At 71.5% G+C, this 41,358-nt stretch carries 38 protein-coding genes and 1 tRNA gene (1 of these 39 cut by a window edge); 21 read left to right on the forward strand and 18 right to left on the reverse strand.

The features are described 5' to 3' along the window. Positions 1 to 355, forward strand: the 3' end of a protein-coding gene (locus VB059_RS02565) for a heavy metal translocating P-type ATPase (protein WP_323420500.1). 2,027 nt of this gene lie to the left of the window's left edge; only the last 355 of its 2,382 coding nucleotides appear in the window; its start codon lies beyond the left edge, outside the window; the stop codon is at positions 353 to 355. A 128-nt stretch (positions 356 to 483) separates the two neighbouring features. Here VB059_RS02565 and VB059_RS02570 read toward each other — a convergent pair whose 3' ends face one another. Further along, positions 484 to 966 (reverse strand): hypothetical protein, encoded by a 483-nt coding sequence (locus tag VB059_RS02570; protein ID WP_323420463.1) that lies wholly within the window; start codon positions 964 to 966, stop codon positions 484 to 486. Positions 967 to 1,360: 394 nt separating this feature from the next. On the opposite strand from VB059_RS02570, the gene VB059_RS02575 reads away from it, so the two are divergent. Next, a complete protein-coding gene (locus VB059_RS02575) occupies positions 1,361 to 3,913 on the forward strand; it encodes a DEAD/DEAH box helicase (RefSeq protein ID WP_323420464.1) in 2,553 nt (850 codons plus the stop codon). Between the two features lie 109 nt (positions 3,914 to 4,022). On the opposite strand, the gene VB059_RS02580 is transcribed toward VB059_RS02575, so the two are convergent. Beyond that, on the reverse strand, positions 4,023 to 4,343 hold the full coding sequence (locus tag VB059_RS02580; RefSeq protein WP_323420465.1) for a DUF2853 family protein: 321 nt from the start codon (positions 4,341 to 4,343) through the stop codon (positions 4,023 to 4,025). A 258-nt stretch (positions 4,344 to 4,601) separates the two neighbouring features. Here VB059_RS02580 and VB059_RS02585 point away from each other — a divergent pair, with 258 nt between their 5' ends. Then, positions 4,602 to 5,399 carry a hypothetical protein gene (locus VB059_RS02585; RefSeq protein ID WP_323420466.1) on the forward strand — a complete coding sequence of 266 codons (798 nt, stop codon included), beginning with the start codon at positions 4,602 to 4,604 and terminating at the stop codon, positions 5,397 to 5,399. 185 nt (positions 5,400 to 5,584) lie between these two features. On the opposite strand, the gene VB059_RS02590 is transcribed toward VB059_RS02585, so the two are convergent. The 8 genes from VB059_RS02590 to paaA all read right to left on the reverse strand — a co-directional run bounded on the left by VB059_RS02590 (position 5,585) and on the right by paaA (position 11,538). Beyond that, positions 5,585 to 5,956, reverse strand: coding sequence for an FKBP-type peptidyl-prolyl cis-trans isomerase (locus tag VB059_RS02590; RefSeq protein WP_323420467.1), 372 nt, complete (start codon positions 5,954 to 5,956; stop codon positions 5,585 to 5,587). Next, complete coding sequence (locus VB059_RS02595) at positions 5,953 to 6,690, reverse strand: M50 family metallopeptidase (RefSeq protein WP_323420468.1); 738 nt, start codon at positions 6,688 to 6,690, stop codon at positions 5,953 to 5,955. Before VB059_RS02595 ends, VB059_RS02590 begins: the two co-directional genes overlap by 4 nt. A gap of 81 nt (positions 6,691 to 6,771) precedes the next feature. Then, positions 6,772 to 7,548, reverse strand: a complete 777-nt coding sequence (locus tag VB059_RS02600) for an enoyl-CoA hydratase/isomerase family protein (protein ID WP_323420469.1) — start codon at positions 7,546 to 7,548, stop codon at positions 6,772 to 6,774. A gap of 48 nt (positions 7,549 to 7,596) precedes the next feature. Then, entirely contained in the window at positions 7,597 to 8,787 is a 1,191-nt protein-coding gene (gene paaE / locus VB059_RS02605; RefSeq protein WP_323420470.1) for a 1,2-phenylacetyl-CoA epoxidase subunit PaaE, read from the reverse strand. Then, on the reverse strand, positions 8,787 to 9,359 hold the full coding sequence (paaD, locus tag VB059_RS02610) for a 1,2-phenylacetyl-CoA epoxidase subunit PaaD (RefSeq protein ID WP_323420471.1): 573 nt from the start codon (positions 9,357 to 9,359) through the stop codon (positions 8,787 to 8,789). The genes paaE and paaD overlap by 1 nt, the downstream gene beginning before the upstream one ends. A 14-nt stretch (positions 9,360 to 9,373) precedes the next feature. Then, on the reverse strand, positions 9,374 to 10,216 hold the full coding sequence (gene paaC / locus VB059_RS02615) for a 1,2-phenylacetyl-CoA epoxidase subunit PaaC (RefSeq protein WP_323420472.1): 843 nt from the start codon (positions 10,214 to 10,216) through the stop codon (positions 9,374 to 9,376). Then, the gene (gene paaB / locus VB059_RS02620) at positions 10,213 to 10,542 is read right to left on the reverse strand and encodes a 1,2-phenylacetyl-CoA epoxidase subunit PaaB (protein WP_323420473.1); all 330 of its coding nucleotides are present in this window, start codon (positions 10,540 to 10,542) and stop codon (positions 10,213 to 10,215) included. The genes paaC and paaB overlap by 4 nt, the downstream gene beginning before the upstream one ends. A gap of 3 nt (positions 10,543 to 10,545) precedes the next feature. After that, positions 10,546 to 11,538: a 1,2-phenylacetyl-CoA epoxidase subunit PaaA gene (paaA, locus tag VB059_RS02625; RefSeq protein ID WP_323420474.1), complete on the reverse strand. Its 993-nt coding sequence runs from the start codon at positions 11,536 to 11,538 to the stop codon at positions 10,546 to 10,548. 199 nt (positions 11,539 to 11,737) lie between these two features. Between paaA and VB059_RS02630 the strand changes: the two genes are divergently transcribed. The 3 genes from VB059_RS02630 (at position 11,738) to VB059_RS02640 (ending at position 14,325) form a co-directional block, all read left to right on the forward strand. Further along, on the forward strand, positions 11,738 to 12,178 hold the full coding sequence (locus VB059_RS02630) for a hotdog fold thioesterase (RefSeq protein ID WP_323420475.1): 441 nt from the start codon (positions 11,738 to 11,740) through the stop codon (positions 12,176 to 12,178). Position 12,179: 1 nt separating this feature from the next. Then, positions 12,180 to 13,532: an AMP-binding protein gene (locus tag VB059_RS02635; protein ID WP_323420476.1), complete on the forward strand. Its 1,353-nt coding sequence runs from the start codon at positions 12,180 to 12,182 to the stop codon at positions 13,530 to 13,532. 166 nt (positions 13,533 to 13,698) lie between these two features. After that, a complete protein-coding gene (locus tag VB059_RS02640; protein ID WP_323420477.1) occupies positions 13,699 to 14,325 on the forward strand; it encodes a TetR/AcrR family transcriptional regulator in 627 nt (208 codons plus the stop codon). A 181-nt stretch (positions 14,326 to 14,506) separates the two neighbouring features. On the opposite strand, the gene paaZ is transcribed toward VB059_RS02640, so the two are convergent. The 7 genes from paaZ to VB059_RS02675 form a co-directional block, all read right to left on the reverse strand. Next, positions 14,507 to 16,678, reverse strand: coding sequence for a phenylacetic acid degradation bifunctional protein PaaZ (gene paaZ, locus VB059_RS02645; protein ID WP_323420478.1), 2,172 nt, complete (start codon positions 16,676 to 16,678; stop codon positions 14,507 to 14,509). Between the two features lie 125 nt (positions 16,679 to 16,803). Further along, complete coding sequence (locus VB059_RS02650; RefSeq protein WP_323420479.1) at positions 16,804 to 17,277, reverse strand: PaaI family thioesterase; 474 nt, start codon at positions 17,275 to 17,277, stop codon at positions 16,804 to 16,806. A 117-nt stretch (positions 17,278 to 17,394) separates the two neighbouring features. Beyond that, the gene (locus VB059_RS02655; RefSeq protein WP_323420480.1) at positions 17,395 to 18,288 is read right to left on the reverse strand and encodes a 3-hydroxyacyl-CoA dehydrogenase family protein; all 894 of its coding nucleotides are present in this window, start codon (positions 18,286 to 18,288) and stop codon (positions 17,395 to 17,397) included. Between the two features lie 59 nt (positions 18,289 to 18,347). Next, entirely contained in the window at positions 18,348 to 19,127 is a 780-nt protein-coding gene (locus VB059_RS02660; protein WP_323420481.1) for an enoyl-CoA hydratase/isomerase family protein, read from the reverse strand. A gap of 2 nt (positions 19,128 to 19,129) precedes the next feature. Next, a complete protein-coding gene (locus tag VB059_RS02665) occupies positions 19,130 to 20,341 on the reverse strand; it encodes a thiolase family protein (RefSeq protein WP_323420482.1) in 1,212 nt (403 codons plus the stop codon). 128 nt (positions 20,342 to 20,469) lie between these two features. Beyond that, on the reverse strand, positions 20,470 to 22,008 hold the full coding sequence (locus VB059_RS02670; RefSeq protein ID WP_323420483.1) for a dGTP triphosphohydrolase: 1,539 nt from the start codon (positions 22,006 to 22,008) through the stop codon (positions 20,470 to 20,472). A 16-nt stretch (positions 22,009 to 22,024) separates the two neighbouring features. Further along, the gene (locus VB059_RS02675) at positions 22,025 to 22,948 is read right to left on the reverse strand and encodes a D-hexose-6-phosphate mutarotase (protein WP_323420484.1); all 924 of its coding nucleotides are present in this window, start codon (positions 22,946 to 22,948) and stop codon (positions 22,025 to 22,027) included. A 141-nt stretch (positions 22,949 to 23,089) separates the two neighbouring features. Between VB059_RS02675 and pgi the strand changes: the two genes are divergently transcribed. The 9 genes from pgi to VB059_RS02720 all read left to right on the forward strand — a co-directional run bounded on the left by pgi (position 23,090) and on the right by VB059_RS02720 (position 34,254). Further along, positions 23,090 to 24,760 (forward strand): glucose-6-phosphate isomerase, encoded by a 1,671-nt coding sequence (pgi, locus tag VB059_RS02680; protein ID WP_323420485.1) that lies wholly within the window; start codon positions 23,090 to 23,092, stop codon positions 24,758 to 24,760. A 258-nt stretch (positions 24,761 to 25,018) separates the two neighbouring features. Then, positions 25,019 to 26,494 carry a uracil-xanthine permease family protein gene (locus VB059_RS02685; RefSeq protein ID WP_323420486.1) on the forward strand — a complete coding sequence of 492 codons (1,476 nt, stop codon included), beginning with the start codon at positions 25,019 to 25,021 and terminating at the stop codon, positions 26,492 to 26,494. Beyond that, positions 26,478 to 27,143, forward strand: a complete 666-nt coding sequence (locus VB059_RS02690; protein ID WP_323420487.1) for a SanA/YdcF family protein — start codon at positions 26,478 to 26,480, stop codon at positions 27,141 to 27,143. The genes VB059_RS02685 and VB059_RS02690 overlap by 17 nt, the downstream gene beginning before the upstream one ends. 895 nt (positions 27,144 to 28,038) lie before the next feature. Beyond that, positions 28,039 to 28,650 (forward strand): type II toxin-antitoxin system PemK/MazF family toxin, encoded by a 612-nt coding sequence (locus VB059_RS02695; protein ID WP_323420488.1) that lies wholly within the window; start codon positions 28,039 to 28,041, stop codon positions 28,648 to 28,650. Between the two features lie 29 nt (positions 28,651 to 28,679). Then, entirely contained in the window at positions 28,680 to 29,381 is a 702-nt protein-coding gene (locus VB059_RS02700; RefSeq protein WP_323420489.1) for a DUF1707 SHOCT-like domain-containing protein, read from the forward strand. Then, positions 29,371 to 29,901, forward strand: coding sequence for a PH domain-containing protein (locus VB059_RS02705; RefSeq protein ID WP_323420490.1), 531 nt, complete (start codon positions 29,371 to 29,373; stop codon positions 29,899 to 29,901). Before VB059_RS02700 ends, VB059_RS02705 begins: the two co-directional genes overlap by 11 nt. Before the next feature lie 107 nt (positions 29,902 to 30,008). Continuing rightward, complete coding sequence (locus tag VB059_RS02710; RefSeq protein WP_323420491.1) at positions 30,009 to 31,697, forward strand: PH domain-containing protein; 1,689 nt, start codon at positions 30,009 to 30,011, stop codon at positions 31,695 to 31,697. Between the two features lie 31 nt (positions 31,698 to 31,728). After that, the gene (gene ppgK, locus VB059_RS02715) at positions 31,729 to 32,688 is read left to right on the forward strand and encodes a polyphosphate--glucose phosphotransferase (protein ID WP_323420492.1); all 960 of its coding nucleotides are present in this window, start codon (positions 31,729 to 31,731) and stop codon (positions 32,686 to 32,688) included. Between the two features lie 618 nt (positions 32,689 to 33,306). Beyond that, entirely contained in the window at positions 33,307 to 34,254 is a 948-nt protein-coding gene (locus tag VB059_RS02720; protein ID WP_323420493.1) for a hypothetical protein, read from the forward strand. Positions 34,255 to 34,856: 602 nt separating this feature from the next. On the opposite strand, the gene argS is transcribed toward VB059_RS02720, so the two are convergent. Further along, complete coding sequence (argS, locus tag VB059_RS02725) at positions 34,857 to 36,497, reverse strand: arginine--tRNA ligase (RefSeq protein ID WP_323420494.1); 1,641 nt, start codon at positions 36,495 to 36,497, stop codon at positions 34,857 to 34,859. A gap of 96 nt (positions 36,498 to 36,593) precedes the next feature. On the opposite strand from argS, the gene VB059_RS02730 reads away from it, so the two are divergent. The 6 genes from VB059_RS02730 to VB059_RS02755 all read left to right on the forward strand — a co-directional run bounded on the left by VB059_RS02730 (position 36,594) and on the right by VB059_RS02755 (position 41,319). Next, positions 36,594 to 37,232 (forward strand): YigZ family protein, encoded by a 639-nt coding sequence (locus VB059_RS02730; RefSeq protein ID WP_323420495.1) that lies wholly within the window; start codon positions 36,594 to 36,596, stop codon positions 37,230 to 37,232. 67 nt (positions 37,233 to 37,299) lie between these two features. After that, positions 37,300 to 38,148, forward strand: a complete 849-nt coding sequence (gene surE, locus VB059_RS02735) for a 5'/3'-nucleotidase SurE (RefSeq protein ID WP_323420496.1) — start codon at positions 37,300 to 37,302, stop codon at positions 38,146 to 38,148. A 1-nt stretch (position 38,149) separates the two neighbouring features. Then, positions 38,150 to 38,983: an inositol monophosphatase family protein gene (locus VB059_RS02740; protein ID WP_323420497.1), complete on the forward strand. Its 834-nt coding sequence runs from the start codon at positions 38,150 to 38,152 to the stop codon at positions 38,981 to 38,983. A 131-nt stretch (positions 38,984 to 39,114) separates the two neighbouring features. Then, a tRNA-Gly gene (locus tag VB059_RS02745) sits at positions 39,115 to 39,188 on the forward strand. A 257-nt stretch (positions 39,189 to 39,445) separates the two neighbouring features. After that, complete coding sequence (locus VB059_RS02750; RefSeq protein ID WP_323420498.1) at positions 39,446 to 39,901, forward strand: MarR family winged helix-turn-helix transcriptional regulator; 456 nt, start codon at positions 39,446 to 39,448, stop codon at positions 39,899 to 39,901. A 176-nt stretch (positions 39,902 to 40,077) separates the two neighbouring features. After that, positions 40,078 to 41,319 (forward strand): MFS transporter, encoded by a 1,242-nt coding sequence (locus VB059_RS02755; protein ID WP_416339479.1) that lies wholly within the window; start codon positions 40,078 to 40,080, stop codon positions 41,317 to 41,319. The last annotated feature ends 39 nt before the right edge of the window (positions 41,320 to 41,358 follow it).

The raw sequence follows: 41,358 nt of genomic DNA on the forward strand, positions 1-41,358 counted from the left end.
CCGGCGGGTCGCCATGGTCGGGGACGGCATCAACGACGCCGCGGCACTCGCGACGGCCAACCTGGGCCTGGCCGTCGTCACCGGCACCGACGTGGCGATGAAGTCGGCCGACATCATCCTGGTCCGCAAGAGCCTCGACGTGATCCCGGACGCCATCGCCCTGTCGCGGCGTACGCTCCGGACGATCCGCGGCAACCTGGTCTGGGCCTTCGCCTACAACGTGGCGGCGATCCCGCTCGCGGCGGCGGGCCTGCTCAACCCGCTGATCTCCGGGCTGGCGATGTCGTTGTCGTCGGTGTTCGTGGTGACGAACTCGATGCGGCTGCGGAAGTTCGAGTCCGGCGCCCGCCGCTGACGCCGCCCGGCCGGCGTCGTCCGGGCCCACGCGCAGGCACCCGGCCGGTGTCGTCTGTGCCCGGGCCGCAGCGCCGGGCCGTACGGGTGGGGCCAGTGTCGAGCCGTACGGGGTGGCGACGGGTGGGGTCAGCGCCGCCGCACGGCCAGCATGCCGCCCGCACCGATGGCGGCGCCGCCGACCACGCCGAGGGCGAGCCAGGTGCCGCCGGTGCCGGCCAGGGTGGTGCCCGAAGCGGACAGTGCGCCCACGTCGGTCGCGGCGAACCCGGGCGGCAGGCTGGGCGAGGGCGACGCGGTCGGCGAGTCCGTCGGGGACGGTGTCGCGACGGCGCTCTGATAGCCGGTCTGGGCCGGCAGGGTGATCGTCGGCAGTGGCGATGGTGACGCGCTGGCGGCGTCCGACGGCGTCGTGGCGCTGCTGTCGGACGTGATGTCCGCCGGGGGTGCTGCCGGCAGCAGACGGTCGGCCCAGTGGGGGTCGTGGCGCGAGTGGTTGTCGCGGTTGTGCTCGCCCGGGTCGGCGGATGCCGGCACAGCCGCTGCGGTGATGCCGAGGCTGACCACACCGAGGGCCGCCGACGCGCCGAGGAGTCGCAGTGCCTGTCCCATCGCTCTCCTTACCCGTGTCCGATCCCTGTCATGCCGTCTCCGGCCCGTCACGTCGCGTCCGGCCCGTCTGTTGTCCGTCCGGCCCGCCTCGTCCGGCCCGTCTCCTCCGTGTTCGGCTGGTGGGGGCCGGCCGGTCGGGTCGTCCGGCCGTCATTGTGCCATGCCGACGGGGCGTCGCCGTACGTCCCGATCCCGGATCAGGACGTCGGACCTGATCGGCGGGGTGCAGAGAGCGCCCGTGGTCACCCCGCTCGTCGCGATCCGCGACGGCACCGGACCACGACGGCACCGGGCGACGACGGCACCGGACCACGACGGCACCGGACCACGAGGGCGGCGGTCCGCCGGGCAACCCTGGAGCCGGAGGTGTCCGCGAGCTGAGAGGATGCTGGTGATGATGCTGACCGACGTGATTCCCGCCAACCCCGATCCGGACTCCCTCTACGAAGCCTTCACCGGGTGGGCGGAGGAGCGCGGCATCACCTTCTACCCGCACCAGGACGAGTCAGCGATCGAGCTCTTCTCCGGCAACAATGTGATCCTCGCCACGCCGACCGGCTCCGGCAAGACCCTGGTCGCCACCGCGGCGCAGTTCGCGGCGCTCGCCCAGGACGGGGTCAGCTTCTACACCGCCCCGATCAAGGCGCTGGTCTCGGAGAAATTCTTCGCGCTGTGCGAGATCTTCGGTGCCGAGAACGTCGGCATGCTCACCGGCGACGCCTCGGTCAACCCCGACGCCCCGATCATCGCCTGCACCGCCGAGGTGCTCGCCAACATCGCCCTGCGCGAGGGCAGGTGGGCCGACATCTCCCAGGTGGTGATGGACGAGTTCCACTACTACGCCGAGCCCGACCGCGGCTGGGCCTGGCAGGTGCCGCTGCTCTGCCTGCCGCAGGCGCAGTTCCTGCTGATGTCGGCGACCCTGGGTGACGTCACCTTCTTCCAGCGCGACCTCACCGAGCGCACCGGCCGGGCGACCGCCGTGGTGGACGACGCCGAACGCCCTGTCCCGTTGTCGTACGCCTGGTCGCTCGACCCGATGCACGAGCTGCTCGAGGAGCTCGTCACCACCCACCAGGCGCCGGCGTACGTCGTCCACTTCACCCAGAAGTCGGCGCTGGAGACCGCCCAGGCACTGCTGTCGGCCAAGCTCACCTCGCGTCAGGAGAAGGACCGGATCGCGGCGGAGATCGGCGCCTTCCGCTTCCATGCCGGCTTCGGGCGGACCCTGTCGAAGCTGGTCCGTGCCGGGATCGGCGTGCACCACGCCGGGATGCTCCCGCGCTACCGCCGGCTGGTCGAGCAGCTCGCCCAGGCCGGCCTGCTCAAGGTGATCTGTGGCACCGACACCCTCGGCGTCGGGATCAACGTGCCGATCCGGACCGTCGTCTTCACCGGGCTGACGAAGTTCGACGGCACCCGCCACCGGCTGCTCAAGGCCCGGGAGTTCCACCAGATCGCCGGCCGGGCCGGCCGGGCCGGCTTCGACACCTCGGGGCACGTCATCTGTCAGGCGCCCGAGCACGTGATCGAGAACGAGCGGGCGCTGGCCAAGGCCGGCGACGACCCGAAGAAGCGCCGCAAGGTGGTCCGCAAGAAGGCCCCGGACGGCTTCATCTCGTGGACCGAGGAGACGTTCGAGCGGCTGAAGACGGCCGCCCCCGAGCCGCTGGTGTCGCGGATGCGGGTGAACGAGGCGATGATCCTCAACGTCGTCGCCCGCCGCGGCGACCCGTTCTCCAACATGCGCGACCTGCTGCTCGGCTGCCACGAGGACGAACGGGGCAGGCGCCGCCTGGTCCGGCGGGCGATCCACCTCACCCGCGGGCTGCTCGAGTCGGGCGTGCTGGTCCGGCTGCCCACCCCCGACCCGACCGGGCGGACGTACGAGATCGCTCCCGAACTGCAGGACGACTTCGCCCTGAACCAGCCGCTCGCCCCGTTCGCGCTGGCCGCCCTCGACCTGCTCGACCCGGAGTCGGTGACGTACGTCCTCGACCTGGTGTCGATCATCGAGGCGATCCTCGACGACCCGTTCCCGGTGCTGTTCGAGCAGCAGCACAAGGCCCGCGGCGAGGCGATCGCGGAGATGAAGGCCGACGGCATCGAGTACGACGAGCGGATGCGGCTGGTCGAGGACATCACCTGGCCGCAGCCGCTCGCCGAGCTGCTGGAGCCCGCACTGGGCATCTTCGCGCAGACCCATCCATGGGTGTCGGCCGACCAGCTGTCGCCCAAGTCCGTCGTCCGCGACATGTACGAGCGGGGCCAGACCTTCACCGAGTTCGTCAGCCACTACGGGGTGGCCCGCAGCGAGGGGCTGGTGCTGCGCTACCTGTCGGACGCGTACCGTACGCTGCGCCAGACCGTGCCCGAGGCGCGCCGGAACGACGACTTCGACGACCTGCTCGAATGGCTCGGCGAGACCGTCCGGCAGACCGACTCGTCACTCCTGGACGAGTGGGAGGCGCTGACCGACCCCGCGGCGGTCGCCGAGGCGGCCGCGCGGGTCGCGGCGGGGGAGCAGCTGGCGCCGACCCGGCCGATCACCGGCAATGCGCGCGCCTTCCGGGTGATGGTGCGCAACGCGATGTTCCAGCGGGTCCGGCTGGCGGCCGACGACCGCTTCGCCCGGCTCGCCGAGCTCGACGCGTACGCCGCCGGTCTGCTGGGCGAGCACGCCCCGCTCGGGACGTCGGAGTGGGAGGACGCGCTCGGCGACTACTGGGACGAGCACGAGACGCTGGGCGACGGGCCGGCCGCCCGCGGGCCCGCCCTGCTCCTGGTCGAGGAGAAGCCGGAGCAGGGCGTCTGGCAGGCCCGCCAGATCATCGACGATCCGGCGGGCAACCACGACTGGTCGATCCTGGCGACCGTCCACCTGCGCGCCAGCGACGAGGCCGGCGAGCCGGTCGTGCTGACCGAGTCGTTCGCCCGGATGGACTGAGCGGCGCACCCGACCCGGGCCCGGCAGCGTCGGGCCCGGAGCGGAGTCGGTGCCGGCAGCGTCAGGCCCGACCCGGAGCCGGCAGCGTGGGCGGGCCGCCGACCCCGGCTCAGCGGAAGACGTCGAGCTTGCCGAACCTCTCCGCGAGCAGGTAGTAGACGGCGAGACGTCCGTTGCGGGTGCCGTCCTTCATCCTGGCGCCGACCTCCTTGATCGCGGCGTCGAGGGTCTCGTCGTCCTCGGTCAGCCCCAGCTTCTTCTTGAGGAAGCTCTCGCGCACCGTCCGGCGCTCCTCGGGGTCGCTGAACGACACCAGCGCACTGTCGGCGTGGCTCAGCACCAGGCGGTAGGTGCTGAGCAGGTTCTGCAGCACAGCGTCATCGGCGTCGGGAGCGTACTTCTTGACGTCGGCGATCCAGTCCGTGGCCATCCTCTACTCCTTTGTAGCGGTGGTGCGCCCCCGGGCCCTCGATGGCCGAGAGGCGGTGTGTTGTTCCTCCGATCCTGACAGCTCGGCTCCCGGTTCGTCGGCCGTTTCGAGCGTTTCGATCATGGTCCGGGGCTCCGGACTGACAGGTTATCCACAGATTGAGAGTGGGTGTGACCGATTTGTGATATTTCGCCGGTCGCCCTTAGGATCGTCTCAGTCTTCAGACCCGTCTCCATCCTCGACCGGAAGGCATGGCCCGTGACCCAGGCCCGCCGCGCGGCTCCGCGCCACCCTTGGGACTCTGTCCGCGACACCGTTGATCCGCGCCCGGCCCGGGCGATCATCGACCCCGACGAGCCGTTGGAGCTGACCACCGCCTCGCGGATGAAGCGTCTGCTGGTGCCGGGTGTGGCCGCCACCGCCGTGGCTGTCGGCACTGTCGGCGTCATCGTCGCCTCGGACCACAACACCGGGACTCTCGAGGCCGTGCCCGCGGCGATCCCCCAGGACATCTCGATGCGTGAGATGGGGGCGGTCAGTCGCTCCGAGCAGCGACTGTTGCCCGCCTCGCAGACCCCCAGCGCCTCGGCAATGGCCACTGCCACCGCGTCCGCAGCACCGAGCCCGACCGCGGCTCCCAGCAAGGCGACCGCCACCGCGACGCCGACCACCAGGGCGACCGCCGGCACGTCCGTGGCCTCGGGGTCGGCGGCGAACTGCCCCAAGTCCAGCGGTTGGCTGGGCACCAATGCCGAGCGCGTCCACCAGGCCAGCTGTGCGGCGTTCCCGTACGTCACGACGTACGGCGGCTCCCGCGCCGGGGATCCCGGGCCGCACGGCACCGGGCACGCGGTGGACATCATGGTCACCGGCGCGCAGGGCTCGGAGATCGCCGCCTACATGCGTGCCAATGCCTCGAAGCTGGGCATCACCGAGGTGATCTACCAGCAGAAGATCTGGACCACCCAGCGTTCCTCGGAGGGCTGGCGTCCGATGGCGGACCGCGGTTCGGCGACCGCCAACCACATGGACCACGTGCATGTGACGACCAGCTGAGTGACCACTGACTGGGTGACTGTCAGCTGAGCCGGCCGATCTGACCGAGAACAATGGCTGGCCCGACCAGGGGTCGGGCCAGCCATTGTTCGGTGTCGGACCGGTATCGGGCCCGTTCCGGTGTCGAGCCGTTCCGGGGTGTCGGGCCCGTTCGGTTTCGGGTGGGTGGGTCAGGTCAGGTCAGGTCAGCGGACGTTGACCAGGTCGCAGACGAAGATCAGGGTCTCGCCGGGCTGGATGACGCCGCCGGCGCCGCGGTCGCCGTACGCCAGGTGCGGCGGGATGACCAGCTTGCGGCGGCCACCGACCTTCATGCCCTGGACACCCTGGTCCCAGCCCTGGATGACCTGGCCGACGCCGAGCCGGAAGGCCAGCGGGGTGCCGCGGCGGTAGGAGGAGTCGAACTCCTCGCCGGAGGAGAACGCCACGCCCACGTAGTGGACGTCGACGGTGTCACCGGCCTTGGCCTCGGCACCTTCACCGACGATCTCGTCGACGATCTGCAGCTCGGTGGGCGCGGGACCCTCGGGCGGGTCGATCTCGGGGATTTCGCTCATGCGGTCGAGCCTAGCTGCATCAGCGGCGTGACCAAGCCGGTGGCGCCGAGCAGCATCCAGCCGCCGAGGGTGAGCCCGGCGAGGGCCACCAGCAGGAAGAGCCCGGTCCACAGCACCTGGGGCACATGGGTGAGGCGGGCCAGCTGGGCGGAGTCGGAGCCCGGGTCCCGCGACCCGACGAGCTCCAGGGTGGGGCGTACGGCTCCGAGCAGCAGCACCCAGCACAGCAGATAGGCCAACCAGCCCTGGAACTGCACCGGCAGGTACCACGTCGCCGCGCCGAGCAGACCGCCCAGCACGAGGATCACCAGCAGTCCGTACAGGTTGCGGATTGCCAGCAGCATCAGCGCCAGGACGACCAGGAAGGCCCACAGCAGCGCCGTGGCCCGGCCGGTGCCGAGGACGGCCGCCGCGCCGACGCCCACCACGGCCGGGGCGGTGTAGCCGGCGGTCAGGGTGGCGACCATGCCCGGCCCCTGCGGCCGGCCGCGGGTGATCGTCACCCCGGAGGTGTCGGCATTGAGCTTGATGCCCTCCAGCTGCCGGCCGCACAGCCGGCCGACCACCGCGTGACCCGCCTCGTGGGTGATGGTCACCAGCATCCGGGTGGTCCGCCACAGCGGCCGGAAGCCGACCAGCACCAGCGCGGCGGCCCCCAGGCCCAGCACCACCGCGGGAGCGGGCAGCGGCTGGCCGATCAGGGCGCGGTGCAGGATCGAGGCGATGGTGTCCACGGGCCCAGTCTGGCGCGAACCGCAAGCAGGAACGTCGCCGGGGCAGTGTCCAGGAACGTCGCCGGGGCAGTGTCCAGGAACTCAGCGCCCGGTGAAGACCGGCCGCCGCTTCTCCTGGAAGGCCCGGAAGCCCTCCAGGTAGTCCGCGCTCGAGCAGAGCCGGCCCTGTGCCACGTTCTCGGCCTCGACGGACTCCCACAGGCCGATCCGGCGGTCGCGGATGCCGGCCACCAGCTCGCGGGAGGCAAGGAACGCGCCGGTGGCGCCCTCGGCCGCACGGCGTGCCCGGCGGCGGCTGAAGTCGAGCAGCTCCTCGGTCGGCAGGGCGCGACTGAACAGCCCGGCGGCGACCGCCTCGCTGCCGGACATGAACTCGGCGCTGTAGATCAGGTCGAGTGCCCGGTGCGGTCCGAGCCGTTCGGTGAACAGCCAGTGACCGCCCGAGTCGAGGGTCGCGCCGAGACCGGCGAACGGCGAGCCGAGCTTGGCCTCGTCGGCGACGTACACGACGTCGGTGGCGATCGCCAGGCCCAGTCCGACGCCCAGACAGGCGCCGTGCACCGCGGCGAAGGTGGGGGCCGGGAAGTCGGCCATCTTCCGCAGCAGCGGGGTGACGGCTCCGGCCAGGTACCCGTACGCGTCGTCCTCGGCGGGATCGACCCGGGCGATGTCACGGCCGGCGCAGAATCCCCGACCCGCCCCCCGCAGCAGCAGGGCCCGGACCCCGGCCGCCGCTGCGGCATCGTACGCGGCGGCCAGGTCGGTGAGCGCAGCCTCGTCGAGGGCGTTCAGGCGGTGCGGGGCATTCAGGACGATCTCGGCGACGGCGTCATCGATCGACAGCTCGATCATGGACATGGCGGTTCTTCCTCAGGGGCTCGGATGCTCAGGGTGGGCGGGCGGATGTCAGGCGTCGAAGTCGACGCAGAGGCGGTCGCCCGTGGGGTGCGTCTGGCAGGTCAGCACGTAGCCGCGCTCGATCTCGTCCTTCTCCAGGGCATAGTTCTCGTCCATCACGAAGTCGCCCTCGGTCACCTTGGCCCGGCAGGTCCCGCAGACGCCGCCGGCGCAGGCGAACGGGACATCGGGGCGGGCCCGGAGCGCCGCGTTCAGGACGGTCTCGCGGGCATGTTTGGGGGACTCGATCTCGGTCGACGTGCCGTCCAGCCGGACGCGGATCGTGACGTTGTCGCCCAAGGGATCCGCGACGACGGGCCGGCCGTGATCGCCCTGCTGCTGCTCGGGTCGCCCGGTGCTGAAGAGCTCGAAGCGTACGTCCTCATCTGCCACGTCGTACGCGTGCAGGGTGTCGCGGCACAGCTGGACCAGCTCGAACGGGCCGCAGAGGAACCACTCGTCGATGCGCGCGGTGCCGATCACGTTGTCGAGGATCTGCTGGAGCTTGTCCGCATCGATCCGACCGCTCATCAGCGGATTGACGCGCTGCTCGCGGGAGAGGACGTGGTGCACGGCGAACCGTGCCGGGTAGCGGTCCTTGAGGTCGCCGATCTCCTCGACGAACATCACGTCCTGGGCGGCCTTGTTCGCGTAGACGAGTTCGACGCTGGTGTGGTCCGAGCCGGCCAGCACGGCACGGGTGATGGCGAGCACGGGCGTGATGCCCGAGCCGGCCGCGATCGCGGCCAGGTGCAGGCCGGGATCGGCCTCGACCTGCTCGCCGGCGAGGGTCTCGGCGTCGTTGAGACTGGACAGGGCGTGCCGGGAGATGAAGGTGCCCTGGGGGTTCATCACCTCCAGCCGGTCCCCGGGCTGCAGCGTCTCGTTCGCCCAGGTGGAGAAGACCCCGCCGAGATCCTTCTTGATGCCGACGCGGATCTCGCCACGGATCGGTTCGCTGCACAGCGAGTAGGAGCGACGCACGTCCTTGCCGTCGATGGTGGCGCGCAGGGCGACGTACTGACCGGGCAGGTAGTTGTAGCAGTCGGCCAGCTCCGCCGGCACCGCGAAGCTCACTTCGACGGCGTTGTCGGTGAGCCGGCGGACCTGTGCCACCTCCAGCGTGTTGAAGGTCGCCCGGCGGCGGGTGCCGGTCTCGGTCCCGGTGGGGGTCAGGGGTTCGGTGGTCGTGTCGGTCATCAGTGCACCTTGAAGTGGTCGAAGGGTTCGGCGCATGCCTGGCAGACCCACAGCGCCTTGCAGGAGGTGGAGCCGAAGTGCGACATCTCCCGGGTGTCGGTCGAGCCGCAGCGGGGACAGCGCACCGAAAGGGTGAGCGGGACGGTGCCGCCGCGGACGGTGGCCCGGCCACTCGGCGGGGCGATGCCGTACGCCTCGAGCTTGGCCCTGCCCGTGTCGGTCATCCAGTCCGTCGTCCAGGCCGGTAGCAGGACCGTCCGGACCGTCGCGTCCGGGTACCCGTGCCGGGCCAGGACGGTCCGGATGTCGCGGGTGATGGTGTCCATCGCCGGGCAACCGGAGTACGTCGGCGTGATCGTCACCACCGGGTTGCGCCCGTCCGGGTCCACCCGGACGCTGCGGAGGATGCCGAGGTCGGCGATGGTCAGCACCGGGATCTCCGGGTCGCACACGGCGTCCAGCAGGTCCCGGATCGCGGCGGCCGCCGGCTGCTCGGGCCGACCGGTACGGGTCGTGTCGCCGGCGTCCGCGGTGGTGTGCGGAGGGGGCGTGATCGGATCGGCGTCGTTCATCGGGGCCGTCCGACTCACCAGCTGGCGCCGGGGTGCTGGCGCGCCAGGGACTGCATCTCGGCCAGGATGTATCCGCGGTGCTCGCTGGCCGCTCCGCTGCGGATACCGCCGTACGGCATCGCCGGCGGGACGTCCGGCACGGCGAGGGTGGCCTCGGCGAGCACGGCGGCCAGATGCCGGTCGAACTCGGCGCGCAGGGTCGACGGGCGGACTGCGATGCCCGCGAGCCGGTCGTGCAGCTCCTCGTCGGTGAAGAGCTCCTCGACGTACGGCCACATGTGGTCCAGGCCGGCCTGCATGCGGGCGTGCGACTCCTCGGTGCCGTCGCCCAGCCGCAGGGTCCACTGGGTCGCGTGGTCGCGGTGGTAGGTGATCTCCTTCAGCGCCTTGTCGGCGATCGCCCCGAGGACGCTGTCGGAGGAGGACGTCAGCTCGCGGTGGAGCAGGAAGGCGTACTGGGAGAAGAGCAGTCCGCGGGCGATGGTGTGGGCGAAGTCGCCGTTGGGCTGTTCGACCAGCCGGCAGGAGCGGAACTCCTCCTCGGGGCGGAAGTAGGCGAGGTCGTCCTCGCTGCGGCCGTCGGCCGAGCCGGCGTACGTCAGCAGGAAGCGGGCGTGACCGAGCAGGTCCAGCGCGATGTTGCCCAGCGCGATGTCCTCCTCCATCTCGGGTGCGCGGGAGGTCCACCAGCCGAGGCGTTGGGCCAGGATCAGGGCGTCGTCGCCCAGGCCCATGGCGTACCGCGCCGTGTCGGAGGAGGCGGCGCGGTCGTCCTGCAGGCCTTCGGCGATCTCCTCCGGTGTGATGGCCGTGCCGACACTCTGCCGGGTCGCGGAGTCCGTGGTCGCGTAACTCATAGGTGAGGCACCCCTTCGCTGGTCGTGTAGTAGGTGGCGTGGCGGTAGGACTTGCCCTGCGGGGACTCGAAGTAGCCGCCCTTGGCGTCGGGATCGGACGCAGCGATCGCCTCGGACGGGACGACCCACACGGAGGTGCCCTCGTTGCGACGGGTGTAGAGGTCGCGGGCGTTGCGGACCGCCATCGTGGCGTCGGGTGCGTGCAGCGAGCCGGCGTGGACGTGCGCGAGGCCGCGGTTGCTGCGGATGAAGACCTCCCACAGCGGCCAGTCGGTCCGATCGGTGGCCGGCCCGGTGAGGGCGTCGGGGGACGGGGCGTCGGTCATGGGTCAGTCTCCGATCAGGGTGGTGGTCGTGGTGGTGTGCTTGGCCGCGTACGCCAGGGACGCCTCGCGGACCCAGGCGCCTTCGGCGTGCGCCTCGCGGCGCCGCTGCATCCGCTGGGCGTTCAGCGGCCCCCGGCCCTTGACGACGGCCCAGAACTCGTCCCAGTCGAGCGGGCCGAAGTCGTAGTGGCCGCGTGCCTCGTTCCACCGCAGGTCGGGGTCGGGCAGGGTCAGGCCGAGCGCCTCGGCCTGGGGCACGATCATGTCGACGAAGCGCTGGCGCAGCTCGTCGTTGGAGAAGCGCTTGATGTTCCAGGCGATGCTCTGGTCCGAGTGGGAGGACGTCGTGTCGGGCGGGCCGAACATCATCAGGGCCGGTGCGTAGAGGCGGTCGACGGCGTCCTGGGCCATCCGCTTCTGGGCCGCGGTGCCGTGCGAGAGGGTGTGCAGGATCTCCCAGCCCTGACGCTGGTGGAACGATTCCTCCTTGCAGACCCGGACCATGGCCCGGCCGTACGGGCCGTACGAGCAGCGGCACAGCGGGACCTGGTTGGCGATCGCGGCCCCGTCGACGAGCCAGCCGATCGCGCCCATGTCGGCCCAGGTACGGGCGGGGTAGTTGAAGATCGATGAGTACTTCGCGCGTCCCTCCAGGAGGGCGGCGTTGAGCTCCTGACGAGGGGTGCCGAGGGTCTCGGCGGCGGAGTAGAGGTAGAGCCCGTGGCCTGCCTCGTCCTGGACCTTCGCCATCAGGATCGCCTTGCGCTTGAGCGAGGGCGCCCGGGTGATCCAGTTCGCCTCGGGCTGCATCCCGATGATCTCGGAGTGCGCGTGCTGGGAGATCTGGCGGGTCAGGGTCCGGCGGTACCCGTCCGGCATCCAGTCGCGCGGCTCGATCCGGGAGTCCTCCGCGATGACGCGGTCGAAGTACTCCTGGCCGGCGCGATCGTCGGCCGCCGGGGCGACCGCAGTGGGTGAGTTGTCGGTCACGGTCATGGTGGCTCCCTCGTCCTCGAGGTCGGGCTGTCAGTCTCTGGATTAACTGACTGATCGTTCGGTAACAATATGTGTCGAGAGTCACAGCGTCAAGAGGGTTTTCGACGGTGCCGTCATGCAGAAGCCGGGGGTTGACAGAAGTGCTGCTGGTGGGAAAACCTACTGACCATTCGTTCGGGAAGTGAGATAGGTCACAACGATGTCCACACAGATCACAACCATGGATCAGCATCCGGTGCTGCGGGACGACAGGGCGAGTGCCTGGCTGGGGATCGAGGTGATCCGCGCCGGTCGCGGCACCGCCGAGACCCGGATGGTCGTCCGTGACGAGATGCTCAACGGATTCGGCATGGCGCACGGTGGGATGCTCTTCGCCTTCGCCGACACCTGCTTCGCCCTGGCCTGCAACGACCCCGATGCCGACGGGTCGACCATCACCGTGGCCCAAGGGGCCGACATCGAGTTCATCCGCTCGGTGCCCGCCGGTGCCGAGCTCGTCGCTCGTGGGCAGGTCTGCTTCCAGGGGCCGCGCAGCGGCCTCTACGACATCCGGATCACCTCGGGCGACGCGGTCGTCGCCGAGTTCCGCGGACGCTGCCGGACGATCCCCAACCGTTTCGATCAGAGCAAGGGAGCCTGATATGAACCCCATTCCCGCGCCGGTGAAATCGCCGTCCCCGCTGGACCCCAGCCAACTGGATGCCGAGGAGCGGATGGGCCGCGAGCAGATCCGCTCGCTGCAGCTCAGCCGTCTGCAATGGACGCTGCACCACGCGTACGACAACGTCAAGGCCTACCGCGACCTGTACGACGCCGCTGGCGTGCACCCCAGCGATCTGCGGGAACTCGAGGACATCCGACACTTCCCGCTCACCGACAAGCAGTTCCTCCGGGCCAACTATCCGTTCGGGACGTTGGCCGTGCCGATGAACCAGGTCCGGCGGGTCCACGCTTCCTCGGGCACCACCGGACAGCCGACTGTCGTCGCCTACACCCAGGAGGATCTGGAGGTGTGGGGCGCCATCACGGCCAGGTGCTTCCGGATCTCCGGCATCCGGCCCGGCGACCTCGTCCACAACGCGTACGGCTACGGGCTCTTCACCGGCGGTCTGGGCGCCCACTACGGGGCGGAGAAGCTCGGCTGCTCGGTGATCCCGATGTCCGGCGGGCAGACCGACCGGCAGATCCAGATCATCCAGGACTTCAGGCCGGCGGCCATCCTCGCCACCCCGACGTACCTGCTGACCATCGGTGATGCGATGAAACGCAAGGGCATCGATCCGCGCGACACCTCGCTGCGCACCGCCGTGCTCGGAGCCGAGCCGTGGTCCGAGTCGATGCGCCTGGAGATCGAGGATCTGTTCGGCATCTCGGCCTGTGACATCTACGGCCTGTCGGAGGTGCTCGGCCCCGGGGTGGCGGGTGAGTCCGCCGACACCCGGGACGGTTCGCACATCTGGGAGGACGTCTTCCTGCCCGAGATCGTCGACCCCGGGTCCGGCGCGGCGCTGGACGACGGCGAGGCCGGCGAACTCGTGTTCACCTCACTGACCAAGCAGGCCCTGCCGATCATCCGGTACCGCACCCGGGACCTGACCCGGCTGATGCCCGGCAGCGTTCGGCCGGGACACCGCCGGATGGCGCGGATCTTCGGCCGCTCCGACGACATGATCATCCTGCGAGGGGTGAACATGTTCCCGTCGCAGGTCGAGGAGCTCGCCCTGGAGCAGCCGGAGCTCAGCCCCCAGTTCATCCTCGAGATCACCCGCCCGGGCCGGATGGACGAGCTCACCGTCAAGGTCGAGCCCCGCTCACAGTTCACGGTGGACGAGGCCTTCGCCGCCGGGCGGCGCCTGCAGCGCGACATCAAGGTGCGGATCGGGTCGACGGCGAACGTGGTGGTCGTCGAGCCCGGGTCGCTGCCACGGTCGGAGGGGAAGATGAAGCGCCTCTACGACCTCCGCCCCGAGGCGCCCCAGCACGGCAAGGTCTGAGCCCGTCCTCCGACGGACGGATCCGGACGCATCACAGGGCCCCGCCACCACCCGGTGGCGGGGCCCGGTGGTTCAATTCAGCGGTTCAGGTGGTCCGCCGTCCGCCGGCAACACGGTTCCCGGCGGGCATGCGGCGTACGACCGGACGATCGAGGAAGGTGACGACATGGCGCAGCCGGTGCGCGACGAGGCCCGGACGAACGGGGCCCGCCGGGGCAGGCCCGGGTACGACCAGGAGACACTGCTGGGTGTCTGTGTCGACGTGTTCAACCAGCACGGCTACGACGCCACCTCGATGGGCATGCTCGCCGAGGCGCTCGGCATCACGAAGTCGGCGATCTACCACCATGTGAAGTCCAAGGAGGAGCTGCTCTCGCTGTCGCTGGACCGCGCCCTGACCCGGTTGGACCAGGTGGTCGAGGATGCCCGGACGACCGAGGGCCCGGCCCGTACCCGGCTCGAGGTGTTGATCCGCGGCAGCGTCCGCGCGCTGGTGGAGGAACGACCGTACGTGACGCTGCTGCTGCGGTTGCGCGGCAACAGCGAGGTCGAGCTGGCCGCGCAGGAGCGGCGGCGCGGCCTCACCAAGGAGATGGAGGCTCGCGTCGCATATGCGCAGAGCGAGGGTGCGGTCCGCCGTGATCTCAGCCCGCGGCACCTGGCGCGGCTGATCTACGGGATGATCAACTCGCTGGTCGACTGGTACCGCCCCGATCGCGATGCCGCCGACACCGTGGCCGACGCCATCCTGGCGATCCTGTTCGAGGGGATCCTGGTCCGGGCCGGATCCTGATCGTCGTCGTGCGGCTGGGGCTGGTCGCGGCTCATCGGGCCGGCCGCAATGTCTCGGGCCGGGCCGGGGAACGCCGACCGGAGCCTGATCCGGCCCGCGGGGTGCCCGGTGCCAGGGGGAAGGGTGACGGACAGCGGGGGGGGGGCGGTCGGCCCACCCCGCTGTCACGTCCGGCGCCGTCCTAGCCGCGTGGTTCCTTCGACACCAGCGTCAGGACGTCGTACGTCGCGACGACCTCGTCGCGCTGGTTGGTGATCGCCGTGTCCCAGGCCACCTCACCGTACTCGTCGGTGACCCGCGGGGTGATCCGCTTGGCGGTCAGGGTGACGCGGATGGCGTCGTCCCAGGTCACCGGGGTGAGGAACCGGAGGTTGTCCAGGCCGTAGTTCGCCAGCACCGGTCCCGGCGCCGGGTCGACGAAGAGCCCGGCGGCCCAGGACACCAGCAGGTAGCCGTGGGCGACCTGCCGGGGGAAGAAGGGGTTGGCGGCCGCAGCCTCGGCGTCGGTGTGGGCGTAGAAGGTGTCACCGGTCGCGGCGGCGAAGTCGGTGATGTCGCGCAGCGTGACGGTCCGCAGGTCCGACACGAACCTGTCGCCGACCCGCAGCGTCCGCAGGGACTTCCGGAAGGGATGCTCGGCGGACCCCCGGTCGACGGCCTCCCGCGTCGCGGTGACGGTGGCCGCGCCGCGGTGCCAGATGCCGGTGATCGCCGTGAGCAGGTCCGGGGAGCCCTGGAGCGCGGTCCGCTGCATGTAGTGCTTCACGCCGCGGACACCACCCAGTTCCTCACCACCGCCGGCGCGCCCGGGGCCGCCGTGCACGAGGTGCGGCAGGGGCGAGCCGTGGCCGGTGGAGGTCCGCGCGTCGTCCCGGTCGAGGTAGTGCAGGCGCCCGTGGTGGGCCGCCATCCCCTCGGCGAAGATGCGGGCGGTCTCCGGGTCGTGGGAACAGACCGTGGCGACCAGGGAGCCGCCGCCGAGGGCGACCAGCCGGATGGCGTCGGCGATGTCGGTGTAGCCGAGCACCGAGGTGACCGGGCCGAAGGCCTCGATCTCGTGCACCGCGGGGGTGTCGGCGACGTCGAAGGTCAGGATCGTCGGCGGGAAGAACGCGCCCTCCGCCGGCAGCTCGGCGATGCCCGCGGGCTCCGTGGCGCCCTCGAAACGTACGGTGCCGCCCGCGGCGACCAGCCGGTCGACCGCTCGGCGGACCTCGTCGCGTTGCGCGATCGACGCCAGCGGCCCCATCGTGGTGCCCTCGGCGCGGGGATCACCCAGTGACACCCGCTCGCGCAGGCGGGCCCCCAGCGCCTCGACGACGGCGTCGACGAGGTCGCGGGGCACGATGACGCGGCGGATCGCCGTGCACTTCTGGCCCGCCTTGTACGTCATCTCGACCACGACGGCCTTGATGAACGCGTCGAACTCCGGCGTCCCGGGGACCGCGTCGGGCCCGAGCACGGCGGCGTTGAGGGAGTCCGTCTCGGCGGTGAAGGTGAGCCCTCGGGTACGGACGGCCGGGTGCTGCGCCAGCCCTGCAGCGGTGGAGGCCGAGCCGGTGAAGGCCATCAGGTCGCGGTGGTCCAGATGGTCCAGCAGGTCGCGGGCCGAGCCGGCGATGAGCTGCAGCGAGCCCTCCGGCAGCAGACCGGATGCGACCATCAGACGGACGCCGGCCCGGGTGACGTAGCCGGTCGGGGTGGCCGGCTTGACGATGGTCGGCATGCCGGCCAGGAAGGCCGGCGCGAACTTCTCCAGCATGCCCCAGATCGGGAAGTTGAAGGCATTGATCTGCACCGCCACGCCGGGGCGGCGGGTGTAGACGTGCTCACCCTGGAAGCTGTCGTCCTTGGCGAGGATCTCGACCGGACCGTCGACGATGACGTTGCTGTTCGGCAGTTCACGGCGTCCCTTCGAGGAGTAGGTGAACAGCGTCCCGATGCCACCGTCGATGTCGGCGAGGTGGTCCTTCGCGGTCGCCCCGGTGGCGTACGACAGGTCGTACAGCTCGTCCTTGTGGGCGGCCAGGTACTGGGCGAGCTGCTTGAGCAGCAGAGCACGTTCGTGGATGGTCAGTGCGCCGAGGGTGCGCTGCCCGACCGTACGGGCGAAGTCCACCGCGGCCGCGGTGTCGAGGCCTTCGGTGCTGACCAGGGCCACCGGCGCACCGGTGCTGGCATCGGTCACGATGGTCGGGTGCTGAGGGTCGGTCGGGGTCCACCACGCGCCCTGGACGTAGCTGGGCACCACGGTCCGCGACGCGTCCGCATCGGGTGTCGGGGGCCGCGTGCCTGCGGTCTCGGGTGTCGTCGGCCGGGCCGCAGTGGCCTCGGTCGTCACGGTCTCGGGCATCGTCGTTGACTCCTGTCGTGGCCTGGGTGCTTGGGTTGCGGGTGCCGGGTGCCGGGTGCCGGGTGCCGGGGTCGGCGGGTGGGACGGCGGGAACTGGGAACCGGTCGCTGAGGGGTGACCCGGTGTCACCGGGCGGGCCGGAGCAGGTTCGTGATCCGGAACGTGGACAGCCGGTTGCCGTCCTCGTCGCTGATCACGACCTCGTGGGACGTGAGGGTGCCGCCCAGCCGGATCGGGGTGGCCACCGCGGTGACCAGACCCTCGCGGGCCGAGCGGTGGTGCGTGGCGTTGGCGTCGACGCCGACGCAGACCAGGCCGCGGGTCGAGGCGTGGATGAGCGCCGCCCAGGAGCCGACCGCCTCCCCGAGGGCGAGCATCGCGCCGCCGTGCAGCAGTCCGAGGGACTGGCGGTTGCCCTCGACGGGCATCGTGGCGACGACGCGCTCGACCGATTGCTCGAGGACGCGTACGCCCATCCGCCGGTCGAGTTCTCCCAGCTCGATCCGCCAGGGCGGGTACGGACCGCCGGTCCGGATCGGCTCTCCTCGGCTTCCCGCGTCTGCGGTGGTCCTGTCGCGGACCGTGGACTGTTCGCCCATGATGACTCCTGCCTGCTGCTGGTCCGGTGCGGCCGGCCCTGCTGCGTGCTGTGATTGGGGGACGTCCCCGTCGGCGTGGGACCTCAGCCGGCGTGGGACTTCAGCCGACGTAGGTCCTCAGTCGGTGTAGGTGTAGAAGCCCTTGCCGGTCTTGCGGCCGAGTTCGCCGCGGGCGACCATCTCGCGCATCAGCTGCGGCGGGGCGAACCGCGGGCCGAGTCGGGATTCGAGGTACTCCGCGATCCCGAGGCGTACGTCCAGGCCGACGATGTCGGTGAGTTCCAGCGGCCCGACCGGGAACTTGTAGCCGAGCACCATCGCGTTGTCGATGTCGCGCGGTGCGGCCACGCCTTCCTCGACCATCCGGATCGCCTCGAGAGCGATCGCGACGCCCAGGCGTGAGGATGCGAAGCCCGGGGCGTCGTGGACGACGACCGGGGTCTTGCCGATCGCGGACACCCAGCCGAGGGCGGCCTGCTCCAGCTGCGGGCTGGTGCGGGCGCCGATGACGACCTCGACCAGCTTCGACGCGGGGACGGGGTTGAAGAAGTGCAGGCCGATGAACCGGTCGGGCCGGGCCAGTTCGTCCGCGAGACCGTCGATGGACAGCGACGAGGTGTTCGAGGCGATCCAGGTCTGCTCGCCGGTGTGACGCTCGATCGAGCGCAGCGAGTCGCACTTGAGGCCCCAGTCCTCGGGGACCGCCTCGACGACGAGATCGCACCCGGTGAAGGCGGCGTGCTCGGTGGAGACGGTCAGCTGGGACGTCCAGTCGGCGAGCTCGCCGGGGATCGCCTCGCGGGCCAGGGACTTCTCGATGTCGCGGGTCACCCGGTTCCCGGCGGCCCGGGCGGACGGTTCGTCCCGCTCGACGACGACCACCTCCGCGCCGTTGGTCAGGAAGGCATGGGCGATGCCGGCGCCCATCCGGCCGCCCCCCAGGACGCCGACCCGGGCCGGGACGGTGGGGGTGGTGGTCTGGGAGGGCTGGTCGATCGTGGGGCTGGTCATCTCCGACTCCTTCGGCGGTGGTGGCGTCTGGGTGTTGTGGGGTGCTGTGCGGGGCGGGGTCAGCTGGTGCGGGTCCGCCGGTCCAGGAAGGCCTGCATCCGCTCGAACTTGGCCGGCGACTCGAAGAGCACGGCCTGCGACAGCTGGTCGACCATCGGATGGGCGTCGGCCGGGAGGTGGAAGACGGCCTTGGTGATCCGGACGGCCAGCGGGTCCTGGGTGCAGATCCGGTCCGCCAGCGCATCGGCGGCGGCGAGCAGTTCCTCCCGGGGGTGCAGTTCGGTCACCAGGCCGGCGGCCAGTGCCTCCTCGGCGTCGAGGATGCGTCCGGTCAGCAGTAGCTCCTTGGCGAGCGGTTCGCCGACCAGGTCGCGCAGCCGCCAGGTGGCGCCGGCGGCGGCCATGATGCCGAGGTTGGTCTCGGGCTGGCCGATCCGCACCTCAGGGGTGGCGATCCGGAAGTCCGCGGCGTACGCCAGCTCGGCTCCGCCGCCGAGGGTCCAACCGTCCAGCGCGGCGATGACCGGCATCGGCAGCTGGAGGATGCGGCGGAAGACCTGGGAGTTGATCCCTGCCAGGGCATCCTCGCGGCGGCGGTCGCGCAGCTGGGCGATGTCGGCGCCGGAGGCGAAGACGCCCCGGCCGTTCACTTCGGTGCCGGAGAGGATCAGCACCTTCGGGTGGCGTTCGAGGTGTGCGCAGACGGCGTGCAGTTCCTCGACCATCGTCCGGTCGATCGCGTTGCGGACCTCCGGGCGGTGCAGCTGTACGTGCAGCCGGTCGTCCGACTCGCGCAGCCGCAGGGTCGTGGTGTCGGGGGCCAGGGTCTGTGGGCTCATCGTCACACCCGTTCCAGCAGCAGGGCGGTGCCCTGGCCGACGCCGACGCACATGGTCGCCAGGCCCCGGTCGGCGCCTTCGCGCTCCATCCGGCCCAGCAGGGTCAGGGTGATCCGCGAACCGGACGAGCCGAGCGGGTGGCCCAGGGCGATCGCGCCGCCGTCGCGGTTGATGATCGATCGGTCCAGGCCCAGCCGGCGGATGACCGCCAGGGACTGGGTGGCGAAGGCCTCGTTGAGCTCGATCGCCCCGAGCTGGTCGAGACTCCAGCCGGCCCGGTCGAGGGCCTTGCGGGTCGCGGGCACCGGGCCGATGCCCATGATGGGGGCCGGGACGCCGGCTGCGGTGCCCTCGACGACCCGGGCCCGCGGCTGCAGGCCGTACTTCTGGACCGCCCGCTCGGAGGCGACGATGACCGCGGAGGCGCCGTCGTTCAGCGAGGAGGAGTTGCCGGCGGTGACGACGCCATCCGGCTTCACCACCGGGCGCAGCCCGGCCAGGACCTCCATCGTCGTCCCCGGGCGCGGGCCCTCGTCGGTGTCGACGACGGTCCGGCGGCCCTTCCGGTCGGTGATCACCACGGGGGTGATCTCGTCGCGGAACCGCCCGGCCGCGATCGCCGCCAGCGCCAGCTCGTGGGAGCGCACCGAGAACGCGTCGGCATCCTCCCGGGAGATGCCGTCGACCGCGGCGAGCTCCTCGGCCGTCTCCGGCATCGTGTAGGTCATCTTCTCGGTGGCGGCGAACTTCTTGTTGATGAACCGCCAACCGATCGAGGTGTCGAGGACCTCGCCCGGCTTGGCGTACGGCTTGTCCGGCTTGGCGAGCACCCAGGGGGCCCGCGACATCGACTCGACACCCCCGGCGACGACGATGTCGGCCGCGCCGGACTTCACCATCTGGGCGGCGAGGGTGATCGCGGTCATGCCGGAGGCGCAGAGCCGGTTCACCGTGAAGCCGGGCACGGTGTCCGGGAAGCCGGCGAGCAGCCAGGCCATCCGGGCCACGTTGCGGTTCTCCTCGCCGGCCCCGTTGGCGTTGCCGAAGACGACCTCGTCGACGTCGGCGGGGTCGATCCCCGCGCCCGTGACGGCCTGCCCGATCACGAGGGCGGCCAGGTCGTCGGGGCGTACGGAGGCCAGCGCGCCACCGTAACGGCCCACCGGGGTGCGGGTACCGCCGACGAGGAACGCTTGGGGGGTGGGGGTGGTCATGAGGGACCTCTTCCGCTCTTCTGGATTACTTACCGACCATTCGGTAACCGAAGAGTGACATAGGTCTCACCCGTGGGTCAAGAGTGTGTGCCTGGCGCCTGCCGGTGAGCCCCGGAGCGGGTGGGGCGTCAGACCGTGCCGCCGCCCCACAACAGGCCCGAGCCGCCGCGCAGCCGGGAGGCGGTCGCCTCGGCCTGGTGGTCGGTCATGCCCGCGACGAAGTCGATGATGCCGCGCCCGCGCCCCATCCGGAGCACGTCCTCGCGCGAGGTCATCCCGTCGAGCCATTCAGGGTGTCGGCGCGCCACCCGGCGGTAGCCGTCGGTGGCCGCGTCGACGAGGTCGAGCAGTCGTCGCGGTGCCCGGGAGGCGTCGAGCCGGTCGCTGAGCCAGTCGTCGAAGGCCTCGACGATCTGGCGCACCACGTTCGCCTGCCCGCGCTGCATCAGCGCCAGATCGGGGCGGTGCAGCACGAAGTACTGGTGGATGAACTTCAGCACCTGCACCTGGTGCCAGGCGCCCTGCGACAGTTCCACCGACGAGCCGCGCACCGGCGGGTCGTCGACCAACCGGACCGAGTCGACCAGCGCGTCGATCCAGGTGGAGGTGAAGCCGGACAGCGATCGGTCGGCGGCCATCGACCCGTCGTACGGGATGGCCAGCACGCCCTCGACGAACTCCTGGCCGACCCGCAGCACCGCCTCGAGGTAGGCGTCCTCGTCGAACATCCAGCCGTCCCGGCTCGCCAGCCGGCGACGCAGACTCTCCAGCCCGGCCCCGGGGGCCCGGGTCATCGAAGCGAGCCGGCTGTCGGGGTACATCGCGAAGTCGTCGCGCTGCCCGGCCCAGGTGCGGAACTCGCTGGACACCGCGGAGAACTGCAGCACCCCGGCCCGGTGGAAGTCCTCCAGGTCGTGCAGCGAGTAGGCGACGTCGTCGGCCAGGTCCATCACCGCGCAGTCCAGCGTCTGCTGGTCGCGGCGGACGTCGGGGAAGGCCGAGCGGACGGCGATCAACTCGTCCAGGTCGGGGACGTACGCGTTGAACTTGTACGAGCCGCCGCTGGCGTCCGGGCGGGCGCCCCGGGGCTGGTCGGCCCAGCTGCGCGGGTGTGGCTCGGGCCAGTGGAAGCGCCCCCACGGGTACTTCAGCACCGAGGCGCGCACCGCGGCGGTCAGGTTGAGCCCGTCGTCGCCGGGGCCGTGCACCTCGAGCTCGGTGAGCACCCGGAAGGTCTGCGCGTTGCCCTCGAACCCGTCGGCCAGCCCGAAGCGGTGGCGGGCCTGGCGGTCCAGCTCCTGTTCGCCGAGGTGTCCGAACGGGGGGTGGCCCAGGTCGTGCGCGCCGGCGCCGGCCTGCGCGACGACGTGGTGCAGCCCGCCGAGCGCCGCGATCCGGGCCGACGAGGACGCCTCCTTGACCCGTACGGCGATCGCCCGGGCCACCGCGGTGACCTTGATGGTGTGCGTCAGCCGGTTGTGGACGATGCCGCCGGTCGTGCCGGCCGAGACCACCTGGGTGACCTCGGCCAGCCGGGAGAAGGCGGGGGAGAACCGGATCCGCTCCAGGTCGACGCGGAACTCCGAGTCGGTCCCGGCCGCCAGGGGGCGGGCCACGCCGTCCTCGGGTCGGGCCCGGGCGGTGCGGGCCGTCAGGGCGTCCGTCATCGGTGCCGTGCGCCGCTCAGGCCAGGCCGCGGCGGAGGCCCGCCGGTCGCTGCGTACGATCCACCGCGATCCGCTGGTGCAGGGTGTGGGACTGCCCCGGCGCCAGCGTGACGGCCGAGGCGCCGACGTTGGCGGCCTCCACGCAGAGCATCTCCTGCCACTCGTCGTTGCCGAAGTCGCCCATCTTCGCCGACTTGCTGACGAACGGGTTCCACACGACGGTCTGCGCCGAGCCGCGCTTGTTGATGCCGAGGGTCCGCCGCAGGGTTGGATCCTTGACGACGACGTCGCCGGTGTGCCGGTAGATGCGGTCGGTCTCGCCGACGATCACCAGCGTGCCGCGCTGCTCGAAGTCCGCGTCGACCACCTTGTCGTGGTAGGTGCACCCGTCGAGACCGTCGACGGTGATCCGGCGGGCGTCACCGACGTGCAGGTAGGTGTGCAGCGCCTCCTCGAACGTGTACGGGGTGGTGCGGTCGCCGTACGCCTCGACCCGCAGGTCGATGTCCAGCACCTGGCCGACCGTGTAGCTGATGTCGGCGGCCCAGTCCCGGTCGAGGTCGTCCGGCCCGGCCGGGTCGACCTCGTGCCCGTCGAGGTGGAACCGCAGCCGGATGCTGTCCGCGACCGGGGTCGCCTCGACCAGCTGCCACGGGGTGAGCCGCAGGAAGCCGTGCGGCGGGTAGTGGCGGCCGTCGACGCCGGCGCCGAACCAGGGGAAGCACAACGGGACGCCGCCGCGGATCGCCGCGCCCTCCTCGAACCGCGACATCTCGCTCAGCCAGACCACCGGGTCCTGGCCGGTCGGCTGCCAGCGGGTGAGATGGCCGCCCTGCAGGTACGCCTCCGCGATGCACGACCCGATCTCGACCCGCACCACCGGCAGGCCGCCCCGGCCCTCGGTGAGCGTGACACCTGCGGGAAGCTCAGCGTTCTCCATGGCGCCACGCTATCGGTTCGGACGGTCGGCGTGCCGTGGTATCGCCGCGCGCCGTCGCGCGGTCCGCCACCGGTCCGCGACCGGGGAACGACCGCCCGCCCCGGCCGGACGGGGCGGGACCGGCGGCCCTAGTCTTGCCTCATGCAGTCTCCCGTTGATGCCACCACCACCGAGGCCTGGGGGCGGCTGAGCGCCCTCACCCAGGATTACCGACCGAACATGCGCACCTGGTTCGCCGAGGACCCGGGACGCACCGAGCGCTTCTCCTTCACCGCCGGCGACCTCTTCGTCGACATGTCCAAGAACTGGCTCGACGGGAACGTCCTGTCCGGTCTGGTCGACCTCGCCGACCAGGTGCACCTCACCGACCGGATCGACGCGATGTTCCGCGGTGACCGGATCAACGTCACCGAGGACCGTTCGGTGCTGCACACCGCGCTGCGCAAGCCGGCCGGGCAGTCGCTGATCGTCGACGGCAAGGACGTCGTGGCCGACGTGCACACCGAGCTGGACAAGGTCTACGCCTTCGCCCGCAAGGTGCGGTCCGGCGAGTGGCGCGGCATCACCGGCAAGACGATCCGTACGGTGGTCAACATCGGCATCGGTGGCTCCGACCTCGGCCCGGTGATGGCCTACGAGGCGCTCAAGCCGTACGGCCAGCTGGGCCTGGAGTGTCGGTTCATCTCCAACATCGACCCGACCGATGCGGCGGAGAAGACGTTCCTGCTCGACCCGGAGACCACTCTGGTGATCGTCGCGTCGAAGACGTTCACCACGCTGGAGACCCTCACCAACGCCCGGATCGTACGCAACTGGCTGATCTCCAGCCTCAAGGACCGCGGTGCGATCGCCGACGGCCAGGAGGGCGAGGCGGTGGCGAAGCACTTCGTCGCCGTGTCCACCGCGCTGGACAAGGTCGCCGCGTTCGGCATCGACCCGGCCAACGCGTTCGGGTTCTGGGAGTGGGTCGGCGGCCGCTACTCGGTCGACTCGGCCGTCGGCACCGCGCTGGCCGTCTACATCGGCCCGGACAACTTCGAGGCCTTCCTGGCCGGCTTCCATGCGATGGACGAGCACTTCCGGACCGCCCCGATCGAGCAGAACGTGCCTGCCCTGATGGGTCTGCTGAACATCTGGTACACCAACTTCCACGGCGCCCAGTCGCACGCGGTGCTGCCGTACGCGCAGTACCTGCACCGCTTCCCGGCCTACCTGCAGCAGCTCACCATGGAGTCGAACGGCAAGCGGGTCCGCTGGGACGGCAGCCCGGTCACCACCGACACCGGCGAGATCTTCTGGGGCGAGCCCGGCACCAACGGCCAGCACGCCTTCTACCAGCTGATCCACCAGGGCACCCGGCTCATCCCGGCCGACTTCATCGCGGTCGCCAACCCGGCGAACCCGACCCGCGACGGCGAGAACGACGTGCACGAGCTCTTCCTGGGCAATTTCTTCGCCCAGACCAAGGCGCTGGCGTTCGGCAGGACCCAGGACGAGGTGCGCGCCGAGGGCACCCGCGAGGAGATCGTCACCGCCCGCGAGTTCCCGGGCAACAAGCCGACCACCTCGATCATGGCGCCCGAGCTGTCCCCGTCCGTGCTCGGTCAGCTGATCGCGCTGTACGAGCACATCACCTTCACCCAGGGCATCGTCTGGGGCATCGACTCCTTCGACCAGTGGGGCGTCGAGCTCGGCAAGGCGATGGCCAAGGACCTGACCCCGGCGGTGGCCGGCGACGAGGCCGCGCTGGCGGCCCAGGACCCGTCCACCAAGGCGCTGATCCGGTACTACCGGGCGCAGCGGCGCGACTGAGCGTACGTCGCCCACCCCGCCTCGGCTCGCGCCGCGTCGGCTCCGGAGGACCTCTCGCCCGTGCGTTTCTGCTGTTCCCGGACAGGAACGTACGGGCGAAAGGGTGCACCGGGGTGGGGGTGGAGCGGTCGCTCGCGGCGCCGGGGTGGGGCGTCTGCCCGCGACGGCGTCGGACGGGGGAGGGGGCACAGCGCCGGACGACCGACGGTCTACGATTGTCCGCGGCGTACGCCGGGTATGCCCTGGATCGGAGAGACCGTGGCCCACACATCCAAGACATCCACGTCCAAGACATCGCCCACCTCGTCCGGGACCTCGCCCACCTCGTCCCCCGAGGAGCCGCGGAAGGTCCCGCGTGTCTTCCCGGCGTGGACGGTGCACGGCGACGGCTACCACATCGCCCCCGGTGAGGTCGTCAGGCCGTCGGAGCGGCTCGCCTGGCCGGCGACCATCGGGATCGGCATGCAGCACGTGGTGGCGATGTTCGGCGCCACCTTCCTGGTGCCGCTGATCACCGGGTTCCCGCCGTCGACCACGCTGTTCTTCTCCGCCATCGGCACCCTGCTGTTCCTGCTCATCACCCGTGGCCGGGTGCCCAGCTACCTGGGCTCCAGCTTCGCCCTGATCGCACCGATCACCGCGGCGACCGCGTCGCACGGCATGGGCTCGGCGCTCGGCGGTGTGATCGCCGTGGGCGCCCTGCTCGCCCTGGTCGGGGTGGTCGTGCACTTCGCCGGTGCGCACTGGATCAACCGGGTGATGCCGCCCACCGTCACCGGCGCCATCGTCGCGCTGATCGGCTTCAACCTCGCCCCCGCCGCCTGGGGCAACGTGCAGAAGGCGCCCGTCACCGCCGTCGTCACCATCGCCTCGATCATCCTGGTGACGGTGTTCTTCCGCGGCATGCTGGGACGCCTCTCGATCCTCGTCGGCGTCCTGATCGGCTACCTGACCGCGGTGGTCCGTGGCGAGGTCGACTTCTCCGCCATCGCCAGGGCGTCCTGGGTCGGCCTGCCGACGTTCCATGCGCCGACCTGGGAGCCGTCGGTGCTGGCGATGTTCCTGCCGGTGGTCGTCGTGCTGATCGCCGAGAACATCGGCCATGTGAAGTCCGTCGCGGCGATGACCGGCGACGACCTCGACGACGTCACCGGGCGGGCACTGTTCGCCGACGGTCTGTCGACCGTGCTCGCCGGCTTCGGTGGCGGGTCGGGCACCACGACGTACGCCGAGAACATCGGCGTGATGGCCGCGACCCGGGTCTACTCGACCGCCGCCTATCTGGTCGCCGGGGTGTTCGCGCTGCTGCTGTCGATGATCCCCAAGTTCGGCGCGTTGATCGCGACGATCCCCGCTGGTGTCCTCGGCGGCGCGGCGACGGTCCTCTACGGCATGATCGGCATGCTGGGCGTACGGATCTGGGTGCAGAACCGGGTGGACTTCTCCGATCCGGTCAACCTCAACACCGCGGCGGTCGCGCTGATCGTCGGGATCGCGAACTACACCTGGGCGGTCGGCGGGCAGGTCGTCGACGGCCAGCAGGTCGGCGGCGTGGTGTTCAACGGCATCGCCCTGGGCGCGTTCGGCGCGATCGTGATCTACCACGTGATGCGCGGGATCGCCCGGTGGCGCGGGACGAGTCTGGAGGCCGCCTCACCCGCGTCGGCTCCCGCCGGCGCCGAACTGCACCCCGGGGAGCTGAAGCGGACCCCGGAGGATGATCCTGTCGAGTAGCCGGCGGAACCGCCACCGGCGGACACGGGGTACCCGGGGCCTCGGCCGGCTCGGTGGGCTCCTCGGTCTCATCGGGTTCGGTGGTCTGCTCGGGCTGGGTGGTCTGCTCGGGCTGGGTGGGCTGGCGGCGTGGACCCTGCTGGGCACCCGGTCGCGCCGCTTCACCCCGGCCGACGTCCCGGCCACCGAGTGGGGCCTCGTGCTGGGCGCGGAGATGTATCCCAGCGGTGATCCGTCGCCGTCGCTGCGGGCGCGGCTCGACCTGGCCCTGGAGCTCTTCGGGGCCGGCAAGGTCGAGCGTCTGATCGTCTCCGGTGAGGAGGCGTCGAACGCGCAGGTCAGCCGGATGGCCCGCTACCTGGGCGAGCGGGGCGTCCCGGCCGACCGTCTGCTGCTCGACGAGGACGGCGTCGACACGTACGCCTCCTGCTGCTTCGCCGCGGCCCTGCCCGGACTGACCACCGTGACGATGATCAGTCAGGACTACCACCTGCCGCGTACGCTCACCATCTGCCGCAGCATCGGCCTGGAGGCGTACGGCGTGGGGGACGCCACCTTGCGACGCGTCGCCCCGCAGGTCTGGCGCCGCAGCGTACGCCGTGAGATGGTCGCCAACGTCAAAATGCTCGCCGACCTGGCGTGCCACTGAGATCGGCCTGTTCGCGGGCGCCGTCGGACGGCGACCACGGCGGGGGCGAGCTGTCCGGGAACCGCCGTGCGGTGGGATCGGGAGCTCGGACCCAGGTCGGTGACGTCGCGATCGTGAGGTGAGAGTCGTGCGGCACGGACGGTCGGCGAAGAGACGGTGGTTCTGGGGTGTTCTCGCAGGTGTGGTCGTAGTGGCGGTGGCGGCTGGAGTCGACCGGTGGATGCGGGGGGCCGCGTTCAGGGCGGCTGCAGCTGACGTCCCTGGGGTGGTGGAGGGTCGAGGGGCGTCGCGTCCTCGTTCGCGAGGACTTGAGCGCACAGCAGCTCCAGGCTGTCAGCGACACGCTGGTCGCGGAGTCGCGGAGACGGGCGCGTCTGGTCACCGCGCCGCACTTCGAGGTGGCGTACGGGGACTTCGTGATCGATCCCTCGGCGAGCCTGAGCTGGACTCCGCATCGTGGCCCTGCCGGGAACCCGCCGGCAGCGTACGCGGCGCTGTTGCGCGGGGTGCGAGGGACCCGGTCGGGCACCGTGTACGGGGTGGGATCGACGCCGTACGTGGCGCAGGTGGACGTGGAGGACGGCGTGGATCCTGACCAGTGGGGAGCAGAGGCCGCAGCCAGGGTCGAGGGCGTCCCGGTCGGCGGCCCGGATGTCTCAGGTGATGTTCCGGCTGTCGTCGAGCTCAGGCAGGGGTCCTCGGCGCCTGTCCTGATCGACCTCTCGGACGGAGGCCGCCGGATTCGGTGAGGCTCACATCGGCGGAGGTGCCCTGGACGCTCCGGTTCGCGGACCCGCTGCTGGCTCCGGTGCCATGTGCCCGGGACACGTCCGGGTGCTGCGAGCTGTCCGGTGTTGCGGGCCGATTGTCGGACCGGCCCGCTACGGTGGGGCGCATGGCGGGTCGGGATGACAGCATCATGCGCGCACTGTGGCGCCTCCTGGTGGACATCATGCGCGGTGGGGCCCGGTCGTCCGGCGACACCGGCGGGGGAGCCGGTGGCGCCCACCGCGCCGGTGTCGCCGATCAGCGGAACGGCTACCCGGCTCCGTTCGATGCCGTCCACCCCGGCGGTCACGCCGATTCCGTCCCCGGCGGCATCCGCGCCTACCCCGGCGACTTCACCGGGCGGCCCGCGATCAGCTACCACCCCCGGGAGGACGGTCGGCCCGACCCCGGCGAGGTGGTGTGGACCTGGGTGCCGTACGAGGAGGACCACAGCCAGGGCAAGGACCGGCCGGTGCTGCTGATCGGTGCCGAGGAGCGTTGGTTGCTCGGCGTGCAGATGACCTCCAAGGACCATGACCGGGACGCCGCCCAGGAGGCCTCGGTCGGCCGCTACTGGATGGACATCGGCTCCGGGCCCTGGGACCGGGAGGGCCGCCCGAGCGAGGTCCGGCTCAACCGCATCCTCCGGATCGACCCCGCCACCGTACGGCGGACTGCCGCGCGGCTGGATGAGCGGCGCTTCCGGGCGGTCGCCGAGGGGATCCTGGCCCACTGCTGAGTGTCACCGCCGCCTCGTACTCTTGACCCATGACCGCTGGCATGCCCGACAACCTCCGCGCCTCCGACGTCGACCGCGCCCGGGTCACCGAGGTGCTCGACGGGGCGTACGCCGACGGCCGGCTCACCCTCGACGAGCACCGTGACCGGATCGCCCGCGCGCTCGCCGCGAAGACGTTCGCGGACCTCACCCCGCTCACCGTCGATCTGGGTGGGGTCGACCCGAGTGGCGTCGACCCGGGCGGGGTCGGTTCCGGCCCCGGCGGTGCGGGTGCCCTCGCCGCCTCCGCTGTCGCTCCGCTCCCCGCGGACCTACCGGGCGGCCCGCCGACCGGACAGTACGTCACACGGCCGGCCGGGGTGATCGTCGACCCGTCGACGGAGAGCCCGCGGGACGTGGTGATCGCGGTGTTCAGCGGCGCCGAGCGCACCGGCGTGCATCGCGTGCCGCGCGGCACCACCGCGGTGGCGCTGTTCGGTGGTGCGGTGCTCGACCTGCGCCAGGCCGTCCTCGAGGCGCGCACCGTCACCATCGACGCGTACGCCGTCTTCGGCGCCGTCGAGGTCGTGGTGCCGGAGGGCGTCCGCGTCATCAACCAGGTCTTTCCGATCTTCGGCGCCGCCTCCTCGAAGGCCCGCTGTGCCGACCCGTCCGCCCCGACCGTCATCATCCGGGGGCTCGCCGCCTTCGGCGGTGTCGCGGTCACCCTGAGGCGCTCCGATGAGCACTGAAGCCCCGTCGGCCGGCCCTGGCCCGGCCGCCACCGACCTCTTCACCGGCCCCGGGATCGCCTGGCAGGGCATCGACCGGCGGTGGCGTACGCTCTCCTGGCTCGTCTCCGGACTGGTGGCGGTGATCGTCGCTGTGCCCGTCGCGGTGGTGCTGCAGCTGGTCGTCGGCCGGTGGCCGGTCACCGCGATCCCGCTCGTCGTGGCCGGACTGCTGTGGCTGTGGAACGCGATCCTCATCCGTGGCCGCTGGCCGCGCTGGGGCTACGCGGAGACCGCCGACGAGCTGTGGGTGCGCCACGGCGTGATGTTCCGTGCACTCACCGTCGTGCCGTACGGGCGGCTGCAGGTGATCGATGTGAACGCCGGACCGCTGGAGCGTGCCTTTGGCCTGGCGACGGTCACCCTGGTCACCGCCTCGGCCGAGACCGACGCCCGGATCCCCGGCCTGCCGGCGGCTGAAGCCGCCCGCCTCCGCGACGAGCTGACCTCGCACAGCGATCCGCGGAGGTCCGGCCTGTGACTGGCCCCTCGGTGCCCGGACCCTCACTGCCCGGCCCCTCGGCACCCGGGCCCGCACTGCCCGGGCCCTCGGCATCCGGACCGGTCGGGCCTCGCCCCGGGCACCCCGTGCTGGAGCGTCCCCATCCGCTCACGCCGCTGGTGCGTGGCTGGATCGTCCTCGTCGCCGGCGTCTACGCGTATTTCCGCGACAGCTTCAACGGCAGCTCCGGTGGCCGTGGCATGCCGGGCTGGGTGATCGGCGCGATCATCCTCGCCATCGCCCTGGTCGCGATCCTCGTCGGATGGACCACCTGGTGGTTCACCCGCTTCGTCATCGACGAACACGAGGTGCGGGTCGAGACCGGCTGGCTGCGTCGCCGCTCCCGGCGCGTCGCGTTCGAACGCATCCAGTCCGTCGACGTGGACCAGCCGCTGGTCGCCCGGCTCGTCGGCCTGGCCGAGCTCCGGATCGAGGCCGGCGCCGGCGAGGCCGCCACCCGGCTGCGCTACCTCTCCCGCGGCCGGGCGTACGACCTGCGCGACTACCTGCTGCGCCGCGCCGTGGGCGAGCGCACCTCCGTCGCCGCCGTCGGGCTCCAGCCGCGCCCCGGGGTCCTGGTCGATGCGTCGGCGGCGGACCAGCTGCTGCTCACCATGGAGCCGGGCCGGATCATCGGCGCCTTCCTGCTGTCCTCCGAACTGTGGTGGTCGGTCGGCATCAGCGCCGTGATCGTCGCGGTCGGCTGGGTCGCCGGCGCGGGTGCATTCTCGCTGGCGGCCCTGCTGCCGCTCGCCTTCGGCTTCTTCTCGATGGTCAGCCGCCGGCTCAACCAGCAGTTCAACTTCCAGCTGTTGCGGACTCCGTCCGGGGGCCTGCGGGTCACCTCCGGGCTGACCCGGCTGATCTCCCAGACCCTGCCGATGGACCGCATCCAGGGCGTACGGATCCGCCAGCCGCTGCTGTGGCGGATCCCGGGGTGGTGGCAGGTCGACATCGACATGGTCGGTCTGTCCCGCGCCCGCAACAGCGAGGACAATGACCGGCGCGAGTCGACGGTGCTGCCCGCCGGCACCAGGGACGAACTGGCTTTCATCCTGCGCCAGGTGCTGCCCGGGATCGATCTCGACGCCGTGACGCTGCACAGGGTGCCGCGCCGGGTCCGGCTGATCCGCTGGGTCGACTCCCACACCCTGCGCTGGGGCGCCAGCCCGGATGTCACCATCGCCGACCATGGCGTGTTCGTGCGCCGCGGGGCGATCGTGCCGTTGCGGAAGTTCCAGTCCGTCCGGATCACCCAGGGGCTCCTGCAACGGGCGCTCGGGGTGGCAAGTGTGCACGTCGACACCACTCCCGGCCCGGTGCACCTGGTCGCGCGCCATCTCCCGGCCGCCGAGGCCCGGACGTACGCCTCGACGCTGCTGTCCTGGGGCGCCCGGGCCAGGCGGGTCCAGGACGCCACGGTGGCGTCGTCCGCCTTCCCGGCACCGTCGTGGTCCTCGTCGCCGTCCCCGTCCGGGGCGCCGTCGGCGTCCTCCTCGTCCGGGCCTTGGTCGGCGCCGCTGGCCGGCTCGCCGTCTGTCTCCTTGCCCGACTCGCCGTCGGCGGCCTCGTCCGCGCCTCCGTCCCCGTCGGCGGCCTCGGCCGCGGCCCCGTCCCCGTCGGCGGCCTCGGCCGCTTCCCCGTCCCCGTCGGGGGCCCGGTCCGCTTCCCCGTCCCCGTCGGGGGCCCGGTCCGCTTCCCCGTCCCCCGAGGCAGCCGCTGACGGCCCGGACCATCCGCCGGACACGGCGCCACCACAGCCACCCAGATCCTGACAGGCGGGCCCGCGCCTCGTACGCTCAGAACATGATTGCGCGACCAGTACTCGGCATCGACATCGGCGGTTCGGGGATCAAGGGCGCCCCCGTCGACCTCGAGCTCGGCGACTTCGCCACCGACCGGCTGAGGATCCCGACGCCGAAGAAGTCCACCCCCAAGAAGGTGGGCGCCGCGGTCGCCCAGATCGTGGCCCATTTCGCCGATCTCATCGGCGACGGGCCGGTAGGGATCACCATCCCCGCGGTCGTCACCCACGGGGTGACGCGGTCCGCGGCGAACATCGACAAGGCGTGGATCGGGTTCGAGGCCGAGAAGATGTTCGAGGACCTGCTCGGCCGCCGGGTCGTGGTCTTCAACGACGCGGATGCCGCCGGGCTGGCCGAGACGCACTTCGGCGCCGCCAAGGACCACCCGGGTCTGGTCCTGCTCACGACCCTCGGCACCGGGATCGGCACTGCGTTGGTCCACCAGGGGGTGCTGATCCCGAACAGCGAGTTCGGCCACATCGAGATCGACGGCAAGGACGCCGAGTCCCAGGCCTCCTCCGGCGTCAAGGACAAGCTGGGGCTGTCCTACAAGGAGTGGATCCCGCGGATCGAGCGCTATTTCCAGGTCGTCGAGGCCCTGCTCTGGCCCGACCTGATCGTCGTCGGTGGCGGGATCAGCCGGGACGCCGACAAGTTCCTCCCGAAGCTGAAGCTCAACACGGCGATCGTGCCCGCCGAGCTGCGCAACCGCGCCGGGATCATCGGGGCGGCCTGGATGGCCGCCCACCGCGAGGACCATGTCGTCGGCGAGCTCACCGTCGACGTCGCCACCGAGCGGGCGCTGCGCCATGCCGCGGAACGTACGGCCGCCGCGCTCACCGATGACTCGGACCAGATCCTCGTCTCCGGCGACGGCGGCCCGTCCGAATCCGAGCCCGGGCAGCCGACGCACTCTGCGGGCGACGGCCCCTCTGAACTGGAGTCTGCCGGGGAGGAGTGACCTGCGGGCGCCGCCCACGTCGGGCGGCCTCGATGCCGGGCTCCGTTGGCCCGAGAGACGTCATGCCGGGCCGGGCCCGGGGGCCGTCATGCTGGGCCCGGTGGCCCGGTGGACGTCAGGGAGAAGTGGCCTGCGTCGCCCGGCGGGCGGCCGTCAGGCCCGTGTCGGTGGTCGGGTTCCGTCTCGGTGATCTGGACCGGTCCCGGAGCCGGTCGGCCACCACCTCAAGTACGGCCAGCCGCTGCGCTCATCGCCAGCCGCCGCACCGTCATGTGTCCGCCGCCTGCCGGCGTGCCGCGGACACATGAGACGGTAGCGGCTGCGTACGACCGCGGCAGTTTCCTTCGACACGTCCGTGTGCTCCGCCCGACGCCCGTGTGCCCGACGCCCGACGCCCTTGTGCCCGACGCCCGTGTGCTCCGCCCGGCGCCCGTACGCTCCACCCCCGGACTTTCAGGAGCTCGATGTTTCTCCGGCGGAGGGTTCACCCATGGCCCGGTGTTGTCCGTCCGGCCGCAGTGTTGTCCGTCCGGCCGCGGTGTTGTCCATCTGCCCCGCGGTGTTGTCCGTCGCGCCGCCCGGCTCCGGAACTGCACCGCCGGCAGGTTCGCTTGAGTCATGGAGCGACCCGATTTCACTGTGCCCCTGATCCGTACGCGGCAGGGGATCCTCGCGTCCGGCATCGGCGACAACGAGATCCAGCGGGCCGTGAGGACCGGCACGCTCGTCAGGCTCCGGGCGGGTTGTTATGTCGACGGACCGTTGGACGACAAGGACCTTCGTGCTTCGCTGGGGGCGAGGGTGGGGGCCGTGGGCGTCAGGCTCGGTGACAGTGGGGTCTTCAGCCATGCCACTGCGGCGGACCTCTGGGGGCTGCCCTTCCTGGGGGAGCCGCCGGACACCACTCATGTCACGGTTCCACGTACCGCTCACGGCGTTCGCCGGGCGAAGGTGCACCAGCACACCGGCAGTCTGGTGCCCGAGGAAATCGTGGCTCTCGGCGGGATCCGGCTCACCACGGTGCCCCGGACCCTGGTGGATGTCGCGCGTACCGAGGGGTTCCGGGCCGGTGTGGTGATGGCGGACTGCGCGCTTCGGCGGTGTCCGGATCCGGAGGGGCTCCGCCGGGCCATGGAGGCATCGATCCGCCGGCTGACGGGCGCGGTCGGGATCGGGCAGGCACGTCGTGTGGCAGGGTTCGCGGTGGCCGAGGCGGAGAGCCCGGGCGAGAGCCTGAGCCGCGTCATCTTCAACGAACAGGGCGTTCCCGCTCCGCAGCTCCAGTTCCCCTTGGTCCTCAGGATGCCGGGAGGCTGGACGCAGCATTGCCGTACGGATTTCGCGTGGGAGCGGCAGCGGCTCGTCGGAGAGTTCGACGGGAAGGCCAAGTACGAGCGATACGTACGCCGGGGCGAGTCACCCGGCGATGTGGTCTTCCGGGAGAAACGTCGCGAGGATGCGCTCCGCGCCGCAGGGTGGAGAGTGTTGCGGTGGACCTGGGAGGAACTCGGCGACCCGGCGGCGCTGGGACGGCGGGTGAGAGATGCTCTGGCCGAGGACGGCTGATCCGGCCGGCCGGGGCCGAGAACCTGCGGATGCTCCGGGCCACATCCGATGCGCTGGGTACCGGTGTCTCGGCCGCCGCGCTCCATCCATCCGATGGGCCGGCGCCGGCGCCGGAGCCGGAGCCGGGTGCGGGCCGGAACCGGGTGCGGGCCGGAACCGGGTGCGGGGCGGGGACCGGGTACGGGGTGTTGGGCGCGGGGTTTGGGTGCTGGGTGTTGGGCGCGGGGAGCCGGGGACTGTACGAGGGCTCGCCAGAGACGCGGTCCTCTCGGCAGCCGCCGCGGTTCCAATCACCCGCGGCGTGTGGGCCGGCCGCCGGTGAATGGAACAGGCGCGGCTGCGTGGGAGCGAGGTATCTGCGTGGGCTGGGGGCTGCGCCAGCGGTGGGTTGCGCCAGCGGTGGGCGGTGGGCTGCGCCGGCGGTGGGCGGTGGGCGGTGGGCGGTGGGCTGGGGGCCGTGCTGGCGGTGGGCTGGGGGGCTGTGCCGGCGAAAGGCATGCGGCGTGGCTTCGGCGCGGGGCGGCTCGCTGGCCGTGCTGGTCTCGCGCAAGGGACGCCCGGTCCGGCGCAAGGGGACGCAGTCCCGGCCCACGCCGGGCCGGTCACATCCGCTCGAGGGCCTCGATCCCGAGCATGTCCAGACCGGTCGCCAGCACCGTACGGACGGCACGGCACAGGGCGAGACGCGAGTCCCGCACCTGGCCCTCGGACTTCAGGATCGGGCACTGCTGGTAGAAGGCCGAGTAGTGCTGGGCCAGCTCGTAGAGGTACGTGCAGAGCTTGTGCGGCTGGAGGGTCGCGGCGACCTCGACCACGGCCTCCCCGAAGTGGGACAGCTGCAGGGCCAGTGCCTGCTCGGTCGGCTCATCGAGCACCGTCACCGCGGTGTCCGGTGCCAGGCCCTTGGCCGCGGCCTCGCGCATCACCGCGCAGGTGCGGGCGTGGGCGTACTGCAGGTACGGGCCGGTGTCGCCGGTGGTCTGGACCATCCGCTCGGCGTCGAAGACGTAGTCCTTGTTCAGCCCGTTGGAGAGGTCGGCGTACTTGATCGCGGCCAGGGCGATCGGCGGGGCGGCGATCTCCTCGGCCGCGTCCAGCAGCGACGACAGAGTCACCGCCGACCCGTCGCGGGTCTTGAACGGCTTGCCGTCGGCGCCCAGCACCATCCCGAAGCCGATGTGCTCGGCGGACACCCGGTCCGGGAGCCAGCCGGCCCGGCGCGCCACCGCGAAGACCATCGCGAAGTGCTGGGCCTGGCGGGCGTCGGTGACGTACACGATCCGCTCGGCGCCCAGGTCGTCGACGCGATGCCGGATGGCGGCCAGGTCGGTCGCGTCGTAGCCGAAGCCACCATCGCGCTTCTGCACGATCATCGGGGCGTCGAAGCCGTCGACCCACACCACCAGCGCACCGGCGTCCTCCACCGCCAGGCCCATCGCCTTGAGGTCGTCGACGACCCGGACCAGCGCCTCGTTGTACGTCGACTCGCCGGCCAGATCGTCGTCGGTGAGCAGGATGTCCATCCGCCGGTAGGTGGCGTTGAAGCCGGCCAGCGACACGTCGATCAGCTGCTGCCAGATCGTCCGGGTCTGCTCATCACCGGACTGCAGGGCCACCACCCGGCGCCGGGCCCGGTCGGCGAACTCCTCGTCGGCCTTGAAATGCGCCGCGGCCCGCTTGTACAGCGCCTCGGCGCCGGCCAGATCGAGGGTGTTCGCGTCGATGCCCTCCTCGAGGATCTGCTCGACGAGCTGGCCGAACTGGGTGCCCCAGTCGCCGATGTGGTTCTGCCGGATCACCTCGGACCCGGTCGCCCCCAGCACCCGCGAGAAGCAGTCACCGATGATGGTCGAGCGCAGATGGCCGACGTGCATCTGCTTGGCCACGTTGGGGGAGGAGTAGTCGATCACCGTACGACGCGGGTGCGGGTCCTGCGGCACGCCGTGGTGCGGGTCGGTGATCAGGGAGTTGGCCGCCGCGGCGAGGACGGAGTTCTTCAGCCGGATGTTGATGAAGCCCGGCCCGGCGATCTCCAGCGGCTCGCACAGGTCGTCGATCCGGATCTCCTCGACGATCCGCTGGGCGATGTCGCGCGGCTTACGGCCCTCCTGCTTCGCCAGCCTCATCGCCACGTTGCACTGGAAGTGGCCGAACTGGGGCTTGGTGGCGGGGCGCAGTTCCGGGTCGGCACCGCCGGTCACCGCCGCGAACCGCTCACTCAACGTGGCTACAAGGGAGGACATGGCCGCCATTCTCCCACGACCGGCGGTGGGGTCCGTCCGTACGGCTGTGGTGCGATGCGGTGGGGTCCGTCCGCGCGGCTGTGGTGCAATGCGGGGGTGACCGACCGCCTGACCATCCCCCGGGGACCTGCCATCGCCACCGAGCTCGAGGTGAAGCGGTCGCGGTTCATCACCTGGCTGGGGCGGGTCGACGACGAGGCAGCGGCCCGGCAGCTGCTCGCCGAGGCGCGCGACAGGTTCCCCGATGCGCGCCACCACTGCAGCGCCTGGGTCATCTCGGTGCCCGGTGCCCAGCCGCTGTGGCATTCGTCCGACGACGGTGAGCCCAGCGGCACCGCGGGCCGCCCGATGCTCGACGTCCTCGTCGGGTCGGGCCTGACCGACGTGGCCGCGGTGGTGGTGCGTTACTTCGGCGGGACCCTGCTCGGGACCGGCGGGCTGGTGCGGGCCTACTCCGACGCCGTCACCGCCGCGCTCGACCTCGCCCCCCGGGTGCGACTGGTCGAGTCCGCATTGTGGCGCGTCCTGCTGCCGCATGCCGAGGCGGGCCGGATCGAGTCCGACCTGCGCAGCCGTGGCGTGGTGGTCCATGACGTGGCGTACGTCGGCGACGGCGTACGCCTCACGCTGGCGGACAACGACCATGAGGCGCTGAGCGCGCTGCTCGCCGCGCTCACCCGCGGCGACGGGGTGCTCGAGCCGGCGGGGCGTACGGTCACCGAACGGCCGGGCTGAACCCGGCCGGGCAGCACGAACCCGGCTAGGCTGAACCCAGACCGTACGGCGAGCACAAGGCCTCCGCATGCAGATCCTGATCACGAACGACGACGGAATCGACGCTCCGGGGCTGGCTGCGATGGCGCGGGCGGCGGCGCGACGCGGGCACACGGTGCTCGTGGTGGCGCCGGACCACCCGTCCTCGGGAGTCAGCGCCGCCTTGGGCATGCGTACGCCCACCGAGTCGATCGTCATCCAGGAGGAGCACCCCGAGGGCATGCCCGCCGGGGTCCGCTGCCTGGTGGCCGAGGCCACGCCGGCGCAGATCGTCTACCTGGCCGTCCAGGGAGAGTACGGCGAGGTGCCGCGGATGGTGCTCAGCGGGATCAACAGCGGCGCCAACACCGGCCATGCGATCCTGCACTCCGGCACTGTGGGGGCCGCCCTCACCGCCGCGGTGCTGGGCATCCGGACGATGGCGGTGTCGCTCGCCGGCATCGCGCCGGCCCACTGGGATGCGGCCGAGGAGATCACCGTGCAGATGATGGAGTGGCTCGAGTTCCAGTCCTGCGACGGCCGGGTGCTCAACCTCAACATCCCCGATGTGCCGCTCGACCGGCTGCGCGGGCTGCGGGCCGCGCCGCTGGCCTCCTTCGGGGAGCTCCAGGCCCCCGACATCGCCTTCCCGACGGCCGAGGCGCCCGACCTGCGCCGGGCCGCCCTCACGTACGAACCTGCGCTGGCCCGCGACGAGCCGGGCAGCGACCACTACCTGCTCGCCCGGGACTGGGCCACCGTCACCATGATCCGCGGCTTCACCGACGACTTCGCCGGAGTCACGCTGCCGTCCCTGGACCAGATCGATCCGGACCACGCGCAGGCACGTCGACTCGCCGTGGCCTCCCATGCCCCCTCAACCCCCTGGAGTGACTGACATGACCCCCGCTGCCGTGACCGAGCTGCACCGTCTCGCCCTCGCTGTCGCCGAGGAGGGCGCGGTGATGGCCAAGCAGATGCGCGAGGCGGGTGTGGCCATCGCCGACCGCAAGTCCTCGGTCGCCGACATCGTCACCGAGGCCGACCGGGCCGTGGAGACCGCGATCCGCGACGCCCTCGCCCGGGCCCGGCCCCAGGACGGGTTCCTCGGTGAGGAGACCGACGAGGCCGGGTCGGCCTCGGGTCTCACCTGGGTGGTCGACCCGATCGACGGCACGGTCAACTACGCCTACGGCATCCCGGCCTGGGCGGTGTCGATCGCCGTCGTCGAGGGCGATCCCGACCCGGCGACCTGGACCGGTCTGGTCGGCGCGGTGATCAGCCCGATGGCGGGGGAGACCTGGGAGGCGTACCGGGGCGGCGGGGCCCGGCTCAACGGCCGTCGGCTGCACATCGCCAAGGAGACCGAGCTGGCGCGAACACTCGTCGGCACCGGTTTCGGCTATCTGCCGGAGCGCCGGGTGGCACAGGCCAAGGTCGTCACCCGACTGCTGGCGACCGTACGTGACATCCGCCGCGCCGGTGCCGCCAGCCTGGACATCTGCTCGGTCGCGGCGGAGCGGCTCGACGCCTATTACGAGGTGGGGCTGCACCCCTGGGACCTGGCCGGCGGCACGATCGTCGCCCTCGAGGCGGGAGCCCATGTGGCCGGCCTGCGGGGAGCAGGCCCGGGCGAGTCGTTCTACCTCGCCTGCAACCCGGTCATCGCCGGGCCGCTGGAGGACCTGCTGCTCGCCTCGGGAGCCGAACCGCTCGCGCCCGCCGCGACGTGACGCTGCCCGCGACATGACGCTGCCGGGACAGCTGAGGGGGTGGGACAGGCCGAACCGCGATCGTTCGAGACGTCGATGACCGCTCGAGATGCAACCGACGCGAGAGGCTGCTAAGCTGCTTCAGCAGTTCCGCGGATGTAGTTTAATGGTAGAACATCAGCTTCCCAAGCTGAGAACGCGGGTTCGATTCCCGTCATCCGCTCCACCGGCCTCGGCGTCCCGAGGCGCTCAGCCCCTGACGCTCCCGTCAGGGGCTTTCTGCTGTTCCCATGGTCTGCCGTTCCCGTGGCCTGCTTGGTCCCCGGGGCTTTGCCTCCTGTGACCGGCTGCCCATCGTGAGTTCTCGCCTCCCATGGCGGCCCCGTGCCTGCGCACCGGTGGCCCCTGCCCGTTCCGGTGCTCTCCGCGCCGTCGTCGACAGGGGGTTCCATTAGATATATCAGTGATGTATATATGTGAACCATGACACTCGACTCGCGTGCCCTGGCCCTCGATCTGATGGTGACCAGTGCCCGCTTCACGCGGTTCCTGCGATGGCATTCGGGTGCGCGCGACATGGACGCCAACTGGCGCGCGCTGTCCTGTCTGGAGGAGCGCGGCCCGCTGCGGGTGGGGGAGTTCGCCCGGCAGGACCGGTTGAGCCAGCCGGCCGCGACGGCCAAGCTCAACAAGCTGGCCGCTGCGGGGCTTGCCGAGCGCCGGGTGGACCCGGCCGATGCCCGGGCGTGCCTCTACCAGCTCACCGACACCGGTCGGGCCCGGCTGGCCGAGCTGCGGGAGGCGGCCCTCGACTTCTTCCTGCCGCGCCTCGAGTCCATGGACCGGGCGACCCGGGACGAACTGTCCGGTGCCCTGCGCACCGTCGAGCGCCTGATGGCCGACCCGTACCGGCCCGACGACACCACCGAAGGAGCATGATGACCGTACGTATCGAGCTGACCCGGCCGGGCCGGAACCAGGCGGGCCGGACCCCGGGGCGGCCCTCGCCCGGCCAGAAACCGTCCGGCCAGAACCCGCCGGGCCGGGACCGGTCGAGCGGCACCGAGGCGGAGACGGCTCCCGGCCTCTTCCGGCAGCCCCGTGCCGTCTGGGCGATGGCCTTCGCCTGTGTCGTCGCCTTCATGGGCATCGGCCTGGTGGACCCGATCCTGCCGGCGATCAGCAGCCGGTTGCACGCCAGCCCCTCCCAGGCGATGTGGCTGTTCACCAGCTACCTGGTGATCACCGGCCTCGCGATGTTCTTCACCAGCGCGGTCTCCAGCCGACTGGGGACGCGGACGACGCTGCTGATCGGCCTGGTCGTGATCGTCGTGTTCGCCACGGCCGCGGGTGCGTCCGGCAGCGTCTGGCAGATCATCGGCTTCCGCGCCGGCTGGGGGCTGGGCAACGCCCTGTTCATCTCCACCGCGCTGGCCGGCATCGTCGGTGCCGCCTCCGGCGGAGTGGACAGCGCGATCATCCTGTACGAGGCGGCGATGGGTCTCGGCCTGGCGACCGGACCGCTGGTCGGCGGCGCGCTCGGCAGCATCTCCTGGCGCGGGCCCTTCGTCGGTACCGCGGTGCTGATGGCCATCGGCCTGATCGCCATCGCCGTGCTGCTGCCCAGGGCCCCCCGGCCGGCGCCCGTTCCGCTCTCGGCGACCCTCTCTGCGCTGCGCCATCCGGTCCTGATGACCCTGGCGGTGGCGGCGGTGTTCTACAACTACGGGTTCTTCGCGTTGCTCGCGTACAGCCCGTTCCCGCTCGAGGCTGCCGGTCGTACGCTCGGGCTCACCATCGGGGCCCAGCAGCTCGGGCTGGTGTTCTTCGGCTGGGGACTGTGCCTCGCACTCACCTCGGTGTTCGCCGCCGAGCCGCTGGTCACCCGGCTCGGCCGTGGCCCGGTGCTCACCACGGCCCTGGTCCTGCTGGCGGTCGATCTGGTCACGATGGGCCTGTTCCAGGACCGCTTCTGGGTGCTCGTCGCCGGCATCGTGGTGGGGGGCCTGCTGCTCGGCGTGATGAACACCGTGCTCACCCAGTCGGTGATGGAGTCCACCGACCTGCCCAGGTCCGTGGCCTCGTCGACCTACTCCGGGGTGCGGTTCCTCGGCGGCGCTGCGTCTGCTGCGGTGGCCGGGCCGATCGCTGTCGCCTTCGGCCCGGCGATGCCCTACTGGGTCGCCGCCGTGGCCTTCGTGCTGGCGGCCGGCCTGTTGCTCGTCCGGCGCGACCACCTCGCCGCGATCGACCGGCACGTGACGGCCGCGGACGTCGCCGAGGAGACCGCCGACGAGCGTGCCGTCGTCACTGCGGCCGAGCACCTCGTCGAGGAGCGCCGGGCCCAGCAGGGATGATCGCCGAGGCGGCTACGGCCGGGGCGGTCCCCCGGGAAC

Origin of the sequence: Raineyella sp. (assembly GCF_034933565.1) — a bacterium.
In the GTDB taxonomy this organism is placed as follows: domain Bacteria; phylum Actinomycetota; class Actinomycetes; order Propionibacteriales; family Propionibacteriaceae; genus Raineyella.

Excerpts from the sequence above, each read along its gene's own strand:
- VB059_RS02570 (WP_323420463.1), bottom strand. The coding sequence starts at position 966 with ATGGGACAGGCACTGCGACTCCTCGGCGCGTCGGCGGCCCTCGGTGTG.
- VB059_RS02575 (WP_323420464.1), top strand. The coding sequence starts at position 1,361 with ATGATGCTGACCGACGTGATTCCCGCCAACCCCGATCCGGACTCCCTC.
- VB059_RS02580 (WP_323420465.1), bottom strand. The coding sequence starts at position 4,343 with ATGGCCACGGACTGGATCGCCGACGTCAAGAAGTACGCTCCCGACGCC.
- VB059_RS02590 (WP_323420467.1), bottom strand. The coding sequence starts at position 5,956 with ATGAGCGAAATCCCCGAGATCGACCCGCCCGAGGGTCCCGCGCCCACC.
- VB059_RS02600 (WP_323420469.1), bottom strand. The coding sequence starts at position 7,548 with ATGTCCATGATCGAGCTGTCGATCGATGACGCCGTCGCCGAGATCGTC.
- paaE (WP_323420470.1), bottom strand. The coding sequence starts at position 8,787 with ATGACCGACACGACCACCGAACCCCTGACCCCCACCGGGACCGAGACC.
- paaD (WP_323420471.1), bottom strand. The coding sequence starts at position 9,359 with ATGAACGACGCCGATCCGATCACGCCCCCTCCGCACACCACCGCGGAC.
- paaC (WP_323420472.1), bottom strand. The coding sequence starts at position 10,216 with ATGAGTTACGCGACCACGGACTCCGCGACCCGGCAGAGTGTCGGCACG.
- paaB (WP_323420473.1), bottom strand. The coding sequence starts at position 10,542 with ATGACCGACGCCCCGTCCCCCGACGCCCTCACCGGGCCGGCCACCGAT.
- paaA (WP_323420474.1), bottom strand. The coding sequence starts at position 11,538 with ATGACCGTGACCGACAACTCACCCACTGCGGTCGCCCCGGCGGCCGAC.
- VB059_RS02630 (WP_323420475.1), top strand. The coding sequence starts at position 11,738 with ATGTCCACACAGATCACAACCATGGATCAGCATCCGGTGCTGCGGGAC.
- VB059_RS02635 (WP_323420476.1), top strand. The coding sequence starts at position 12,180 with ATGAACCCCATTCCCGCGCCGGTGAAATCGCCGTCCCCGCTGGACCCC.
- VB059_RS02640 (WP_323420477.1), top strand. The coding sequence starts at position 13,699 with ATGGCGCAGCCGGTGCGCGACGAGGCCCGGACGAACGGGGCCCGCCGG.
- paaZ (WP_323420478.1), bottom strand. The coding sequence starts at position 16,678 with ATGCCCGAGACCGTGACGACCGAGGCCACTGCGGCCCGGCCGACGACA.
- VB059_RS02650 (WP_323420479.1), bottom strand. The coding sequence starts at position 17,277 with ATGGGCGAACAGTCCACGGTCCGCGACAGGACCACCGCAGACGCGGGA.
- VB059_RS02655 (WP_323420480.1), bottom strand. The coding sequence starts at position 18,288 with ATGACCAGCCCCACGATCGACCAGCCCTCCCAGACCACCACCCCCACC.
- VB059_RS02660 (WP_323420481.1), bottom strand. The coding sequence starts at position 19,127 with ATGAGCCCACAGACCCTGGCCCCCGACACCACGACCCTGCGGCTGCGC.
- VB059_RS02665 (WP_323420482.1), bottom strand. The coding sequence starts at position 20,341 with ATGACCACCCCCACCCCCCAAGCGTTCCTCGTCGGCGGTACCCGCACC.
- VB059_RS02670 (WP_323420483.1), bottom strand. The coding sequence starts at position 22,008 with ATGACGGACGCCCTGACGGCCCGCACCGCCCGGGCCCGACCCGAGGAC.
- VB059_RS02675 (WP_323420484.1), bottom strand. The coding sequence starts at position 22,948 with ATGGAGAACGCTGAGCTTCCCGCAGGTGTCACGCTCACCGAGGGCCGG.
- pgi (WP_323420485.1), top strand. The coding sequence starts at position 23,090 with ATGCAGTCTCCCGTTGATGCCACCACCACCGAGGCCTGGGGGCGGCTG.
- VB059_RS02690 (WP_323420487.1), top strand. The coding sequence starts at position 26,478 with ATGATCCTGTCGAGTAGCCGGCGGAACCGCCACCGGCGGACACGGGGT.
- VB059_RS02695 (WP_323420488.1), top strand. The coding sequence starts at position 28,039 with ATGGCGGGTCGGGATGACAGCATCATGCGCGCACTGTGGCGCCTCCTG.
- VB059_RS02700 (WP_323420489.1), top strand. The coding sequence starts at position 28,680 with ATGACCGCTGGCATGCCCGACAACCTCCGCGCCTCCGACGTCGACCGC.
- VB059_RS02705 (WP_323420490.1), top strand. The coding sequence starts at position 29,371 with ATGAGCACTGAAGCCCCGTCGGCCGGCCCTGGCCCGGCCGCCACCGAC.
- ppgK (WP_323420492.1), top strand. The coding sequence starts at position 31,729 with ATGATTGCGCGACCAGTACTCGGCATCGACATCGGCGGTTCGGGGATC.
- VB059_RS02720 (WP_323420493.1), top strand. The coding sequence starts at position 33,307 with ATGGAGCGACCCGATTTCACTGTGCCCCTGATCCGTACGCGGCAGGGG.
- argS (WP_323420494.1), bottom strand. The coding sequence starts at position 36,497 with ATGTCCTCCCTTGTAGCCACGTTGAGTGAGCGGTTCGCGGCGGTGACC.
- surE (WP_323420496.1), top strand. The coding sequence starts at position 37,300 with ATGCAGATCCTGATCACGAACGACGACGGAATCGACGCTCCGGGGCTG.
- VB059_RS02740 (WP_323420497.1), top strand. The coding sequence starts at position 38,150 with ATGACCCCCGCTGCCGTGACCGAGCTGCACCGTCTCGCCCTCGCTGTC.
- VB059_RS02750 (WP_323420498.1), top strand. The coding sequence starts at position 39,446 with ATGACACTCGACTCGCGTGCCCTGGCCCTCGATCTGATGGTGACCAGT.
- VB059_RS02755 (WP_416339479.1), top strand. The coding sequence starts at position 40,078 with ATGGCCTTCGCCTGTGTCGTCGCCTTCATGGGCATCGGCCTGGTGGAC.